Raw genomic sequence first — 57,671 nt, 5'->3', positions numbered from 1 at the left:
ATACAAAATATATAGTGGTGGAGGATATTATAGCAAATGCAGGCCCAATAGGAGCTATTTATACAGCATTAAAAAATACTACTTCTAAATATGTTTTTATTACTGCTTGCGATATGCCTATAATAAATTTAAATTATATAGAGTATATGATGGAAATAATAAAAAGCGAAAATGTACAAGGGGTTGTATCTTATAACTCTAAATATATAGAACCACTTTATGCCTTCTATTCTATAGATATGATCACTGCCTTTGAAACTGAGATAAAGAAAAACAACTACAAACTTCACGATGTAATTAGAAACAGCAAGATGTATTATGTAGAAGAAAGTATATGGAGAAAATGTAGTAGTGGCAAGGATATTTTCACCAATTTGAACTATAAATCTGATCTTACAGTTTTAAAAAATATATTTCCGGAGGACGCATAAGTATAATGAATATAGAAAAACAAGTTAATATTAAAAGGATAAAAAATGGACTACAAGAAGATACCTTGGATTTAATAATAGAAGAAGTACCCTTAGACATATTTGTGAATCATGAATTTTATGCAACACTTATGTGTACTCCTATTGAACTCGTAGAACTGGCTGTAGGATTTCTTTTTTCTGAAGGTGTAATTTCATCTATTGGTTCCATTATAAGCACAGAAGAAGTGTATGAAAATAGGGTATGTATAATTTTAGACCATGAAATTAATGTAGATAAAAGTAGTGCAAGGGCTATAACTTCTGGCTGTGGAAATGGCAGTATCCATGTAATCTCTCTTGAGGAATGTAGTATTAAATTTATAGACAGCAATTGTAAATTTTCTAGTGTAGAGATTTTAAGATTAATGAGTGAATTTAATAATAAATCAGAGCTTTTCAAACAAACTGGAGGTGTTCATAGCTGTTGCCTTTGCACTGAAAATAGTATCCTTCTTTTTTGTGAAGATATAGGTCGACATAATGCCTTAGATAAGGCATTAGGAAAAGCTCTTATTAAAAATATAGATTTCAGTGATATAATTGTAATGACCACCGGTAGAATTTCTTCAGATATAGTTGTTAAAGTAGCCAAAGCAGGTATCCAAATTATAGTGTCTCACTCAGCCCCAACATCTTTAGCTTTAAGTATAGCTAAAGATGCAAATATAACTGTAATAGGTTTTGCACGTGGCATTCGAATGAACATTTATTGTAATGAACATAGAATAATTTAAATTTACAAACAAAAGCCACCTCTTAAAGGTGGCTTTTGTTTGTAATATAAATGTTACTGAAAAATTATGCTTATATTGCTGAAACCTCAATTGCTTGAAGTCCTTTAGGTCCCTGCTCTGTTTCAAATTGTACATTTTGGCCTTCATCAAGACTTTTTCTTGATTCATTTCCTAGTATTGCAGATGAATGAACGAAAATATCTTTTTCACCTTCAACTTCAATAAATCCAAATCCTTTTTCTACATTAAACCATTTAACTATTCCAGTTTTCATTGTTATTCCTCCTAAGACAAAACACTATTACGTAAGATACACTAATTTTGTATCAACAGTGTTACCTTTATAATATACCACAATACCAGAAAATTATCAATTTTCTTACTAATTATAATATATTATAGTTTTCCAACATTTGACTCTTTAAGGTATAATTTTAGTTGAAATTTTCTATTCTTAAAATGCTTTCTACTTTATTTAAATTTTCAGACTCTTTAATTTTTTTTATAGAGTTCCTTATGTCTTTTTCTAAAGCCTTGTGAGTAATAAACACTAAAGATACAAAATCTTCATGTTGCACATTCTGAGTAACAGATACTATACTCACATCGTTTTTGCCAAATATAGATGCTATACCACCTAAAACTCCTACTTTATCTCTAACATTTAATCTTATATAAAATTCCGAACTATTTTCTTCTGAATTTTTAACCCTTTTATGTCCCAAATAATTTTTTGATGGCTTATCTATTGCCATATTTTCATTATTTCTTAGAATTGAAATTATATCTCCTACTACAGCACTTCCAGTAGGTAATTCCCCTGCACCTCTACCATAAAGCATTAAATCTCCAACTGCATTTCCTTTAATAAAAATTGCATTAAAGGAATCATTAACATTTGCAATTGGATGAGTAGCTGGTACTAAGGTTGGATGCACTCTAAGTTCTAATTGATTATTTTCCTCTTTTCCAATGGCTAAAAGCTTTATTACATACCCAAATTTCTTTGCATACTCAATATCTATAGAAGTAACATTATTTATTCCTTCTCTATATATGGAGTCCGGATGAACCTTCGTACCGAATGCTAGCGAAGCCATAATTGCAAGTTTATATACCACATCATATCCTTCTACATCAGCTGTAGGATCAGCCTCAGCATATCCTTTTTGCTGTGCCTCTTTTAAAGCAGTTTCAAAGTTCATTCCTTCCAATGACATTTTACTCAATATATAATTAGTTGTTCCATTTACAATCCCAGTAATCTGCTCTATTTTATTAGCTGTAAGACTTTCATTGATTTCACGAATTACAGGTATTCCTCCTCCTACACTTGCTTCATAATAGAACATAACTTCTTCTTCCTCAGCTGTAGAAAATAATTCCTCGCCCCAATTAGCAAGTACAAACTTATTTGCAGTTACTACATGTTTTTTTGCTTTCATTGCTCTTATCATATACTCTTTTGCTTCGCCCGAACCCCCTATGAGTTCTACTACTATTTTTATATCCTCATCATTTAATATTTCTTCAATATTATCTGTAAGAATTTCACTTGGAACGATTATTCCTCTATCCATGTTTTTATCTCTTACTAATATCTTAGAAATTTCTATTTCATAACCTGAACGTTTCATTATTTCATTTTTATTTGTATCTAATATATTCCATACTCCTCTACCTACATTTCCAAGTCCAAGTATTGCTATCTTTATCTTTTTCATATTTATCACCCTTCCTCCTTATATCTAATTATAAAAAACTATTATTTGCTCTCATTTTCAAAGGCATCATAAATTGCCCTAATAGCATTTTCAAAGTCTTCATTTTCAATTCCTACAATTATACTTAACTCATTAGATCCTTGATTTATCATTCTAATATTTATTTCACCCTTAGCTAAAGCACCAAAAACTTTACCTGATACACCCTTTGTTCTTATCATACCTTTTCCCACAACTGCTATTAACGCCATATTAGGGTATACTATTAAAGAATCTGGGCTGCACTGTTTTTCAATTTCTTCTAATATTTTTTCAAGCTTGTCATCTAATTCTTTATCGTCAATGATAAGTGATAGTGAATCAAGCCCCGACGGGATATGTTCAAAAGACACATTATTATTTTCTAAAATAGAAAGAACCCTAAGGTAATATCCCTTTTCATTTTTCATAAGGGTCTTTTCAATTGCTATTACTGTGAAATCTTTTTTTCCTGATATCCCTGTTATATCTCTAATTTTGACTTCTGCACTATCATCTATAATATATGTTCCTTCATCTGTTGGTTTATTTGTATTTCTTATATTTGTTGGAATACCATCTTTTTTAACAGGAAAAATTGCCTCTTCATGAAACACATTAGCTCCCATATAAGAAAGTTCTCTAAGTTCTTTATATGTAATTTCTTCGATATGCTTTGGATTAGCTACAATACGAGGATCAGCCATTAGAAACCCTGATACATCAGTCCAGTTTTCATAAACTATAGCTCCTACACTTTTAGCGATTATAGCCCCTGTTATGTCTGATCCGCCACGTGAAAACGTCTTTATTTTTCCGTCCATTGTTGCTCCATAAAATCCTGGAATAACTGCTTTTTTAATCTTTTCTAGTTTAGCACTTACCGCATTATATGTAGCTTCTTCATTAAGCTTTCCATTGTTCTTAAAAATAATAATTTCAGCAGCATCAATAAATGGAATACCTAAATAATGAGAAAGTATTAGCCCATTGAAATATTCACCTCTGCTTGCCACATAATCTTTAGTAGCACCATTAGTTATCTTTTCCTTTAAATCCTTTAAGTAGCTTAATATATCAAACGTTATATTAAGATCTTTGCATAACTGAGTGTATCTTTCTTCAATACATTTATAGACTTCATCAAAAGGTACACCCTTTTCTACATGTTCCTGGCACAAATATAATATATCTGTGATTTTATAATCACTAACATCTCTTTTACCTGGTGCTGAAGGTACTATATATCTTCTTCGCGTGTCCTCCAAAATTATATCTCTAACCTTTGCAAACTGACCGCTGTCAGATAACGAGCTTCCCCCAAATTTTGCCACAATAACCCCATTCATAACAAACCCCAACCTTTCTATTTGTAAGTAATAGCCCCTTTAAAATCTATATTTAACTGTTTAACTACCCATTTATCTTTAAGTGCTGATAAATATTTAGTAATTTCCACTTCAAATTCTTCATTTTCATCATTTTCATCATTAATTATATTCATAATAGTGGGTCCTGCACCACTTAAAAATACGCCCTTAGAACTTAACTCTCTACATTTTTTAGTAATATCACCATAATTATTTATAAGATTTCCTCTATAGCTCTGATGAAGCTTGTCCTCACAACCAATTCTAAGCATATCCATATTTCCATTACTAAGTGCTGCTATCATAAGTGCTGTTCTTCCTATATTGAATAACGCATCTTCATATGGTATTACCTTCGGCAGTATGCTTCTAGCTTTTTCTGTCGACAAAGTAAAATCTGGTATCAAAGCACAAAGTTTAAACACTTTATTTAATTTTATCTGTTGTACATAAATGCTTTTTTCTTCTTTTATAGAAACAGTCATCCCTCCATATAATGCAGGTGCTAAATTATCTGGATGGCCCTCAATTTCTGCTGCTATTTCCAATATTTCCTTAGTGCTTAGCGCCCCTGATGCAATTTCGCTTGCTGCCATAACTCCACCTAATATACATGCAGCGCTGCTTCCAAGTCCTCTTGATACTGGTATATCGCACTGCATTTTAATCCTCATTCCATGGCTTTTATATCCTATTTCATCAAAACACTTTATCATTGATGTATATACTAAGTTATTTTTATTTTTGAACTTTTCCGCGCAGCCTATAAACTCTAACCCTTTGTCCATCTCTTCAAATTCAAATTTATTATATAAATTAAGGGCGATACCTAAGCAATCAAATCCTGGTCCAAGGTTTGCACTTGTTGCTGGGACTCTTATTTTAATCATTTTATTCACCTACACTTTCAAAAAATCATTAATTACATTTTTCATATTTTCTTTATTACATACGTTTTTAAATATTATTTCCTTGTCTTTTAAATTCTCAATTGATGATGGCACATTAAGTCCTGTGTGTTTTGATAGTTCATTAATTAACTCAAAATCATCAAAACCCTCAGTATCTATAGAAACACTATTACACACACTTCTTGTAAACTTAAATGGACTTGCTGTAGATACTATAATTGTTTTTGTACTATCAGCTGTTTCCATTTTGTATTTTTTATACACGGAATAAGCTACAGCAGTATGGGTATCCATTACATAATTAAATTTGTGGTATACTTCTTTTATACTTTCAAATGTTTCTTTGTCTGTTGCGAATCCAGCATGAAAATCTTTTAAGCCATTCTTCATATCTTGGTTTATTTCATACTTTCCATCTAAACTCAGTTTTTCCATTAATTTCGAGATAACTTCTTCATCCTTACCACTTAAATAATAATTTAGTCTTTCTAAATTACTAGATACAAGAATGTCCATAGATGGTGATGCTGTAATCATAAATTCTCTATGTGTATCATAAACTCCTGTTTTTATAAAATCGGAAAGTACATTGTTTTCATTTGAAGCACATATAAATTTATTTACTGGCAGACCCATTTCACTAGCATAATATGCTGCAAGAATATTGCCGAAATTCCCCGTTGGAACCACTATATTTATTTTCTCATTGTTTTTTATTTCACCCTTCTTTAAAAGTGATAAATATGTATAATAATAATAAACAATTTGTGGAACAAGCCTTCCTATATTTATTGAATTAGCTGAAGATAAAATATAATTATGCTTATCTAAAAATTCACTATATTTACTATCGTTAAAAATTTCTTTAACGCCTGTTTGTGCATCATCAAAATTTCCTTCTATTGAAGTTACATAGACATTATTACCTTCTTGAGTAGTCATTTGTCTTTTTTGAATTTCGCTTACTCCCTTTTCAGGATAAAAAACTATTATTTTTGTTTTGTCTATATTTTTAAAGCCCTCAAGTGCTGCCTTCCCTGTATCTCCAGAAGTAGCTGTTAAAATTACTATTTCTTTTGTTATTTTATGTTTGCTCATAGCTGTTTTTAGTAAATGTGGAAGTAAAGATAGTGCCATATCCTTAAATGCAAGGGTTGGTCCATGATAAAGTTCTAAAAAAAACTCGTCCCCTTGTTTCTTCACTTCAACTATTTCCTCAGAATTAAAATTATTACTGTAAGCACTCTTAACACATTCACTTATTTCATCTTCCGAAAAATCTGTTAGAAATTCTTTTAAGATGTAATTGGCTAACTTACAATAACTAAAATTCATAATTTCATGAAGTGGCATATTAATAGTCGGAATTTTAACTGGGATGTATAATCCTCCATCCTCTGCCATACCTTTTATAATAGCTTCACTTGCTGTTATAATCTCGCTACTTCCTCTTGTACTTTTGTACATTAAATTCATATTTATTCCCCCTTTTACTTTGGACAGTGTATATTGTTTGAATTTTGCGATTTTGCAATTAAGTATAGTAAAAGCACTGTTAACTCAAGTTAACAGTGCTTTTACGATTAATAAACATTTAAAATACTTAGTTTTCAATAAATTTTAAAACACCTAAGAAAATGGTATTTTTATGTACTGAAGTATTCGCAATTATTCAAATCATTTTTAGACCAACACCATTATGAGAAGTTATCTCCTAACTGATCATAATATAAGATTCAAACAATTCTCTCTACTTATATTTTAAAAAGTTATGGAGCAATTAAAAAAAGTTATTAAATTATTTCCCATGCTGGTGGTAATTGACCCTATAATTATCATAATTGCCCTCCTATTTCTATAATATTTATTGTGTTTTATATATTGTTGTTATTTTACTATTTTTTTACCGGCTTGTCAAGTTATTACTTAAGATAATTATTAATTATATGCTTGATTAAGATAATTATTAATTAAAATGTAAGTATATGAAAAACACCTAGATAAATTCTATATTTATCTAGGTAATCCATATTTTTAAACTATATTTGAGTTTATTATGCGACTATATCTCTCTTTGTAAACCCAAGATATGAAATAGTGTTAAAAATTATAAAGTAAACTAATAGTACTATAATTGAAAATGTCATTGTCATTCCTTCAATTAATGGTACTCCAGTAATATATTGATTTAAATCTGTGTTTGCAAATAAAATGAATTTTACCCAATCAAATTTCATACTAAGCGCAAGCATTACTGGTTGTACTATAGTTAAAAGAAAAACTCCGATTCCTATAGCCATTGCACTATTACGGAAAACAGAAGATATCATAAAGGCTAAGGTAACCATCATAAGCAAATTTACACATTGAAGCCCATAAATTTGAACTATATGTGCTACCATACTAATTTCAGTAATTTTGCCACCAGAATTTGAAAGATATGGAGTACTTGCTCCTTTAAAGCTAAATAATATACCGCCAAGAACAAATGATACTACAAAAAGCACCAAAAGCATTAAAATAATTTGTCCTATAACAGCAATATATTTCGACAGTAAAATTTTCCATCGTTTTGACGGTCTAATCAGTAACAGCTTAATTGTGCCATCAGAAAACTCATTGGCTACTATTTTACCACCCAATATAATAGCAAAAAGAGATATTAAAGATATAATAGCACTTCCTGTTCCTACAAACCCCCATAAAGAGTTAGATTTTACAGGTTCTATATTGTTTTCAAGACGATATTCATTATTTTGTATTTCTTTTGTAGTTGAATCCTTAACTATTTTAGGCACTCCTGGCTGATTTAATGATTTTTTGAAAGACTCATTTTGCGTTGTTACATCTGCTTTCCAATCAGTTGTAGGTTCTTGTGTACCTGTAAATCTATATAAAAGGCCGACTACTACTATGATAAGAACCAATATACCCATCATTATCCACGTACTAATGCTATGAGAAAGCTTCATATTTTCATTACGAACTAAGTTAATCATTTTACGCAATTTCGTTACCCCCTGTCATTTTTAAGAACTTGTCCTCTAAGCTTTGTTGGATTTTACGGACACCATTGATCTTAATCCCTTGAGCCACAAGCTTTTCAATTAATTCAGGAACATTTTCCATGTCCTCTATAATTTCTAGTTCCAAACCATTTATTACTGGCTCGTATTTACTACTTATACTTTCTAAATACTCTTTTGCACTTTCAATTGGCGTAACAGTTAGAGCTATAACTGAATCATTACCATCCTCAAGCAATTCTTTCATATCCTGAATTTTAACCAATTTTCCATTTTGTATTATTCCAACCCTATCACACATAAGCTCCATTTCTGAAAGCAAATGACTTGATACAATTACTGCAACATTCTCCTCCATGGCTAGTGTCCTTAAATGATTGCGTAGTTCATGAATACCAGCGGGGTCTAACCCATTAGTAGGTTCATCCAAAACCAATAGTTTTGGAGAATTAAGAAGTGCTTGTGCAACACCTAGTCTTTGGCGCATACCTAGTGAATATGTTTTTATTTTGTCGTGTATTCTTTTTTCAAGACCCACAATTTTGATAACTTCATCAATACGTTCCTTTTTTATATCTGGATACATTCGAAAGTAATGAACAAGATTCTGATACCCCGTTAGATATTTGTATAAATCTGGATTTTCAATAATTCCACCTACTTTAGCAATTGCTTTTTCAAAATCTTTCTCAACATTGAATCCATCAATAAACATCTCACCCTTAGTAATAGACATTAGTCCTAAAAGCATTTTAATAGTGGTAGTTTTGCCGGCTCCGTTTGGTCCAAGAAAACCGAATACCTCACCTGCATACACATCAAAAGTAAGATCGTCTATTATTACTTTTTTACCAATCTTCTTTGTAACGTTCTTGATTTGTACTATAGTTTTTCCTTGCATGTTAATCCTCCTTATAACTTTTAATGCTATAACTCTTATTTTAATAATAATTATTAGAGTCAATAAATTATATTGTAACCTTAAAATACAATTTTAGCAACATCTTCCAATGTGTTTAGTATACACATTTATAATGGTAAAATAGAATTAGTATTATGAGATTCTACCATTCCCACTTAAAGCTAATAATAACTGTGATGGAACATAGAATACCCAAATTAAAAAATACGCTATTGATTGGAATCTTATTATTATATACCCTGATAAAGGAAACAATATAGGTATATTAGATAAAGCTACACATGTGTCACATAAAAGAAAAAATATCATACCCAGGACTATTCTATGTTTACTTTTCGTTGTATATAAATTATTATTAGAAGCCTTTATAGCTTTAATAACACTGCTAAGTAGACAAAAAGTATAAAATAATGAAATGGGGATCAAAATATTAATTTTTTCAATAAATAATATAGCTATTTCATATGAAAAAACTATAAGTAGAAAACTAATAAAAAGTTTTATGAGTGTTGCTTTGATATTTTTATTAATATACCTAACACAATATATAACTTGGACCAAAGTAAAAAAAATCACACCTAAAATATAAAAATCTAATACAATTAAGCACAAGTCTGCAATTATAGTAATAAATAACCCAAACACAAGCAGTCTTATATCTATATCATTAACTTTATCTCTATGTGAATTTTTAGTAGAGAGTATTGATATTAAAAAACAAAGTAATATACATAAATACTTTATACTTTCAGAGGTTATTATAGCTTTTACATTATAGAAGTCCATGTATAAAAACAAAATATATAAAATAAGTATTAATCCTACTATTAATTTAATTAGTAAACTACTAAATATCCTATCTTTCATTTAAAATCACCACTCAATAAATGTTATTATTATACTATTTCTATTTTAACATAAAAAAATAATTTTATACACTCGAAAAGCTTCTTGTCAATTAATAATATTAAGAAAACATTGACTTTTATTGAAATTTTGTATAGTATTTAAAATGAAATAGGAACATAAAGAAGGCAAATATTTATATTTGCTATGGAGGTAAAAATGGCTAAGAATCGTAGTGTTAAGGGTAATTTTGTATATAACAATATAGAGAAAACAGGTAAGAATTTTATGTATAAAAATCTTGAGAGAAGTAATTGCTATAACAGTGATTTTTCAGACTCAAATTTTAATTTTGTAAGTTTTCGCGGAGCACACTTTAAATCATGTGTTTTTTTAGAATGTACTTTTAAATGGGCTGAATTCATAGGAACAAATCTAAAAGATAGTGATTTTGAAGGTTCTATATTTGAAAACGCTATATTTGATTCTGTGAATTTAGATGGTGTAAATTTTGAAGATACAGAATTTAAAAATACTATATTTTTGGGCACTGATGTTACAAAAGCTAAAAATTTCGATATTAAAAACTCAGGAGTTAAAATTTTAAGTGAAATGCCTGTGCTTGAAATTAGTGAAGAGCTTCGATTCGCTGTTGTAAGTGTTATGAAAAACAAATATGTAAAATCTGCAAGGGTTCTTGATACAAAAGATGGTACCATTAACGTAATAAATTTAATAATACTCTTAGAAAATTTTGATGAACAAACATTAATTAAAGGGTTAAATATGATTCAAACTGAACTTAATTGTGATTTTTACACCTTAAGTTATATAATTAAATTCATAAAAAATAATATGTAATTAAAATTTAAATTTAAATTTAAATCATGTAAATATAATGAGCCTCGACAGTTGAGGCTCATTATATTATTTAATTAGATTTTATTTCTCTTGTCACAAAAGCATTTAATGCCATTGTATATCCATAAACACCAAAACCACAAAGCTGCCCTATGCAAGCTGGAGCTATAACTGAGGTTTTTCTGAATTCTTCCCTTGCGTGTATGTTACTTATATGTACCTCTACAGTTGGAATTGCCACTGCCTTTATTGCATCATAAATTGCAATGCTATAATGTGTATAGGCACCTGGGTTTATAATTATGCCATCATATTTAGAATAGGCACCTTGTATAAAATTAATAAGTTCCCCTTCTATATTGCTCTGAACTATACTAAGTTCTATAGATAACTCTTTTGCTACCTCATATAAATTATCACACATTTGTTTGTAATTAGTGTTACCATATACATTCACTTCTCGAATTCCTAAAAAATTAATATTGGGTCCATTTACAATTAATATTTTCATAACTTCACCTCAAAATATATAATATTTCATCTATGGTCTCTTTTATACTTTCCTTGTTTTTTATTTCATAATCACAATGTTTTTTATAAAGCGGAAGTCGTTTTTCATATAAATCGTATATTTTCGATAAATCTTCGGATAATAGTGGACGACCCGTAACATCAATATCTCCTACTATTTCATCAATATTTCTATTTAAAAATACTACAATGGAATTGTCTAGGAAAAGTTCCATGTTTTTATGAATTTTCACAACACCTCCCCCAGTAGAAATCACCTTACGTTCACCCTTATTTACAATTTCCTCTAAAGCTAGGCTCTCAACTTTTCTAAAATACGGTTCTCCCAGTATAAATATATCAGCTATGCTTTTTCCATGTTTTTTTTCTATATACAGGTCAACATCATAAAATGGTAATTGAAGTCTCTTAGCCAAAATATTCCCTACTGTTGTTTTTCCACAACCAGTTATACCAATAAGTACTATGTTCTTATCCTTCATATATTTTCTACCTCAATCTCTCATAAACACTATCTATAATATTATTTTCTATTTTTATATCCTTCCACAGTTCTTGAGCTGCGATTGCCTGACCTATAAGCATATAGAGGCCATTAACTGCCTTCATATTAAGTTCTTTTGCACGCTTTAGAAGCATGGTTTCTTTAGGGTTATATATTAAATCAATAACTGTAGAAAATTTAGCTATACTACTTTTTTGGATTGGACAGCTATCTACATTTGGATACATTCCACAAGGTGTACAGTTTATAATAAGATCTTTCTCTGTGAGGTGAGAAAGTTCCGCATAGGATATAATATTGAATTCTTTTTTTTTATGAATATCTTCTACCTTATTAGCTCCTCTACTTGCAATTGTCATTTCACCGATTCCACTATCTAAAAGATACTGGATTACTGCCTTTGCAGCTCCGCCACTACCTAAAATGACAGCTTTTTTATTGTAAATATCTATATCGTTTTTTTCTAACATCATTCCAAACCCAGTATAATCCGTGTTATACCCAATTGTTTTCTTATTCTTAAAACAAATTGTATTCACTGCTCCAATTTTTTTTGCTTCATCAGATATTTCATCTATACATCTCATAACCGTTGTTTTATAGGGAATCGTAACATTTACACCTACTACCCCTATGTCTTTAAATCTATTTATAGTGTTTTCTACTTCTCCTTTTCCAATCTCAAATAATTCATAAGTTCCGTCTACCATTATTTCCTTGAAAATTGCAGAATGGATAAGGGGAGAAATGCTATGTTTTAAGCTTTCACCCAAAAGTCCGTATAATTCCATAAATTCTAGCTCCTCCCTAAATAAATCTCTTGTAATTCCCAAGAATTTTAAAATAACTACTAGTTTTTTTTATTTCTATCATAGCCTCTTTTACAGTATTTTCATCTAAATTACCTTCAAAATCTATATAGAAAAAATATTCCCATGGTTTATCCCATATGGGTCTTGATTCTATTTTTAGAAGGTTTAAATTATTTTCAGAAAAATGACGTAAGATATTATATAGTGACCCCGATCTATGAGGAGTAACAAAAATCACGCTGGTTTTATTGCATTCACTATTTACCTCCAAATTCTTAGAAATAATAATAAATCGTGTTATATTTTTACTATTAGAATTTATATTGTGAGCCAAGATATTTAAATTATAAAGAGCCGCAGCCCTTCTACTTCCAATAGCAGCCTTAAATTTATCCTTGGAATTATACACAAACTCTGCACTTTTCGCAGTGTTGCAAAATGGAACCTGTATCCAGGAATTTTTTAACTTTAAAAATTCACTACATTGACTTAGAGCTTGCGAATGGGAATATACTTCTGTGATATCATCTATAGTTGCGCCTTCTATTGCCATCAAATTATGATTCACTTTTAAGCAAACTTCTCCAACTATCTTAAACTCGTATTTATTTAATAAATCATATACATCAGTAATTCCTCCAGTTGAAGAATTTTCAATAGGAAGAATACCATATTTTATAGATTCATTTTCAAGTTCAGTAAATATGTCTTCAAACTCATTCACAGCTTTTGTCTTTGTATTCTCACCAAAGTAATCCAGAAGAGCTTGTTCACTAAAAGACCCAGCCACACCTTGAAAACCTACAACTAATTCAGTATTAGGGTTTTCTGCTTTTCCTTGCGAGCACAATAATTCACTCTGAACCTCTTTACTTATTTCCATAATACAATTCAAAAACTTTTTTAGAGAACCCTTTAAATTTTTATTGCAAAGATTACTCTCGCCCTTTGATATAACCTCTTGCTCTCTATTTGAATTTAATACATCTACATTGTTTGCACTCTTATATTGTGCAATTTTAATTGCAGTTTCCATCCTCTTCTCAAATAATTCTACAAGCTTACTGTCTATATCATCAATTTCATTTCTTAATTCTTTTATATCTTTCATATTCCCCCCCATTCAAGACTAAATAACAAAAATCTACAATAAATCTAGAATAACCATAGCGGCCACGGCTTCTACTACTGGTAGCGCTCTTTGCACAATACAAGGATCATGTCGTCCGTTAACACATATCTCCGTATTTTCCATTTTACTTATATCAATAGTTTTTTGAATCACACCAATAGATGCGGTTGGCTTAAATGCAGCTTTGAAGATTATTGGCATTCCATTTGTAATACCTCCTAAAATCCCTCCATTGTTATTGCTAAATGTTTTAACCTTATTACCATCCATATAAAACCCGTCATTAGCCTCTGAACCACTCAAATTCGCCATATCAAAGCCTGTTCCAAATTCTACCCCCTTTACTCCAGGTATAGAAAATAAAAGATGAGCAAGCAAGCTTTCTACGGAATCAAAGAAAGGAGATCCTAACCCCTCTGGTAAATTTAATATAGCACATTCTACCACACCGCCCACAGAATCTTGCTTCTCTTTTGCTCTATGAATAGCACTTATCATCTCCAACCCTTTATTCTGGTCTAGGACTGGAAATTTAAGTTGCCTTGTGGTCTTCAGTAATTCTGAATTTATATTAACACTATCAAAGGGACAATCATATATACCCGCAATATGATATATATGTCCTCCAATTTCTATCCCCTTTTCCTTTAAAATTTGTTTTGCAATTGCTCCAGCAAAAACTAGTGGTGCGGTTAATCGTCCTGAAAAATGTCCGCCACCTCTATAATCATTAAACCCAGAGTATTTTACACTCCCTGTATAATCTGCATGTCCGGGCCTTATGACAGTTTTAAGTTCCGAATAATCTTTAGAGTGCATATCTGTATTCCATATAAAAGCGCAGAGTGGTGTTCCTGTTGTTCTTCCATTAAAATATCCACTTATAATTTGAAATTCATCCTTTTCGCTTCTGGGTGTAGATATATCATCGCGCCCTGGCGCTCTTCGTTTCATTTCATAATTAATAGCCTCTAGATCAAGTTTTACCCCCGGTGGCAATCCATCTATGTTAATTCCAATGCCTTTTCCATGTGATTCACCAAATATAGAATACTTAACTTTATTGCCCCATACTCCACTCATTTACTTTCCCTCCCAGCATTACAAAATCCTTATAAAATTCCGGATAAGATTTTTTTATACAAGCACTATCAGTAATTATTACTGGTTTACTACATCTTATAGAAGCAATAGAAAGTGACATAGCAATACGGTGATCATTATAGCTATCCACAGTGCCACCCCTTAAATTTTCTTTTCCATGAATAATAAGTCCATCTTCTGTTTCCACCACATTACCACCAAGTTTCGTGAGTTCTGTGGCCATTGCCTTTAATCTATCACATTCTTTAATTCGAAGTCTTCCAGCATTTATTATTTTTGTAGTTCCTTTACTTAAAGATGCAAGCACTGCTAAAATAGGAACTAAATCAGGAAATTCTGAAGCATCAATAATAACTCCGTGAGTCTTAGATTTTGATACTTTTATTTTACCCTGTTCAATAGATATATTACCACCCATTCTCATAATTATATCTACAATAGCTTTGTCACCTTGAAGTGAGTTAATATTCATATCTTCACACTGAATTTCTCCACCTAACACTCCTGCTACAAGCCAAAATGCAGCCTGAGAAAAATCTCCTTCTACTCTGTAATTCCTAGCTATATATTTCTGATTTCCTGTAATGTTAATTTCATTATATCCTACATTTTCTATATGAACAGAAAATTTACTAAGTACATCTATTGTTAAATCTACATATGCTTTTGATTCTAGCTCCGTAGTCACAATTATTTTCGAATCGCCCTTTAGAAGTGGAAGTGCAAAAAGAAGACCAGTTATAAATTGCGAACTAATATTTCCTGGCAATTTATATACACCGGCTTTGAGCTTTCCTTGTACTGTAAGAGGGAGCCCTCCACTCGAGCTGTATTTTATACCTTGTTCCTGAAATATTTTATAGTAAGGAGTAAGCGGCCTCGCGACCAGTCTCCCTCTCCCTGTAAAAGTAAATTCACTTTCTGTCAAAAGAGCTATAGGAATTAGAAACCTAAGGGTTGAACCTGATTCAGCGCAATCAATTTCATTTTGGGTGATACTTAAGAATTTCTTCCCATTTATCATTACATTGCCTCCACCTTTTGTAACTGATACCCCAAGGGCCCCCATTGCACTACAAGTAGCTAAAATGTCCTCTGAAAACACCACATTTTCTATATTAGAATTATCATTTGCAAGTCCAGCAGCTATAATAGCTCTATGGCTAAGGCTCTTTGAGGGTGGAACTGAAATTTTCCCTTGTATATTAGATGGTGTTATTTGGATTGTATTCATTTTCCTTACTCCCCCTCCTATTTTAATCTACATATTTATTTATATCATCTCTATTTATTTTTTTTATAAACCCACATCCTATTTTTACGAGTAAAATCAAGTTCATACTTTCATTAATATTCTTTTTATCTAATAAAAGAGCTTTGAAAAACTCATCTTTATCCATATTGGGCAGCTGACTAGGAAGGTTATATTTATTTATAAGTTTTACTAGAAGTTTAAGTGTACCCTTTTCAGTAATTCCTAGCAGTTCACTTTTTTTTGTGATTGCAATCATTCCCATTGCAACACCCTCTCCATGAGTAAAGGTTTCATAATTATACAATTTTTCTATAGCATGACCTATTGTATGTCCAAAATTAAGAAGCATTCTTTCCCCCATATCTTTTTCATCTACTTCAACCACATTTTTTTTAATATTACAACAGGTATAAATAATTTCATCTATATTATTCATAAGTATTTCTACTGTATCATACTCTAAAAGCTTAGAAAATAACTTTTCATCCTTAATAGCAGCACATTTTATAACCTCAGCCATACCATCATTAAACACCCTTTTGCACAAAGTGTTTAGAAGATATGGATCTATAAATACTGCTTTCGGTTGATAAAAGCTCCCTATTAAATTCTTACCATTTTTAGAATTTATAGCTACTTTACCTCCCACACTACTGTCAATTTGCGCTAAGAGTGTGGTTGGAATCTGTATAAAATCAATACCTCGAAGCAATATAGAAGCAACAAAGCCTCCCAGATCACCAACAACTCCTCCACCAAAGGCAATAATTAAGTCGCCTCTAGATAATCCAAAGTCTAAAATCTCTTCGCAAACACGTTGTAGTGTTTCAAAGGATTTACTCTTTTCACCTGGCTTTATTATAACTTTTTTTACAACAAAATTTTCTTCTTTCAAACTATTTTCAATATTCTCACCATATAAGGATTCCACATTTTGGTCCGTTATAATGATTATTTTATTGTTTGAATATATTTTTTTTATTTGAGTTCCAATGTTTTCTATTAATCCTTTTTGTATGTATATGGGATAACTTTTTTCTGGAAGATTTACTATTATATTACGCGCTTTTTCCACTATTACATCTCCCTTCTCCGTGCACCTGCACTTTCAAACTCAGCCTTTACAGCCACTTCATTTTTAGCCTTTAGTGCATTTTTTATTACTTTTATGTTTTCTTCAAAAATTTCTAGTTTATTTATTATATTATCTGCGTTTCCCATAAGTAGCTCTGACCATAAATCTGCATTAGAATCTGCAATTCTTGTAACATCCTTAAAACCACCTGCTATAAACTTTTCTGTTTCTATTGGAAGGTTATCACTATTCATTAGTGCTGCAGCTATTATGTGAGGTAGATGACTTGTGTATGCTATTATTTCATCATGAGTTCTAGGATCTATTTTAACTACATTTCTACAACCTAGCTCCTTTATAATACACTCTAAAATGTTTACATTATCTATCTTATTACTCTCCGTAGGTGTAAGTATATAATTTGCATTATTAAATATATCCTTGCTGGCATAAGCGAGCCCCTTGCTCTCTCTTCCTGCCATAGGGTGCCCTCCAATAAAATCTACATCTTCACGAATAAATAAATTCACATTCCTTACAAGTGCTTCCTTAATGCCTGCACTATCCGTAATAATGGCTCCACTCTTAAAAAATTCATTGTTTTCTTTTATAAATTTTTCTGTTAGGTTTGGATATAATGCAATAATTACTATATCTGAATCTTTTAATGGAATTTGTGAATTAATATATCCTTTATCTATAATTCCCATATTTTCAGCGTTTTTAATTGTATTTTCATCTATATCTATTCCCCATAAATTTTTAGGTTTAAGATCTTTTAATGCCATTGCAAAAGCTCCGCCTATAAGACCTAAACCAACTACTGTTATATTAAAGTCTAACCCATCCATTACCTTTCACCTCAATCTATTATATACATCGACCATCTATTTTTGCAATTTCTCTTAGCTTTTTAACTAGTGAATCAAATCGTTCTGGTTTAATGGATTGAGCTCCATCACACATGGCACTCTCAGGATCATTATGCACCTCTATCATTAAACCATCCGCACCAACTGCAATAGCTGCTTTTGAAAGTGATTCTACCATCCACCACATTCCTGCCGCATGACTTGGATCAATAATAATTGGAAGATGACTTAATTTCTTTATTGCTGGTACAATACTTAAATCTAAAGTATTTCTTGTGTATGTTTCAAAGGTTCTAATCCCTCTCTCGCAGAGAATTACCTGTTCATTTCCTTCTGCCATTATATATTCTGCTGACATAAGAAATTCTTCAACAGTAGCACATAATCCTCTTTTTAAAAGAATTGGTTTCCTAAGTTTTCCTACTTCTTTTAACAAATCAAAGTTTTGCATATTTCTTGCGCCAATTTGTATTACATCTGCATATTCAGCAACTCTATCCATTGCCTTAGTAGACATAAGTTCTGTTACAATAGGTAGCCCTGTTTTTTCTTTTGCTAGCCTAAGAAGTGCTAGACCATCTTCTTTCATACCTTGAAAACTGTATGGAGAAGTTCTTGGTTTGTATGCACCACCTCTTAAAAAAGTAGCTCCTGATTTTTTTACACTTTCTGCTATGTTAATAATTTGTTCTTCACTTTCTACAGAACAAGGGCCCGCTATAATTGCAATTTTATTTCCACCAATAACTTCATTATCAACCTTTATAATAGTATCTTGTGGATGAAAAAGCTTGTTTGCTCGTTTAAAAGGTTCTAATATTCTAAGTACTTTTTTCACACTTTCATTTGCTTCTAGTTGAATTGGATCAATTCGACTTGTATCACCTACTAGCCCAAATACACTTTGTGTTTCTCCTTGAATTCGCTGTACTGTACAGCCTTTCGCTTCAATTCTTTTTTTAATCCTTTCAATTTCTACTTCTGGTGCTCTTGGGTCCATAATTACTATCATTTCTAATTCCTCCATTTTTTTTATATTTTTTCAAACAAAAAAGAAGACCCATTAATGAGTCTTCTTCATACATCCACTATTGTAACTCAGCGCTAATTAAAAATTTGCGTCTCGCTTACCTACACCGTGATTCGTATTTTTGTACTACTCTCATTAAAAAAGGAAATATATATATTTTTACAAAATAAATAACCAGCGCTAAAATAAAAGCCCAAGCTAAAATACATGCTAAAATATAATTGTACTATTCCTTTTCTAATAATGTTTTCCATGATACGTTCCTCCATTTGTGTAAATATTTATAATATTTATAATATTTGTTTGAATGATTTTTATCAGTATACCAAATAACCAAATCTTAGTCAACCTAAATTTGATAATTATATTTTCTTTAAATCTTTTTAAATCTTTTCAACTATAATTTGCTGGCCTTTTACATCTACGGAAATAACAGAACCATCATATATTTCTCCTCTAATAATTTTCTTAGCTATAGATGTTTCTAACACACTTTCAATATATCTCTTTAATGGACGTGCACCATAAATGGGATCATAACCTTCTTTTGCCATAAGTTCTTTAGCAATATCAGTAACTTTCATTGTTATATTTTTCTCTTTAAGTCTGCCTTTAATATCTTCTAAGAATATATCAACTATACCTTCTATTTCTTTTGTATCTAATGGTTTAAATAATATAATATCATCCAGTCTATTTAAAAATTCAGGTTTGAATTTAGACTTTAATTCATTCATAACTCTATCACGAATATGCTGTTCTATACCACTACTTTCTTTATTCTCTAATAAATAATTGCTCCCAATATTTGAAGTCATGATTATTATGCAATTTTTAAAATTTACAATTTTACCTTGATTATCTGTAAGCCTTCCATCGTCCAATATCTGAAGAAATATATTAAACACATCTTCATGAGCTTTTTCTATTTCATCAAACAATATAACACTATAAGGTTTTCTCCTTACTGCTTCTGTAAGTTGACCACCTTCTTCGTATCCTACATATCCTGGAGGTGCACCTATTAATCTTGATACAGAATATTTCTCCATGTACTCAGACATGTCTATCCTTATTATATTATCTTTGCTATCAAAGAGTGTTCTAGCTAAGGTTTTAGCAAGCTCAGTCTTCCCAACACCAGTAGGTCCAAGGAATATGAATGAGCCAATAGGTCGTCTTGGGTCCTTCATTCCTGCTCTAGCGCGAATAACCGCATTCGAAACCGCAGTAACAGCTTCCTTTTGACCAATTACCCTTAGTGATAATTCTTCTTCAAGCCTTAGTAGTTTTCTCCTTTCACCTTCTACTAGGCTTGCTACAGGTATACCCGTCCACTTTGATACTATTTGTGATATTTCCTTTTCAGTTACTTCTTCTGTAAGCATAGCTGTTTCATTGTTTTCATTAAGTACTTGTTCTTTTTCTTCTATTTTTGCTTCTAAATCAGGTATTATTCCATATTTGAGCTCTGCTACTTTATTTAAATCATATTCCCTCTCGGAGTTTTCTATTTCTCCTCTTGCAACATCCAGCTCCGCTTTTAAATTTCTAATTTCAACTATCTTAGATTTTTCTTTTTCGTATTTTGCTGTCATTTCATTGTCTTTATCTTTTAAATCACTTAACTCTCTTTCCAGTGTTTCTAGTCTTTTCTTTGAGGCATCATCTTTTTCTTTTGATAGTGCACTTTTTTCAATTTCTAACTGAAATATCTTACGTTTAATCATATCCATCTCTGTAGGCATGCTATCTATTTCAGTCCTTATCATAGCACAGGCCTCATCTATAAGATCTATTGCCTTATCTGGAAGAAATCTTGCGGTTATATATCTATCCGAAAGTTTTGCCGCTGCAACAATAGCTGAATCATGAATTCTTATACCATGATATATTTCAAACTTTTCTTTAAGTCCTCTAAGTATTGATACAGAATCTTCAACGCTTGGTTCCTCTATTGTTACCGGCTGAAATCTTCTCTCTAGTGCCTTATCCTTCTCTAAATACTTTCTATATTCATCAAAAGTAGTTGCACCAATACAATGAAGACTTCCTCTTGCTAGAAGTGGTTTTATCATATTTCCTGCATCCATAGAACCCTCTGATTTTCCTGCTCCCACTATATTATGAATTTCGTCTATAAATAAAATTATTTTACCTTCACTATTCTCCACTTCTTTTAATACAGCTTTAAGTCTTTCTTCAAATTCGCCTTTAAATTTAGCCCCTGCAATAAGAGATCCCATATCTAATGAAAATACTATCTTATTTTTGAGCCCTTCTGGTACATCACCCTTGACTATTCTTTGGGCGAGACCCTCCACTATAGCAGTTTTACCTACGCCAGGTTCTCCTATAAGCACAGGATTATTTTTAGTTCTTCTAGAAAGTATCCTTATAACTCGTCTAATTTCCTCATCTCTTCCTATAACAGGATCTAATTTATGTTTTTTAGCTTGCTCCACAAGATTAGATCCATATTTAACAAGTGCCTCATAGGTACCTTCCGGGTCTGGATTTTCTACTCTTTGATTGCCTCTAACTTTCGAAAGTGCATTTAAAAAACCATCTTTTGTTATTTCAAATTTATTTAAAATATGTGAAATCTCTTTAGACTTTACATCCATCAAGCCAATCATTACATGCTCTACACTTATAAAGGAATCTTTAAATTTTTCAGCTTCTTCTTCAGCCTTTACAAAGACCTCCTCAAATCTTCTAGTAGAATAAAGGGATCCTCCAGCTGCACCACTTCCTGTAACTTTTGGAATACTGTCGAGCCCCTTACTTATTTCCTCATTAAGTCGCCTTATATTAACTCCCATTTTACTGAATATGTTAGGAATCAGACCATCCTCTTGAGCTATAAGTGCCGCAAATAAATGCATTGTATCTATCTGTTGATGGTTATTTTTTATAGCTATTGACTGAGCTTCATTTAAGGATTGTTGAACCTTTATAGTTAACTTTTCTACATCCATGAAATAACACTCCCTTTAGTTTATTTGGTGCCACCCACGTGGCAAGTGGCAAGTGATATAAATAAAGACTATTACATGAGTTTAGCATGGATAAGCCTTTAAATTATCTAAAATAATGAGAATTTCAAAATAAATGCTGCAAATACTATTGATACCATTGAAAGTAACTTAATCAATATATTTATGGCTGGCCCTGAAGTATCCTTAAATGGATCTCCTACTGTGTCACCAACAACAGCCGCTTTATGACAATCTGATCCTTTTCCCCCTAGATTTCCTGCTTCAATATGCTTTTTCGCATTATCCCAAGCTCCACCAGAGTTAGCCATCATTACAGCAAGTACAAATCCTGTTACAGTTGCTCCTGCTAGTAGTCCTGCCACTCCATTTACTCCTAAAAGTAATCCTACTGTTATTGGGATAGCAATAGCAAGTAATGCAGGCATTATCATTTCTTTTTGAGCTGCCTTTGTACAGATATCAACACACTGCGCGTAATCAGCTTCTGCTTTACCATCCATAAGTCCCAATATTTCTTTAAATTGTCTTCTAACTTCAACTACTATAAGTTGTGCTGTTTTACCCACTGCATCCATTGTGAGTGCAGCAAATACAAAGGGCACCATTCCACCTATAAATAGTCCTATAAGAACCTGAGGATTTAAAATTGATAAGTCAAAAACGAAATCTAAATTTTCTTTTTTCACAATAATTTCTACTTGATCTTTATATGCTGCAATAAGAGCAAGAGCAGTTAGTGCTGCTGAGCCTATAGCAAACCCTTTGCCTGTAGCTGCAGTAGTATTTCCTAAAGAATCGAGAGCATCTGTTCTCTCTCTTACTATAGGAGCTTGATGGGTCATTTCTGCAATACCACCAGCGTTATCTGCTACTGGTCCATAAGCATCTGTAGCCAAAGTTATACCTAGTGTACTAAGCATACCTACTGCTGCTATACCTACACCATATAATCCCATATTATAATCTGCAGCTCCTCCAGCTAAATAAAAACTAGCGGCAATTGCCATAGCTACTATTATAACAGGAAGAAAAGTAGACATCATTCCCAGTGAAAGACCACCTATAATAACTGTAGCTGCACCAGTTTCTGTTGTCTTTGCTAGCTTTTTAGTAGGCTTGTATGTATCTGATGTAAAGTACTCTGTACAAATACCAATTAAATTACCTGCTATAAGCCCACTTAATATTGCAAAGTAAACTCCGATATGTTCCTTTCCAAGTACATTATAAACTAAGAAAAATGAAAGTATTGCAATTATTGCAGAACTTACGTAAACACCACGCCTGAGAGCTGTTAAAAGAACTTTTTGCTCAGCTTTCTCCCCTGATTTAACAAAGAAGGTTCCAATAATAGATGCAACTACACCAATTGACGCTATAGTCATAGGAATAGCAACACCCTTAACTCCAAGCCCAGCTGCTACTGCAAGAGCTGCTGTGGATACTATTGACCCAACATAAGACTCGTATAAATCTGCTCCCATACCAGCTACGTCTCCAACATTGTCTCCAACATTATCAGCAATAACTGCAGGATTTCTTGGATCATCCTCTGGAATTCCTGCTTCAAGCTTACCTACTAAATCTGCACCAACGTCTGCAGCTTTAGTAAATATACCTCCACCTACTCGAGCAAATAACGCCATGGAACTAGCACCCATTCCAAAGGTAATCATTGCACTAGTTATATTTTGAATTCTTACTGCCTCATCTAAATTTCTATAAAAAAAGTCTAATAAATAATACCATATACTAATATCAAGAAGTCCAAGACCTACAACAGTAAGTCCCATTACAGCACCACTTGAAAACGCAACTTTTAAAGCACTGTTAAGACTTTTTCCAGCTGCATGTGTAGTTCTAACATTTGCACGTGTAGCAATTTTCATTCCAATAAAACCAGAAAGACCTGAGAAAAAACCTCCACTTATAAATGCAAAAGGTACAAATGGGGTAAGAAATCCAAATCCTACAAGTATTCCTAGGATTACAAACATAACTACAAAGAAAAGAGCAACTCCTGTATACTGCCTTTTTAAATAAGCATCTGCCCCTTGCCTTATAGCTTCAGCAATTTTTTTCATCTGATCCGTTCCTTCATCTTCTTTTAATACTGTATATGCAAGATATCCAGCAAAAGCTAGAGCTAATACGGAACAGATTGGGGCCAACAATAGTAATTTCATAATAAATACCTCCTTTTTTTATTAACAGAAACATATTGTCATTAAATATTAATCCATATATATTATAACATAATAGGAATTATTTTGATGAAAACTAATTAAATTTAGTTGCCACCTACGTGGCAAGTGTAAGTTTAATAAATAAATGCTTATCTATGGGATAAGCATTTATTTACACTTCTTAATAAAAATAACTATAAAAAATTGTATTATCTAGTGCTTAAGCATGGCCTTAACTTGAGCAACATCCTTGTCTCCACGACCGGATAAATTCACAATAATTATTTTTTCTTTAGAAAGTGTAGCTGCCAGTTTAGTTGCATAAGCAACAGCGTGTGCACTTTCTAAAGCTGGAATTATTCCTTCTATTTTTGAGAGTTCTTGGAACGCAGTTAGAGCTTCTGTATCCGTAACTGAAACATACTCTGCTCTACCAATGTCATGGTAATAACAGTGTTCAGGTCCAACGCCTGGGTAATCAAGACCCGCTGCCGAGGAATAAACTGGTAGAGGTTCTCCTTGCGCGTCTTGAATATTGTAACATTTAAAACCATGAATTATTCCAACACTTCCTTTTGTAATGGATGCTGCATGGTCCTCTGTATCAAGCCCTTTTCCTGCAGGTTCAACTCCAATAAATTTAACTTGCTTATCATTATAAAAAGGATGGAATAAACCTATTGCATTACTTCCCCCACCAACGCAAGCAACTAAATAATCAGGAAGTCTTCCTTCAGCTTCAAGAACTTGTCTCCTTGCCTCTACTCCGATTATACTTTGAAATTCTCTTACCATGGTTGGATACGGATCTGGTCCAACGGCGGACCCTAAAAGATAGAAAGTATCTTCTGCATTTACTACAAAATCATTTAAGGCTGCATCTACAGCATCCTTTAAGGTGCATGTACCTGTAGTTACTGCTACAACCTTAGCCCCTAAAAGATTCATTCTAAAAACATTTAATTCTTGTCTTTTCACATCTATTTCACCCATATAAATAGTACAATCCATTCCAAAAAGAGCACAAACTGTTGCAGTAGCAACGCCGTGTTGTCCTGCTCCAGTTTCGGCTATCACCCTTTTTTTACCCATTTTTTTTGCAATAAGAGCCTGACCAATTGCGTTATTAATTTTATGTGCGCCAGTATGGTTTAAATCTTCTCTTTTAAAAAATATTTTTGCACCACCTGCCTTGTCTGTTAAATTCGATGCAAAATATAGAGGATTTTCTCTTCCTATATATTGCTTTTGATAATAGGCAAGTTCCCTTAGAAAATCTTCATCATTTATGCATGAATAAAAATTTTCTTTCACCTCTTTAAGAACATTTTCAAGTTGTGGTGGAACAAAAGCTCCTCCAAATTGTCCAAAAAAACCATTAGTAATCTCCATTTAATAATACCCTCTTTCATATTATATTATGTTTTAAAATTAAATAAAAAAAAGCCCTCTTAACATGCGTATGCATATTAAGAGGGCGATGTTATTCACGGTGCCACCTCTATTATTGTAGTTAAAAACACTACAATTATCTCTTTTTAGATACGGGAAATAATAATATACCTATATCCTATCTCTGTAACGGAAGAAACCCGTGTAACCTACTCTAAAATTTCAGTTCCCACTCCCAAGACCATTCAATAAAATTTAAAACATTAGGCTCTCAGCATCCCTAACTCTCTGTAATTATCAAAATTATCTACTATTCTTGTTCATTGCTTTATTTCAATATTTAACTTTCTTATATTATATTCATGAAAACTTTATATGTCAATACTATATTTAATATTTGTTCAATTTCTAGTACTATATTTAAGCTTTTTAATACTTATATAGAGAAATAATGCTGTTAAAGCAGTTGCAATCAAATCTGCAACTGGTTGTGAAAGCCATATTCCATCTAATCCCAAGAATAAGGGAAGGATAAGAATAAGCGGTATCAGCACTATTACTTGTCTTAATATACTTAAAATCATCGAAACCTTAGCCTCATTTATTGCCTGAAAGAAACTTGCTCCCAAAATCTGAAATCCTAAAATAGGTAAAAACATCAAATCAATTCTGATTCCTCGTGCACCTAAATTTATTATATCAGGATTATTACCAACAAACAAAGCAATAATAGGTTTAGCAAATATCTGTACTCCTAAAAACCCTATTACAGCAATTAAAGTACCGAAAGCTATGGCAAGCTTTAAAACCTTTAATACCCTAGGATACAATTTTGCCCCATAGTTGTAACCTATTATAGGCTGAATCCCTTGACTTATACCAATAATCGGCATAAAAATAAGCATTGAAATGCTATTTAGTATTCCCATTGCAGCTATTGCTCTATCCCCTCCATAAGCATACAGTCCCTTATTATATAAAACAACTACAGCACTTGATGCTATTTGCATAGAAAAAGGTGAAATTCCAATTGCCAAAATGTCTTTTATAATATATAGACGAAGCTTTAAATTTTCTTTTTTTATCTTAAGAATACTTCCACTATTTTTAAATGTAAAATATTTTATAACCCATAACGTGTTAAAAGCTTGAGAAATTAAGGTCGCTATTGCCGCACCTTGAATTCCCATATTAAAACCAAATATTAGTATTGGATCTAATATAATATTTATAATTGCGCCAAACACCATTGTAAGCATTGCCATTTTCGGGTTACCCTCAGCTCGAATTATATTGTTAATACCAAAGCCTATATTTTGAAAAACAGCTCCCATAAGTATAATTTGTATATATGCTTTTGCATAGGGAATACTATTTTTACTTGCCCCGAATAAGATTAAAAAGTCATCTAAAAACATAACTCCGATTAAGCTAATTACTAATGATATTAATGTTATAAGTATAAATGCATTCCCTAAAATGTTATTTGCAGTATCCGTGTTTTTTTCTCCTAGCCTTATGGATATCACCGCACTAGCGCCTATACCAATAAGCATTCCAAAAGCCATTATAATAACTGAAATTGGAAAGGTGATAGCAAGTCCTGAAAGTGCATAAGACCCTACATCTTTAATATGTCCTATATAAATTCTATCTACAATATTATACAGTGCATTTACAATCATTCCTGTTATAGCAGGCACCGAAAACTTGAGAAGTAATTTGCCTATCCGTTCTGTGCCTAATTCATTTGTTGCAGTCATAAAAACTTCCTCCATTTTGATATATTATGTCTTTATAGTATATCATATGTTTGTATTTCCAGTTATCCTTTAAATAATATAAAAACACAAAATTAATTTATGAAATTACATAAATAATTAAAATAAAGAGAAACAAAGAGTGGATTCCCCATATATAGGAGATAATCCACTCTCTTTCAAATCATTCTACACCAAAATCTGTGCCAGGAAACTTTGCAATCTTTCATTTTGAGGATTCTCAAAGATTTGTTCTGGAGGCCCTTCTTCTGCAATGACACCTTCATTAATAAAAATAACACGGTCGGCTACTTCTTTTGCAAATCCCATTTCATGTGTTACCACTATCATTGTCATTCCTTCTTTAGCTAGGTCTTTCATAACCTTTAGCACTTCTCCAACAAGCTCTGGATCAAGAGCTGACGTAGGTTCATCGAACAGAATAACTTTAGGATCCATAGCTAGAGCCCTGGCTATGGCAACTCTTTGCTGTTGGCCACCAGATAACATTGCAGGATATTCATCTATTTTATCTTCAATACCCACTTTTGTTATCAGTTCCAATGCAATTTTTCTTGCTTTATCTTTTGGCATTTTTTTAATTGTAACTGGTCCTTCCATAACATTTTGAATTACAGTCATATGAGGAAATAAGTTAAACCGTTGAAAAACCATGCCAACTTTTTGACGGATATAATTAATATTACCTTCCCTTGTGTGAACTATTTCTCCATCAATCCATATCTCGCCTTTTGTTTTCTTATCTAAATAATTAATGCATCTAAGTAAAGTACTTTTTCCTGAACCACTGCCTCCAATTAAACAAAGTACCTCACCCTCATTTACTGTTAAATCAATACCTTTCAAAACTTCAAGATCTCCAAAAGTTTTATGTAAATTTTTAACTTCTATCATGCTCATACAATCACCTCTCACTTATTTTTAATTTTAGTTCAATTCTTCTAAGCACTTTTGTAACTACCAATATAATTGCAAGGTAATAAACACCTGCTATAAAGAAAATAGGGAAAACATCATAAGTTACTGATGCATATTGTTTTGCAAGTAACATAATTTCTGTAATTGTTATTACACTAGCAAGTGAAGAGTCCTTAATAGCTATAATAAACTGATTACCTAAAGCAGGTATAGACCGTTTAAAAGCTTGAGGCAAAATAACTCGTTTCATAGCTTGAAATCTACTCATGCCAAGAGATCTTGCCGCTTCTCTTTGTCCAAAATCAATAGACTCGATAGCCCCTCTAAATATTTCACTAATGTAAGCACCATTATGAAGGGTTAATCCAATAACTGCTGACGGAAAACTCGCAATTATGATTCCCATTCCAGGCAACCCATAAAATATAAAATAAAGTTGCAATAAAAGAGGCGTCCCCCTAATAATAGTAACGTATAAATCCATAAAAACTGTTATAAATTTCTTATTTGTTAACTTTAACATAGCTACTATTAAGCCAAGAACTGTACCAAATAATATTGAAAAAAAAGCTAACTCTAATGTCCATATGACTCCAGGAATAAATTTAGGAAAATACTCAATTACTGTTGTAAAAAAGGTAACTATACTATCTAATAATTCTGTCATAAAATTCCTCCCATTTTTAATGTTATATCACAAAGCTATCAGAGGGAGACTTATTGCAGCACACTAATAGCTTTTGTGAAAATAAATAAGGATATACTTATTTATTTATTTATTTATTTACATCTTGAAGATTGATACCAAACCACTTCATACTAATTTTTTCATAAGTGCCATCAGCTATAATATCTCCAATAGCTTTGTTTACTACTTCTAATAACTTTGTATCTTCTTTTCTTACTGCTATAGCATTATCTTCAACATAAAGTAATGGACCAACCGGTTCAATATCTACTCCGTATTTTTCAGGTGCAGCTAATCCTACAAAGTAATCCGTCACAAGTCCATCTGCTCTACCTTGTTCTATACTCTTAAAATTGTCTACATCACTTTGGAATTGGACAATCTTAGAAATATTATCCATTTTTTTTAAAAATGGTTGGAAAGTGGTTCCTGTTACAACTCCTACTTTCCCATCTTTCAAATCTTCAATACTCTTTAGAGTTGTACCTTTTTTAGCAAAGAATTGTGCTCCGCCGTTATAATAAGGCTCTGTGAAGTTAACTTTCTTTTGGCGATCAGGAGTAACACCCATACTTCCAATTATTAGATCAGACCTTTTAGCAATTAGTGAAGCTACGATTCCGTCCCAATCAGTAGTAACGGGATTTGCCTTAACCCCCATTTTATCAGCAATTGCACTGGCTATGTCAATATCAAATCCAGCCGGTTTTCCATCCTCACCTATAAAATTAAAAGGTGGATACTGTCCTGACATTGTGTAGGTCATTTCTTTTTTCTCCATGATACTATCATAAGTTGTTTTATTATCTTTCTTACACCCTACTAACATACTAACTAATAAAAGTCCGAGTCCTACCGATACAATAATTTTTTTATTCATATTTTACCTCCTGAATTATATTTATTTGGTACAAACATATCTTAGCTTAAACATTTTTTTAGTTTATGTACTTACTTTAAAAATTATTCCGGTATACTCACTCTGTGATCAAAAGCAACTGTTGAATGCGTTTTAATTCCAATTTTTATCATAGATTCCATAATTGCTTCTCCCTACCTAGTATATTTAGATTATTAAATTTCTATATAAATAAAAAAAACATTCCAGCCCTATATTACATAGAGTAAGAGTGTTTATGTGCACCTAATTATCCGTCCATCTTATACCAAAAAGTAAAGTATATTTTAAACATTTGATTTTAACCAAATCGCAATTTTAGTAATAATTTGTTCTTTTATGTCATATATTACTGTTCTTAGCTTATCATAGTTGGAAACTACTGTCAAGTCCACAGCAAACCTCCATATTTTACTTGTTAATTATACTTTTCTATATGTTTAATTTTAAACGCAAACAACGCTCCACAAAGTCCCCCAATAATATGAGCAAGTTGAGAAATATTATCCTGAGCAAAAGCACCTCCAAAGACTTCTCTTCCAATAAATACGAAAAATACAATTATTAATGTTAGTGGAATCTTCCCTTTCTCTGCATTTGTAAAGGAGCTTAAAATAATAAACATATAAACAATGCCACTGGCTCCAAGTAGCGCACTACCTGAGAAAATTGTATGTATTACTCCTGTAACAAAAGCTGTTATTAGGATTAACTGTACCAAAACTTTTGAACCGTATTTCTCTTCTAGCATAGGTCCAATTATTAAAATTATTATAAAATTACCTGAGAAGTGAGCCCAATTAGCGTGACCTAATATATAAGAAAAAAGCCTCACATACTGCAAGGGATCTAAAAAGGAAGTTCTATAATTTGAAAATAAAAGTGAAGTTAAAACACCATTTGTTAAGTACCCTAGCAAATAGCTAGCAAGCGATAAAAAAGTAAAAGTTAATATCACCGGCGAATTATATTGTATTTTTTTAAATTTATTCAGCATTTTTTTGTCCTCCATTTAAATTCATAATAAAATAGTAACTTAACTAGAGTTAAGTTACTATTTTATTATGAATGAACTTTTAAAATAAGTCAATTGTTTACAAATCATCCCTTGCAGTGCTACAACTATTTCTAATAATAAGTTGCGTTTTTAATTTAACTCTGCCAGCTTTCTCATTACCATTTGAAATCAAGTTCAAAAGCATTTTTGCAGCATTCTCTCCAAGCAAATACATGTTTTGATCTACAGTTGTAATCTTCGGTTCAACCATGCTTGAAATGTAACTATTATCAAATCCAACTATGGAAACATCATTAGGTACATCAAAGTTCATTATTTTACATGCATTCATAACTCCAAGGGCCATTAAATCATTACAGGCAAATACAGCTAAAGGTGCTTTCAGTTTTTCTAATTCACTACTCATTATATCCATTGTGCCATTCACAGTTTTATAACTATTTCCTTCACCAATATCAATAATTTTCTTTTGAGCAGCTAAATTATTTTCTTCCATGAATTTATTGTAAACATCTTCTTTTATATCGTATGAATAACTTTCTCTGCCTCTTACAAATATTATGTTTTTATGCCCAAGTTCTAAAAGATATTGCATAGCCTGTCTTGCACCACTGTCTTCATCATTTAATACGAAATTACATTTTATATTATCATTGTACCCATTGATTGAAACTAGGGGTATATCACTACTCACTTTTTCATAGTACCCATTTTTCATATTCTCAGTTTTAGGGTCAATAACTATAATACCATCTACTTGTCTGCCTGTAAGAGATTTTATATAATTTATCTCTTCAGCAGCATTATCATCTGTGTCACAAAGATAAATTGAATAACCGTTTATTCTAAGGTTATGTTCAATAGCTTTAATTACAGTTGGAAAAAAGATATTGTTTATGCTTGGAACTAATATCCCTATTGTTTTTGTATTTTGACTAATTAACGATCTTGCCAACGTATTAGGACTAAAATTTAGCTTTTTCACAGCTATTTCAACTCTAATTCTGGTTTCTTCTTTAACAGGATAATTTTTATTCATTACTCTTGATACAGTACTCATAGAAACATTAGCTTCCCTCGCAACATCTCTTATATTAACTTTCATTATAGCCACCCCAATATTTTTTTTTACATGAAACAGTAATATCTAATTACTAACTTTAATTTTTTTACTATTATCTAAAGCTCTTCTTTTTATAAACCTTACTGCAATAGATGTTATAATTCCTAAAATTAGTATATACATAAAGGTACTAATTGTAATTCCATTACCTGAAGCTAGCCCAAGTTTTGAGAATACTATGTACATAGATATCATAAGAAATACAACTACTCCACCTGCTGCGTGGCGATGCTCCCAAGGCTCTACGTCAACTACAGTTTTCATTTTCATTACATATGCAGTTTCACGTGGTTTAATTTTACCTATTATCAGCATAAGTACACAACTTGCTACAAATAATATTGGCAGTTGATAAAGGAAATTGAGATCTGGCTTAATTACATTCTGTAATATTCCATAAGTTGTTACGAAAAATACTAGTGATATCTTTGCTGCAATTGCAGGAACCCTTTTTGTAACATAACCAATAAATACTACAGCAAATATAGGCACATTAAAATATCCATTTATTGTTTGTAAATATTGAAATAAACCTTGTGGTACGTACATTATAAATGGTCCTATGAACATTGACACTAGTGCTATTATTATACCAAAGTATTTGGCCTTTGCAACAACCTCACTATCACTTTTACCTTTTCCAAAAATAGGGCCGTATACATTCAATGCAAATAATGTTGACGCACTGTTTAGAACTCCAGTAAATGTACTTAGCACTGCACCAAACATTGCTGCTGCAAAGAATCCTGTTAAAGGTTTTGGCAAGACTACATTAACTAGTTTTGAATACATAAGATCGGGATTAACTCCTCCTCCTCCAAATATTTGAAAAGCTATAATACCTGGTATAATTACAATAAAAGGCGTCATTACCTTTAAAAAGCCTGCCAAAATTACTCCCTTTTGACCTTCTTTAAGATTTTTAGCTGCAAGCGCTCTCTGAATTATAGATTGATCAGTTCCCCAATAATAAAGATTAACTAATAATAAACCTGTAATTGCCGCACCAAAAGGAACAGGATCTGATGCAGCTCCCACTGCATTTAACTTATCTGGTGAAGATGCTACAAAATTTGATAATCCATTAGAAAAGTTTCCCTTTCCAAGATATAAGAGTCCAAAGAAAGGTACCATTAAACCACCGATGGCAAGTGCAATTCCATTTAATGTATCAGCTATTGCAATTGCTTTGAGTCCTCCTATTATTGCATAGAAAAAACCAATTATACCTATAACCCATACTGTAATCCATATACTTGCCTCATAACTTATTCCGAAAGTATTTTGCAAATCAAATATCTGACTTAGAGCAATAGCTCCGGAATAAAGTGTAGTAGGAAGTAAATTTAATACATATAGCAATAAAAATAATATTGAAACGGTTTTCTTAACACCAGAATCATATCTGTCCTCAAGAAAATCCGGTACTGTTGTTATTCCTTGTTTCAAATATCTTGGCAACAAAAACATAGCCACTACAACAAGTACAAGTCCTGAAGTAACTTCATACGCCATATTACTCATATTACCACTGTAAGCTTGTGCACTCATACCAACAAAGTTTGCTGCACTTAAATTTGCAAGCAAAAGTGATGATCCTATAACTGCCCCCGTTAAGCTACGTCCACCTAAAAAGTATGAATCCTTGGACACATTCTTCTTGTTATTACCTCTTATTTTTAAATAAGTAAACACTCCGACTGAACCCGTAAAAAATAAAAACGACAAAATAATTAAGTTTTGCATAACACATCTCCATATCTTTAGTTTGCTTTATTTTAGTATAAAAACTTTTTTAGGATTATAATTATTCTACTCTATGAGTTCCCTCTCCAATTCCTGTGGAATAAAAGCTTGGCTCGTAACCGATTCTTTTTGTATACTTATCTTTCACTCTACTGATAAATGATTCTATCTTATCTTTTTTTACTACTGCAATTGCACACCCTCCAAACCCTGCACCTGTCATCCTTGCACCTATGCATCCATCTGTAAGCAGTGCTTCCTCTACAATTGTGTCAAGTTCTTTTCCTGTAACTTCATATAAATGTTTTAATGAATCATGAGATTCCATAAGCAACCTTCCGAATTCAATAAGATCTCCATTATTTAAACAATTAAATGCTCTTATTACTCTTGCGTTTTCATATACTGCATGTTTTGCTCTATTTTTAATCCTTTCATCTGTAAATAAATTCTCTATTTCATCAAATTCTTCTGGCTTCAATTCACATAAATTTTTTATGTCTTTTACCGTTCTTATTACTTCTAGTGCTTTTTCACATTCAGCTCTTCTTTCATTATATTTTGATTCATTAAGTGCACGCCTTTTATTTGTATTCATTATGACAATATCACAATCTAAAAGGTTAACATCTGCATAATTATATTCTAACGTCTCACAATTAAGAAGAATAGCCTTAGCTGTTTTGCCCATTAGAATTGCAAATTGATCCATAATTCCACAATTCACACCAACAAAATCATTTTCAGCTTTTTGTGACATTTTAACTAATTCTATCTTATCAATGCTGCCCTTATTAAATAGATTATTAACTATTTCAGCTGTAAGAACCTCCAATGACGCTGAGGAAGATAGCCCCGCACCATTTGGTATATTACCGCTTATTAAAATATCCATGCCTTTAACATCATATCCGTTATCTTTCATTATTTTTATTACGCCTTTGGGATAATTAGCCCAGTCATCTTCCACAATATATTTTATATCCTTCAAATTTGAATTAACCACTAAATCGAAATTTGTGGAAGCAAAGTTAATTTTATCATCTTCTCTTATTTTAACCAAACCATAAATTCCAAAATCTAAAGCGCAAGGGAAAACAAATCCACCATTGTAATCAATGTGTTCCCCTATAAGATTTATTCTTCCTGGCGAGAAAAATGTACAATCGCTATTTTCCCCATAAATTTTTGTGAATATCTCCTTAAGCTTTTTAATATCCATATTAGTACCTCCAAATTATTTAGTAGAATATTTTTTGTAATATTTGTTAAACCTGTTATCAGCATAAAGCCGCGGTAGAAAACCTTTTCTTTTATCATTAATTTTAAAACGTACTCTTATAAGTACGCAAGTTTAACTTAAATAGAATCAATAGAAAACCTTTTCTTTTATGATTACATGGTAGCATATATACTTTACTTATACAATACTATTTTAGTGAACATCTTTTAAACAAACGATAATCTATCTCTATATTATGATTGAAATTTAAAAAAAAGGACCTTAAAGGTCCTTTTTTAACTTATATTTATTTAGCCAAATCTTCTATAGAATCAATGTCCATATATGTCGGAACAACTAAACCTATTTTAGCGCCCTCTAGATTTGGTCCTAGATCTTCAACTTTACCTTTGTAATCTTCTATATATTTTGCATGGGTACCTGGTAACCAAGCTGCAACAATAGCATCAACATCTCCATTACCTACCGCAGCCCACATAGGCCCAGCATCAACTTGAGTAAGTTTAACTTCGTATCCCATATCTTCCAGTGCTAATCCAATTACATTAGTAGAAGCAATTTCTGTATCCCAAGCAACATAAGCAAGCTTGATTTCTTTACCATCTACTTTTTCTGTTCCTTCTGTCCACTTGCTTACTTTTTCTTTATTATCAGTAATCCATTGTCTTGCAATTTTCTTTGCGTCTTTGCCTGCGTTAATTTCTAGCATTACAGATTCAGAGTCTGATGGTTCCCAAACAAATTGGTCTAATATTTTATAAGCATTAGGATCATCCTTTTTTAAATCCTTACGTACTACTGTGTTTATATGCTCAGCATCACCAAAAGATTTTTTAGGGTCTTTTAAATATTTCAAATCATATTTACTAAACATCCAGTGAGGTGACCAACCAGTAATTATAATTGGTTCTTTTTTTGCATAAGCATCTGCAAGCGCTTGTGTCATAGCAGCGCCTGAACTGCTCTGTACTTTAAATTTTGTGTCATAGTCTTTCATAGCTTTTTCAGCAGCTTGCATTACGCCTGCCCCAGCATCTATACCTGTAATCTTATAATCCATTTGCTCACCATAAGTTGCATCAGCTTTTTTTGTTCCTTCACCGCTTTTACTACTACATCCAACAAAAGTTAGAGCTACTAGACTAAAGGCTACCATACTAATTTTTTTCCAATTGTTTTTAATCATAAATTTATTCCTCCTTTTATTATATATGTATATTAGTTTGTCAATATTTCTAACAAATTATTATTTGAATTTAACTTTTAACCATTACTTTTTTTATTTAGTGCTTGTGTTATTCTGTCTAGTATCATCGCTAATATAACAATAGCAATTCCCGAAGCAAAACCTTGTCCGGCTTCATTTCTTGTTACCGCTCTAAAAACTTCAACACCTAACCCATCTGCACCAATCATTGAAGCTATAACTACCATAGATAGCGATAACATAATTGTTTGGTTAACTCCTGCCATAATTGTGTTTTTTGCAAGTGGTAGTTGTACTTTAAATAGTTTCTGAGTAGGGGTTGAACCAAAGGCATTTGCTGCTTCAATCAATTCTTCAGAAACTTGGCGAATACCAAGATTAGTTAACCTTACCACTGGGGGCATTGCAAATATAACAGATGCAATAATTCCTGGTACCATTCCTATTCCAAAGAAAGAAACAGCTGGTATTAAATAAACAAATGCAGGCATTGTCTGCATAAAGTCTAATACTGGTGTTATTATATTTTGAACCGTTTTGTTTTTTGACATCCAAATTCCAACAGGAACTCCTATTAGAATTGATATTGAACTAGACGTTAATATAAGTGACAGAGTAAGCATTGTTTGTTCCCAATATCCAAGATTTTGTATTAATAGTAATCCTAGTAATGCAAATACAGATAATCCCCATTTTTTCTTGGTTAAGAATATAGTTAATGCTACCACAAGTAAAATAAAAACTAATGGCGGTATAGCTATTAAAGCATCACTTAAACCAGTTACAATGCCATCAAGCAAATCTTTAATTGGTTCAAAAAACCATTGAGCATTTTCTCTAAGCCATGCTACAAGCATGTCAGCCCATTTAACTATTGGTAATTGTGGTATTTGTGTCATTTAGATTCACCTCATTTCCTGCAAGAGCCGCAAGGACTGCACCTCGAACTATAATTCCTTTTAATATCTTATCTTCAACAACAGCTACTGGTACAGGTGAATTATGGATTATCTCAAATAAATCATTTAATGATAAATCTGGAGCAACTACAGGAACATCTGTAATCATAACATCATAGATATCCTTATTTCCATTTTTCACTGCTTCTGATGCAGCATCTGCAGTTACAACACCAAGGAATTCTCTGTTTTTATTAACAACATAAATACTTGAAATTCCAGCTTGCTTCATACGTTGTAGTGCAACTCGAGGACCATGCTTTTCCACCTCTATAGTTTCCGGACGCTTCATAACATGTTGTGCTGAGAAAACCTTTGATCTATCTACGTCTTCAACAAATTTTCTAACATAATCATCAGCTGGGTTTGTCATGATTTCTTCTGGAGTACCAATCTGTGCAATTATTCCATCTTTCATTATTGCAATCCTATCTCCAATTTTAAGTGCCTCATCTAAGTCATGAGTTATAAATATAATTGTTTTATGCATAGATAATTGTAATCCTAAAAGTTCATCTTGCATCTCTTTACGAATCAATGGGTCTAGTGCTGAAAATGCTTCATCCATGAGTAGAATATCAGGATCATTAGCTAACGCTCTTGCAAGCCCTACCCTTTGCTTCATTCCTCCTGATAATTGACTTGGATATTGATCTGCATATCCTACAAGTCCTACCATTTCTAATGATTTACGAGCAATTTCTTGAATTTCACTTTTCTTCATTCCTTGTACTTCCAGTCCATATCCAGCATTTTCCAATATAGTACGATGAGGAAATAATCCGAATCCCTGAAAAACCATGCTTAGTTTTTTTCTTCTGGTTTGTCTTAATTTGTTTTTATCCATTATTGCTAAATCTTCACCATCTACTAATACACTGCCCGCGTTTGGCTCAATTAGGCGATTTATTAATCTAACAAGAGTGGATTTTCCACTTCCTGACAATCCCATAATCACAAAAACTTCTCCAGCCTGCACTTCAAAGGATACCCTATTTACACCTACTGTCATTCCAGTTTCTTTTAGAATATCTGTTTTTGACTTTCCTTCTTCTAAAAGCCTAATTCCGTGTTTAGGGTTTTTGCCGAAAATTTTGGTCAAACCTTTAACTTCAATTTTTAACATTTATCCACCTCTTTCTTTAGTTAAACTGCATTATTAAATATGTACAATAATCATTCCGATTAATATCACATTCCTTAATTGTACCAAATTTTCCTAAGAAAATCAACCTTGCAACAAATATCGACACACTTAGTACATAATTTTATGAACAATATTAAAACTTCATGAATAATATCATATTTAGTTTATACCATTAATATTAATTTATTCGTTTAATTACATATCATATTTCTAGATTAAAAACACCTTGAATTCCATAGAAGTATTCTTTACAAAATACAAGGATGTCTATAATTTTTAAATCAGAAAAAATAAAAATAATTAGGAGGAGCTTACGCTCCTCCTAATTATTTTCTTACCTTTATTAAATTTCTAACGTCCCCAAGAATAGCTCTTGGAACTGGTAAATCAAGCATTGTTTTTAATCCTGGCTCTGCATTCATTACAAGTGGAATCATATTAACACATATAGCTATTGTAGCAATTCCACCTGGTATTTCTGGTTTTATTTGAAGGTTCAAGTCTGGAACACCCTTAATAGTTACATAATCTCCAGTATCAATATTCTCCATTTCTGGTTTGATCTGTTGAGGATGTTCCATTGTGATAAATAATTTATCTCCTAAATCTGCAAATCCTAATTGTTTACATCCAGCAACGTCTCCAGCTTTTACTGAAACAATATCAGTACTACGTGGAATAGTTGTTAAAATCGGTGATTTTTCTTGCCTAATATTATTAAGCTTTATATTAAATGCTTCTTCAAACATTCCAAAGGATTGTAAAAATCCAACATGTCCATCTATTGTATTGTCTTTAACGCCTTGTATAAATTCTTCTTTTTTGAGTCCTATTCCTTGCTCAACCATAACTGCTTTACCAAAGCAAGCTAGGTCATTAACTCTAGTAGCGTTTATGCTATCAACTGTATCACAAACTCCTGTAAGCATTATGGCAACTAAATCCATTATAAAGCCTGGATTTACTCCAGTTCCTAATATAGAAACCTTATTTTCTTTAGCAATTCTATCCATTTCATCTGATAATTCGTTATCTAGTGCCCTTGGGTAGGACATTTCTTCTGCTGTTGTTACAACATCCATGCCAGCTTCTGCAGCCATTTTTATTAATGGGAATACAACTTTCGTAAACGAAGCTGTGGCCATAAGACAAACATCTGCATAACCTTTCTTTATAACATCTTCAGCATTTTTTGTAACTATGCAAGAATTATCTTCACTCGCTTCTACACCTAATACTTCATAAAGTTTTTTAGAAACTTTACTCGGATCCATATCTATAGCACCTACGATAGTAAACCCCTCTTTATTAAGTACCATTTTAGCAATACCGCTTCCCATTACGCCAAGTCCCCAAACTACTACTCTTATCTTATTTTTCATAATATTTTCCTCCTCATAATTTTATAAATTATTATAATACTTTTCAACATAAGGGGAGGTCATAGCTGCTAAAAGACAACCATAATCTATTTTAAAGTCCACTATATCTCCCACTATTAGTTCTTTTTCACAATCCGTTACATCTATAATTAGATGATCACTACTTGCACCAAAAATACTTATATTATGGTCAATTGGAACTAACCCTTCCAGTCTTATATCTTGTCTTCCTACTGCAATAATAGCTCTTTTTCTTATTCCTTCATCTTTAAAATTAGGTTTATTACCAAAAGCATCCATTCCTATAATACCCCTTGGTAATGTTGGTTTGCTCTTTATTTCAATTATTTCACCCTTTAATATAAAAACATCTTCATAACAATTAGGCACAGAGAGTCCATAAGCAGTTTCCCTACCAAGAACTATTGACTCACCTATCCTAAGCTGATTAATTTCTTCTGGCATAGTACCATTCATAACCATATAAAGACTACTAGAGTTTCCTCCTGAAATTACGGATAAACTAAGTCCAAAGGTTTTTTCTACATCCCATTTTAACTCTATAAGTTTCCCCAAGTTTTCTCTATCAGGAATTACTCCACCATAACAAGTAAGATTCGTGCCCAGTCCAATTAACTTAATATTATCTAATTTTACTATTTCTTTAACTATGGAACCTACATCCTCAGCTAATACTCCCTCTCTTAAATCTCCTAAATCTACCATTAGTATAATATTATGAATTTTATTTAAATCTTGTGAAGCTTCACCCAGCTTCACAATTGTAGAAAGCTCCGAATTTAAGCTTACATCACTATATTTTGCAACCTCATATGCTTCACTTATCATTGGAATTCTAAGCATCATCTTATTACAATTTAAATCATTCATTTTTTTTAAATTCATAATTCTAGAATCTGCAACTGATTTAACTCCAGCGCTAAGTATAGTCTCAACAATAGGCTTATTTGCACAAAAGACTTTAGTTACCATAGTAACCTCTATATACGTTTTATTACACATGGCTAATACATTCTTTACGTTGTGTGTTAATTTTGCTAAATCCACTTCCACACAAGGATAAATCTTTTTCATATAGCTACTCTCCTTCTTCTAAACTAGACTACTCTCTTCATCAATTTCCATATCCATTGTTATGCCTAAACTTTGAATTAAAAGTGCTTTTGCAACTTCACTATTTTCTCTACTTAGAACCCCGGCACATGCCATAATATAGTTTTTATCTAGAAGTACTTTAGCAGCTTTTTTAGGTAACATCGTAACCTCATCCTTTAAGTATCTTATTGTAAGGAGTAAGTCTTCACCCTTAGGAAGCCTTGTGAGTGCTCCTCCAGTGCCTATTATATATTTAACCTCAGATAAATCTTTACCATAAGCCACAAAACCACTTTCGCCATCATATTTTCTTTTTATGAACCCTACGTGCCTATCTATTGCAACATCTATAGCTTTTTTCGACAAAAGTCTACTTGCATTTATATCCTCTACTTCTTTAGGTATAGCTTTTATATGTCGACTTATATCTTCCACAGTATATCCACCTAAATCCCTAGGGTCAAGTAAATCTATAAGATTTTTGCTATTAATAAAAACTCCAAGATCCCCTTCTACAGTTCTTTTAGCCTTTGGTTCAGGATTTATTAGCATATCTAAAACTGCACTGCTTCCTTCCGTAACAGAATGTACATCTGTGGTAGCACCACCTACATCAAAAACCACCAGGTCTCCTATCATTTCATACAAAACTTTTGAGCTTTCCATAACTGCTCCTGGAGTTGGCATTATGCTTCCATTTACCATTTCTTTTATTTTATTCATCCCAGGAGCTTTTACAATATTCTTTTCAAAAGCCTGTTGTATTATTCTTCTTGCTGGTTCCACATTCAATGTATCCACCATTGGATATACGTTATCAATAACATAAATCTCTTGTCCGTAAAAGATATCTTTTATTTCTTCTTGATTTTCAATATTTCCACAGTATACAATAGGAATGCTAAATTTTTCCTTACTTATAAGTTCTGCATTATAAAGAGCAGTCTCTCTTTCACCATAATCCGTTCCCCCAGCAATCATTATCATGTTAGGACTTATATCATGGATTCTCTTTAAATCACTTTTTCTCATCTTACCAGCAGTAACCATTTTTATGATACCACCAGCACCAAGGGCAGCTTCTCTAGCAGCCTTAACCGTCATCTGCTGCATAAGTCCATGAACAGTTATACGAAGACCACCTGCCGCACTTGATGTAGCTAGCATTTTTTCCCATGTAATTGACTCCTGAATTTGATTTTCTATATCTTTTATTGCACTTTTGAGTCCCATAGTTACATCACCATCTGTTACTGTGGTACAGCTTTTACCTTGAAAAGGGATGTTTACAGAAACGCGGCCCTTATCGTCATAGGCTACATTAAAAGCTGTAACTAAAGTGGTAGTGCTACCTATTTCAGCAACTAGATAATCTACCTTCACAAGAATTCCCTCCTTTTACGATTCTTCCTCTTCTTCAATATCAGGAATACCCATTAACCTTTTTATTATGAAGGATGCAACACCTGTACCATTTGATCCACGTCCAAACCCAACATCCATACCGTTTGCTTTAGCTATTTCATCTGTTACTTGTGTTCCACCTGAAATAAGTATAATTTTATCCCTTACCCCTTTTTCTATGCAAAGATCACTAAGCTTTCTCATATTCTTTATATGGACATCATTATGAGAAATAATTGTACTACAAAGTATTGCTTGAGCTTTAGATTCTATAGCAGCATCCACTAACTTTTCAATTGGACAAGAAGTTCCAAGATAAAGTGCATCTATACCAAACCTTTCTACACCACCATGTTTAATATCTATAATTTCTCTTAGTCCAACTGAATGTTCATCTTCTCCTACTGTTCCAGCAGCAATTTTTATTGGGTGCTCTTTTACGTAATCTTTCATAACTTGATTTGAGAGCACTTTTCTTCTTTTGGGAAGTACTAATTCATCTCTTTTTACAGGAGTAAAATCGCAAACACCCTTAATTTCTACAAGGCAACCTTCAGCTTTTTGAAGTACTTGTTTATGAAGAATTTCTACATCTTTTAAGTTCATTCTCTTACCCATTTCAATGGCTGCCGCTTCAGCAATTTGTTCGTTTTCAGGAATAAATAAAGTAATCTTTACGTACCCATCTTTAGCCCATTGAACTTCAGGAACCACAGTTCCATCTTCTTTAACTTTTTCCATTCTCTTAAATACATTATCATTCTGGTCTAATTCATCTATATATTGGATTTTTGAATGGTCACATAATGTACACTCAGAAATAGGATCGCAAGCTTTTTTATATTCACTTGGAACATTATTAAATCCAAAGTGACCACAAACTGGTGCATAATAATCACTGTCTCTCAGAACTATTGTGTCCACAGCATCTCCGCCGTCCATCTTTCTTGAAATACCGTCATCATTTCTTTCTGGATACTCACCTGAATCTATAAAGAATCCTGAATCAACTGCTTTAAAATATCCTCCTACCTCTACCATTTCCTCAAGGAACAATATAGCTCTTTCTTCTAATTCTCTAGCTTTTTCAGGTAAATAACCAGTCTTTTTAAGTTCTATCATGTCCATTAGTCCATCCATACCTAAAAACGACTGTTTTGCAGTATTTATAGCATGAATATTATTATAATGCCACGGAACATTACGTCCTTCATCAGGGGTTATAGTACTTTGAATATCAACTGAAGTTAATTCTGAAATTAATAAATTAAGTGTATGACCAACTGTAGCTTCTCTTTCACAAGATTCTACATATTTTGTATTCATTTGAGCCCTCATTTTATATTTTTTAAAGAAATGTCTAAGAGCTACTGCATAAGGCAAGTCATATCTCATACAAGGAGCTGGTGCTGAAGTTGGTGGTACAGTTGAAAGCGCAATATTTTCTGGTTTCATACCTACCAGTTCTGAGAAACAAGAATTTATTGCATGTTGTACCATAAGTTCTGGCATTACTTTATATCCCTTCATAGCTGTTGCATTTGCATTATGTGCACCATCAATTTGAAGAATTTCTGCAAAAGCCATTACACCTTTTGCAACTGCTGCATCTACAAAAGATCTATACATATTTATGTTCCTATAAAGCACGTTATATTGTGGATCTTGATGAGCTCCGTTAACGCCTTCTTCTGCGAACATAACTGCTACATCAGGACCAGCCACACCGGATACATAGGAATGGAAATTAATTCTTCTCCCTACTTCTTCTTCTATTAAATCTATAGCTTTTCTTGTTGCCCTAACTTCTTTTCTAGTTATTGGTACGCCGCCTATACCCTCTGGACTTCCTTCGAGTAGTCCGTCAAAATGACTTTGTCCCATTGTCCTTATTACCATTAAATGATCAGCACCATGCCAGGCTGCCATTCTCATTCTTCTTATATCATCTTCAAATCTTCCTGACGCTATTTCTGTGGTAATGACAGGTCTTGGCTGAGGGTCTATACCTTCAAAACTTCTTGATGCTGGGAGGCCATGACTTTTCTTAAGTGGAGCTGATATTTCATGATAAGTGAATTCTCCCACTTTTCCTTCTTTATTTTCTTCTCTCCAGTGCCAACCTCTCCATTTTGGCTCATACTTATCTAAGTCTTTTAATATTTCTTCTACATTAAGCTTTACATTTTCTTCTAACTTGTGGACCATTACTTGTCACTTCCCTTCATTTTTTCTGATACTTTATCCCAACCTATACCACTAGCTAATTCTTCACCTGCTTTAAGGTAATCCATGTGCTTTAGTTTTGCGTAAGTTAAAATGACATTTCCAATACCTTTTCCTAGTAAGTTGTACTTTGTACCATAATCAATTAATGGTTTTGCCTGTAAACTTGAAAATCCCATTCTTAAAACTACAGACCGCTCAATAGCTGGGGAGGTATGGGTATAAGCTAAATCCACTATTGGTTTTACGATTTTTTCTGTTAAACTCCAAAATCTATCATATAATTGCTCCTCTGTTAGTCCCTTTAAATGCTCACTTCTTTTCTCAAAATCATCTTCTCTTTTCATAAATTAATTTCCTCCTAACATATTTGAACATTGTGCTCATTTAAAATTTCTACTACTTTTTCGCAGCTTAGTTTTGTTTCTACGGATAAAAAATCAATATCAACCTGATCAACTTTATTATCTGTTAATCTATTTATTATATTTTTCATGTAGGATTTTTTTAATCCTTCCATATCTATATCTGTTACTTTAACCACTGATGGATGAGACGGAATTACTATATTGACCCCAGGCACTTGCTCTTTCGGATCCCCTACATAAACCTTAATTCCGTTGTCTTTAGCAAAATTAAGCTGTGGTATTAAATGTTTTCCCGCTCCTGTATATTCTGTCTCTTGGACAACTATTATGGCATCATCATCATATTCCTGAGCAATTGCAAAAGCAGCTACAAGAGAAACGTTTCCTGCTGGTCCTCTTTCTAGTCCTTCAAGCTGCGCTAATATTTCTGTCATCCAAAATACTTCACCTTGAGTGGTAGTTACATATCTGTCTAAATACCTTAGTGGTCTAGCAGCGCTTCTCGGTACATCTGATCTATCAGGGTACGTCATAAATGGAATTCCAAACCCTGTATGTCCCGTAGTAAACGATTTTTTATTAAAGTCTATATCTGACGCCATATGAAGGCCTGAAAGATCAACTGATGCTCCTATTATCTTTGTATCCAAAGCACCTGCCTTAATAAGTCCTCTTGCAGTACCTGTAACATTTCCACCGCCTGCATGGGTTATAATAACCGCCTCAGGATCTTTACCTAACTTTTCTCGACACTGCTCAGCTATTTCATATCCTAGTGTTTCAATACCGGCAACGCCGTAAGATGAATATAATGATGCATTATAATATTTTGTATCCTCTAGAATTTTAAGGTAAGAGTAGAATAATTCTGGACCTACAGTAAGTCTAACAACTTCTGCTCCAAACCCCTCACACTTTCTTCCCTTTTCCAATATTTCTGGTTGGCCTATTTTTTTTGAATCATAACATTCATTGGCAATTATACACTTAAGACCTCTAATGTTAGCTTGTGATGCAACCGCAGCCCCATAGTTACCCGAAGTTGCTGCTCCTACGCCTTTGTACCCTCTCTTCATTGCGTCAAATACAGATATACAAGCTCTCCTATCTTTAAAACTTCCAGAGGGGTTACAACTTTCATCCTTTATAAATATTCTAGCCGCATGTCCAGTTTTGGAAGTCTTTCTCGCCAGCTTAGTAATATTTTTAAGTTCTAAAAGTGGAGTATTTCCTACGCCCACCTCATTTTGGATTTCTTTGATTTCTTCTAAACAATATCCAACATCTTTCATTAGTCCCTCGTAATTAAATGAAAGCTTCCCAGTTTCATATTTACTATAATCTATTCCTATAGACTCAAGAATTATTTCATTCTTTCGTGCCATAAGCTCTTCATATTTACTCATGCTTTATAACCTCCTCTTATAACCAAACTTAAGTTGCAATTTTATTGTGCTATTATAACTTTAGCTTGTTTTCCTATATTACCTATTTCTTCAACGTATTTACCATAAGTATGATAATATCCTGGCTCTACATCTACAACTGTGCCTCTGACAATTCTACCTACATTAGTTTCAACTTCTACCTCATTTCCCAGCTCACAGTCACTAGTACACCTGCCACGCGTCCAACACTTAAGAGGCGTCTTTTTTGTCTCATCTGGTATGTTTTCGGCTCTATCTTCTGGTATTAAAACGATTTCTTCTACTTCAACAAAGGTACCTTTTTTTATCATCATTCACACCTCCAAAATAAAAAATTATTATTAACAGTACTTTATTACTATAAAGCAAATACCGTGCCAAAAATAAAACACATGTATTTAAGCCATTGGCCCAAATACACGTGCTGATTAATCGCAAAATATTCTGCGTTTTTATACAAAAATAAATAAATGTGTGAGTTGTCAGTACTTACAGAGATTATTATGCATGCAAAATATCTTGCATGTATAGCAAATTTTTTTGCCATTCCTATAATTACTCTATAATTTCGTATATTTTTATTTTGTATTGCAAATTTTGCCTTGAAATACTTAGTTCTCTAGCAGCTTTGCTAACATTATAATTATTCTTTTTTAATATCTTTTCTATAATGTTCTTTTCAATACCATTCATATAATTTTCTAGTACAAAACTCTCGTCTAGATTTAATATAATATCCGGATAGTTTTTACTGTTTTCATATACCACTCTGGAATCAAAATAGTTTTCTATTAAAAACGAGTTATTTTCAGCCATATTTATCGCAGCTTCAATAACATTAGTTAGCTCGCGGATATTCCCTGGCCAATTATATTCCTGAAGTTTTCTCATCATAATTTCATCGATTCCTCTTATATTCTTACCTAAAATTTTATTGTATTTCTGAATTAATTTATCTACGAATATTGGAATATCCTCTTTTCTCTCTCTTAGTGGAGGGATATTTATTCTCAATACACATAACCTATAATAGAAATCTTTTCTTAATTTACCATTCTCAATAAGCTTCTCTGGTTCTTCATTTAATGTAGCTATTATTCTAACATCAACATCTATATTTTTAGTACTTCCTACTGGTCTTATATATCCCTCTTGAAGTACTCTTAAAAGTTTAGATTGAAGATATGGTTCTAGTGAATTAACTTCATCTAATAGAAGAGTTCCATGGTTTGCTTCTTCAAATAGTCCTTTTTTATTCTCCGCCCCTGTAAATCCACCTTTTTCTGTACCAAAAAGCATTCCCTCAAGTAATAGTGCAGGAATAGTTGCACAATTTATAGGTATAAAAGGCTTATCTTTTCTTGCTCCTCCATAATGAATACTTTGAGAAAAAACTTCTTTTCCTGAACCAGTTTCTGCATATAATAATACAGAGGAACTTGACATGCTAGCTTTTTTAGCCTTCTCTATAACAAGTTTCATAGCAGGATTATCACCATATATATCATTAAAAGTATAATGTCTCTTCTTCTTTTTATCTGGGTTTTGCAATTTACAAATACTTTCAGTTAGTTCTTTTAGCTGAGTCATATCCTTAGCTATTTCAATAACTGCTATAATCTTATTATCTACAGTTACTGGCAGTGTAGTATTTATAGTAGTAACTTTTTTCTTATATCCATTACCATAATGTTGTATTAAATCTACAATTTTTTCACCAGTTTTTAATACACTCATAATAGTAGAATCATCATCTTTTACATCCTCTAAATACTCACTAACCTTTTTACCTATTACTTCATTAAGTTCTACTCCTTCTACTTTTCCCATGGCACTATTATAATATACAGTTTTGCCATCACTATCTACTACTTGAATTCCTTCTTCCAAATTTTCTAATAAACATTCTAGTATCTTTTCTGCGCTGGGCAATTTCCTCTCCATACTACCCGTCCCCTCTTTTGATTTATTTATAACAAACCATGTAATTGCTTACATTACATTCATAATAAAAGAGTAATCTATAATAGATTACTCTTTTATTATGAATGTACTACTAATATAAGTCAATTACTCTTTAACTATTTTAAGAACGTTTCCCCCATTAACATCATATCAACATTTTTTGCAACACATCTACCTTCTTTTATGGCTTTCACAATAAGTGATTGACCACTTCTTAAATCCCCTGCGGCAAATACTTTATTTATATTTGTTGCATAATTAGAATCTGTACACACATTTCCACGTGCATCAAGTGTAAGTCCCAAGTCATGAATAAGGCCCTCATGCTGCGTATGGAGAAAACCCATAGCTAAAATAATTAAATCCGCCTCTATAACAAATTCACTATCCTCTATTTCACTCATCTGTCTCTGTCCACTTTCATCTGTAACCCATTGAACTCGTACGCATTGTAATTTCTTTACTGCGTCTTTTTCTCCAATAATTTTTTTAGTACTTACACACCATTCGCGCGTGCAACCTTCTTCATGAGAAGTTGTAGTTTTCAGCGTGAGTGGATAAGTAGGCCAAGGCATAGTCATATCCCTTTCAACTGGTGGTTTGGGCATAATTTCAAGCTGAACAACCTGTTTTGCTCCCTGTCTTATTGCAGTTCCAACGCAGTCCGACCCTGTATCTCCTCCCCCAATAACGACCACTACTTTATCCTTAGCACTGATCTGCTCCTCTACATTTTCCCCGGAATTATTTTTATTTTGTATTTTCAAATATTTCACTGCAAAATGTACGCCTGTAAGTTCCCTTCCCTCTATATTTAAATCTCTAGAAACCGTAGATCCACCAGTTAAAATAATCGCATCAAAGTCCTTAAGTAGAGTATCAACTTTTATATCTACACCTACATTTATTGAAGTTTCAAAACGAACGCCTTCTTCTATAAGTAAATTTAATCTTCTATCTATGATTTTCTTTTCTAATTTAAAGTCTGGTATTCCATACCGTAGTAAGCCTCCAATTTTCTGTGCTCTCTCAAATACAGTAACAGTATGACCCACTGAGTTAAGTTGAGCACTTGCGGCAAGCCCTGCTGGACCCGATCCAATCACAGCTATTTTTTTATTTGTTCTAATCTTAGGATGTTTAGCACGTATAAACCCTTCTTTAAAAGCCCTTTCAATGATACTAAGTTCAATATCCCTTATGCATACGGCTTTTCTATTTATTCCAAGTGTACAAGCCCCTTCACAAGGAGCTGGACATAATCTACCCGTGAATTCTGGAAAGTTATTTGTAAGACTTAATCTCTTATAGGCTTTCTTCCAATTCTCATTGTAAACCATATCGTTCCAATCTGGTACCAAATTCCCAAGTGCACATCCCCAATTGCAAAAAGCTATTCCGCAACTCATGCACCGTGAAGCCTGTTCTGCTAGTTCACTATCTTCAAGAGATATATAAACCTCGTTATAATCTTTGACTCTTTCCTCAACTTTTCTTTTTGTAAAGTTTTTACGAGTATATAGCTTAAATGCTCCTAATTTTCCCATCTTACACCCCCTCAATCTGGGACATTTTTTTCTTTTGCTCTAAAATTAATTTATACGCTGGTGGAATGACTCTTTTAAACATACCGGAATATTTTTTCCAATTTTCTATTATAACTTTTGCTCTCATACTATTTGTATATTCATAATGTTCTTTAATTAAATCATATAATATTGTTGTTTCATCTTTACTTAATGCATCAATTTCTAACATTTTCATGTTTACCTTTTGCTTAAAATTTTCATCTTCATTAAGAATATATGCTATACCACCGCTCATTCCGCCACCAAAATTTTGTCCGAAATCGCCTAATACAACCACAGTACCGCCTGTCATATATTCACAGCAGTGATCTCCAACACCTTCTACAACCGCCGTAGCTCCACTATTTCTTACTGCAAATCGTTCTCCAGCTAGACCACTTACAAATAATTTACCACTAGTTGCTCCATATAAAATTGTATTTCCAGCTATATAATTTTCTTCTGGTTTAAATGTAGCACTACTAGGCGCTTTTATTACAATTTTAGCTCCAGATAACCCCTTTCCTACGTAATCATTGGCTTCACCTTCAAGTATTAAAGTTAACCCTGCTACGCCAAAGGCTCCAAAACTCTGTCCTGCTGAACCGGTGAAATTGAAAACAATTGTATCCTCTTTAAGCCCAATTGCACCATACTTTGTAGCAATCTTTCCACTTAACATTGCCCCTACACTTCTGTGAACATTTTTAATCTCTAAACTTCCTCTTACATTTTTTTCATCATCTAACGCCGGCTGTGCCATTGCTATTAGTGTATGATCCATTGCACTATCAATACCATGTTCTTGTTTCATTACGCAATATGGTTTTATTCTTTTGGGCATATAAGGTCTATATAATATGCTTGACAAATCTAAATCATTTGCCTTAAAGTGATCTATACTCTTATTTACTTTCATTTTGTCGGTTCTTCCGATCATTTCATTCATGTTTCTAAATCCAAGTTCAGCCATATATTCTCTTACCTCAGATGCCACAAATGTAAGGAAGCGCATTAAATATTCTGGTTTGCCTTTAAAATTCTTTCTCAGCTCCACATCTTGCGTCGCACATCCCATATCACAAGTATTGCAATGACAATTCCGTAGCATGGTACATCCCATTACCACTAAGGCTGTAGTTGCAAAACCAAATTCTTCTGCTCCCAGAAGTGCAGCAACTACAACGTCTTTACCGGTCTTTAATTGTCCATCTGTTTGCAGGGTCACTCTACTTCTTAAATTATTGAGTAACAATGTTTGATGCGTCTCAGACAGCCCAATCTCCCAAGGTATTCCTGCATTTCTTATAGATGAAAGCGGCGCTGCTCCGGTCCCCCCATCATGACCACTAATAAGGATCATATCAGCGTGGGCTTTAACAACCCCTGCTGCAATGGTACCAATTCCTATTTCCGAAACAAGTTTAACACTAATTCTACTTTCAGGATTTACACATTTTAAGTCATATATAAGTTGTGCTAAATCTTCTATAGAATAAATATCATGGTGGGGTGCTGGGGATATTAAATCTATTCCTGGTGTTGAATTTCTGATTTTCGCTATATACTCATTTACTTTTTTGCCTGGCAAATGCCCACCCTCACCAGGTTTTGCACCTTGCGCTACTTTAATCTGAAGTTCATCTGCATTTACAAGATAATTGGTATTAACTCCAAAACGCCCAGTAGACACCTGCTTTATTGCACTTCTTTTGTCATCTCCATTATTATCCACTACAAATCTTGTTTCATCTTCGCCACCTTCACCGCTATTGCTTTTTCCCCCAAGTCGGTTCATTGCAATTGCTATACTCTCATGAGCTTCCTTACTTATAGATCCTATGGACATGGCACCAGTACAAAATCTTTTTATAATTTCGCTGATTGGTTCTACTTCTTCTATAGGGATTGCATGTCCCTGCGTGAATTCAAACAATCCTCTAATTGTACATAAATTCTTGCTTTGCTCATTTATTAACTTTGCATATTCTTTATAAACTTCATAATTGTTAGTTTTAGTAGCAAATTGGAGCTTATATATACTTTCAGGATTAAACAAATGGAATTCTCCATTGCTCCTCCATGAATATAATCCACCAACTTCTAACTCAGAATTTGTTCTTCTAAGTCTATTAAAAGCTGTATTATGTCTCATTAATACTTCTTTTGCAATGGTATCTATTCCTATTCCACCAATTCTAGCAGGGTTGCCTCCAAAATATTTATTTATTACATCTTCATTAATTCCAAGGGTCTCAAATACTTGTGCTCCATGATAACTTTGCATCGTACAAATACCCATCTTAGATAGAATTTTTAAAAGCCCTTTATTGATTGCATTTATATAGTTAACAATTGCCATCTTAGCATCTACTTCTTTAATTTCGCCTTTATCTACCATATCTCCTATAGTTTCAAAAGATAGATATGGATTTATTGCAGAGGCACCATAGGCTGTAAGAAGTGCAAAATGTGTAGTTTCTCTTGCTTCTCCTGTTTCAATTATTATAGCTACTCTTGTCCTTGTTTTTTCCGCAATTAAATGTTGGTGTATACTGGAAACTGCAAGAAGACTTGGTATAGCAGCTTCATAGCCATCTATTTTTTTGTCACTCAAAATAATTATATTATAACCTTCTTGAATTCTTTTAGAAGCCCGCTTACAAATTAGCTCTAGCGCCTCCTTGAATCCATTTATTCCACTATCATATTTAAAAGTAATTGGAATAGTGGTTGCTTTAAAATCTTTGTTTCTTATTTTTTTAATTTTTGCTATATCTTCATTTGACAGAATAGGTGTGTCAATTTTAATAAAAGGGTGCTGTAATGAATCATCTTTTAAAAGATTTTGCTGACAACCTATATAATTGGTGAGAGACATAACAATTCCTTCACGAAGAGAATCAATAGGCGGGTTGGTAACTTGTGCAAATAATTGTCTAAAATATGAAAATAATAATTGCGGTTTATTAGAAAGTACTGCAAGAGGCGTGTCATTTCCCATTGAACCGATTGGTTCTTGTCCCGTCTGTGCCATACACTTTATAATTTTAGTTACGTCCTCCATACTATATCCAAATGCTTGTTGCTTTTCTCTGAGACTTTCAGAATTTATAATTGTATTTACTTCCCCTTCATGGAAATCATCTAGTGTATACTTATTTATTTGGAGTAATTTCTCATAAGGTTCTGCTTTGCAAATCTCTTCTTTGATATCTTCATCTTCCTTAATTATTCCCTGTTTTGTATCCACCAAAAACATCTTCCCTGGTTCTAGTCTTCCTTTTTTTAATATTTGCTCTGGTTCAATTGCAAGAACGCCAAGTTCTGAAGCCATTATAACTATATTATCTTTCGTAATAACATATTTAGCAGGTCTTAATCCATTCCTATCTAGCGTTGCTCCAACTTGTGTCCCATCTGAAAAGAAAACTGCTGCAGGTCCGTCCCAAGGTTCAACCATAGAAGCATGATATTCATAAAATGCTTTTTTGTAAGATGGCATAGATGTATTTTTTTCCCATGCCTCAGGAATAAGCATCATCATTGAGTGTGCATTACTTCTACCATCCATTTTTATAAATTCAAACATGTTATCTAGTGATGCAGAATCGCTACCTTTTGTGTTAATAATAGGAAAGAGTTTAGATATATTCTCACCATAAACTTTAGATTTAAAAACACCCTCTCTTGCATTTGCCCAATTTCTATTTCCTCTAATGGTATTAATCTCACCATTATGTGCTAAATATCGAAAAGGTTGTGCTAAATCCCAAGTAGGGAATGTATTAGTACTAAATCTTTGGTGTACAAGTGCTATAGCACTCTTAAAATTTATATCATTTAGATCTAAATAATATTTTCTTATTTGCTTTGGAAGAAGTAATCCCTTATAAATAATTGTTTTACTGGATAAACTGCATATATAAAAACAATCTGCGTTCCTTTTAATAAGTCTGTTTACTTCATTCTCTGTTCTTTTCCTGATAATATATAATTTTTGTTCAAACTCATCTTGGCTACAATTCACTCTTTCAAGAAAAGCTTGTCTAATTACGGGTTCAGTTCCCTTAGCAGTTTCTCCCAATACTCTATTATCAGTAGGCACAGATCTCCAGCCTATAACCTTAACATTCTCTTCTTGTGCTACTCTTTCAAGGATACCCTCGCACTGATATCTTATTGCAGGTTCTTTAGGTAAAAAAAGCATACCCACACCATATTCTGAGTTTTTAGGAAGTTCTATTCCTAAGTTATCGCAACATATCTTTAAAAACTCATCCGGAATTTGAACCATAATTCCTGCTCCATCGCCTGTATTTGGATCAGAACCTACCGCACCACGATGAGACATATTCATCAAAACCTTCAAACCTTTTTTTACAATACCATGAGATTTTTCCCCTTTGATATTGGCTATAAATCCAACTCCACAACTATCTTTTTCAAATTGCGGATCATACAATCCTTGTTTTAAAGGTAATCCTCTTTTATTTTGCATATTTTTACGCCTCCATTTAAGTGGTATTAATACATTTCTGATCCTCTTTGTAACGCTACAAGGCCCGTACGGACAACTTCTTTAATTCCATATGGTCTTATAAGTTCAATGAAGGCAGATACCTTTTCTTCATCCCCAGTTATTTCAATAATCATACTCTTTGCATCCATATCAATAATATTACATCTAAATATATTCACCATCTCTGTAACCGCCGACCTTTTACTTTGATCTGCAGTTACTTTTATAAGCGCCAATTCCCTGGTAACAGTTTTTTCATGATTTAGCTCCAATATTTTTATTACATCTATAAGTTTATTTAGTTGCTTTACAATTTGTTCAGTGATTTGTGCGTCACCTTGAAGCACGATAGTCATTCGGGAGATACTTGGCTCTTCAGTAATGCTCACACTTAAGCTATCAATATTATACCCTCTACGGGTGAACAAACCGGATATTTTACTTAATACCCCTGGATGATTCTCTACTAAAACAGATAAAATATATTTACCCATAACTTTTCACTCCCTTCTATAACGTGCTCTCTTCGGCATCTACAATACATTCTATCAAAAAAGTTTTATCACTTTTCAAAGCTTCTTCAAGAGCTCCTTTTAATTCTGCATTAGAGTTAACTCTTTTTCCGCAAAGCCCATAAGCTTCTACTAATTTAACAAAATCAGGGTTTTCCGATAAACTAACACCATAAGTATTTTTATAAACACTATTTTGATACTCTCGAACCATTCCAAGATTTGAATTGTTAAATAGCAATAATATTATCTTCAAATGATTTTGCGCTATAGTTCCAAGTTCAAACATACTCATTTGAAAACTTCCATCCCCCATTACTGCAACAACTCTTCTATCTGGAAAAGCCAATTTACATCCAACAGAGGCAGGAATTGAATACCCCATTGTTCCTAGTCCACCACTTGTTAAAAATCTCCGTTCCCCTACCATATCAAGATAATGACAAGTCCAAATTTGATTTTGACCTACATCTGCAGTAACAATAGCATCTTCTTCTATCATTTCGGATAATAGTTCTAAAGCATATTTCGGATTAACTTTTTCCTTTGTATCTCTATTTTTTGCATATTTTTCTTTCCAAGTAGCAATCTCGCAAAGCCAATTTTTCGTATCTATTTCTGTTATCCCTTCAGTAAGTTGTTGTAAAATTTTTTTACAATCTCCAACTACAGGAATATGAGCACTAAGGTTTTTACCTATTTCTGCTGGATCAACATCGATATGAATAATATCTGCCACTTTTGCAAAGCTCTTAGAATCTCCTGTTGCTCTATCAGCAACCCTAGTTCCAACAAGAATTAAAACATCTGCCTCAGCTATGGCCTTATTTGCATATTTAAAACCATGAGATCCAATTAACCCTACATTATATGGATATTTTGAGGATATTCCATCCTTACCCATTAATGTATGCACCATTGGAATTTTAGATTTTTCTACAAATTCTATTAATTCACTCTCAGCATTTGCAGCCATAACGCCACCGCCTACACAAATAAGAGGCTTCACACTGTTTTTAATTTTCTCTAATGTTTTTTTTATTTGTCCCTTATGACCATTTACAGTGGGCTTATATCCTCTTATATTCACTTCTTTAGGATATTCAAATTCCATTTCCGTATTTTGAATATCAAGTGGAATATCCACTATCACCGGTCCAGGTCTTCCAGTCTTTGCTATATAGAAGGCCTCTTTCATGATTCGCGGAATGTCCTTTGCATCTTTAACAAGATAACTATGCTTTGTAAAAGAATCTGTTGCCCCAACAATATCTGCTTCTTGAAACACATCTTTTCCTATTAAATCTGTTCTAACTTGACCAGTTATTGCTATCATAGGGATAGAGTCCGCATATGCAGTAGCTATTCCAGTTATAAGATTAATAGCTCCAGGTCCAGAACTTGCTATGCATACGCCTATAGATCTTGTTGCTCTAGCATAGCCACTAGCACTATGCCCTGCTGCTTGTTCATGTCTTACCAATATATGTTCTATTTCAGAGTCCCTTAACGCATCATATAAAGGCGTAACCGGTACCCCTGGGTATCCAAACACTACTTTTACATTTTCATTTTCTAAACATTTAATTATCACCACCGCAGCTTTCATTTTGTGCCCCCTTAAGTTTTATAGATTTTCTGCTATATAATCCCCCATTTTTTCTGTTCCAGTACATTTCATACCTGGCTGCATTATATCTATAGTGCGATACCCCATATCTAAAGTTTTATAAACTGAATTTTCTATTGCTTTTGCAATATCCTCCATCTTAAAGCTGTATCGAAACATCATGGAAACGCTCATTATAGCACCTATTGGATTAGCTTTATCTTGCCCCTCTATATCTGGTGCAGATCCATGAATAGGTTCGTATAATCCAACAGAAGTAATACCAAGGCTTGCAGATGGTAACATTCCTAAAGATCCAGTAAGCATTGAAGCTTCATCACTTAAAATATCCCCAAACATATTTTCTGTAACAATCACATCAAATTGATGTGGATCACGGATAAGTTGCATTGCTGCATTGTCTACATACATGTAATTTAATTCTACATCCCTATAATTTTCAGAAACAGACTTTACTACTTCTCTCCAAAGTTTAGAACTTTCAAGCACATTAGCTTTATCTACTAAAGTTAGTTTTTTATTTCTTCCTCTGGCAATTTCAAAAGCTATTTTTGTAATTCTTTCTATTTCATATGTTGAATACTCAATTACATCCCAGGCCTTTTGTCCATTTTCTATGTCAACTCGTTTTTTTTCTCCAAAATAGGCCCCACCAATTAATTCTCTTACTATCATAATATTTAAATTATCACCTAATATTTCTTCCTTTAAATTAGATGCAGATTTTAACTTAGGAAAAAGAATAGCTGGTCTCAAATTTGCAAATACACCTAATTCTTTTCTTATTTGTAGAAGTCCAGTTTCAGGTCGTAACTTACCTGGTAGTGAATCCCATTTAGGTCCTCCTACAGCACCCAGAAGCACAGCATTACTTTTATTACAAATATCAATGGTATCCTTAGGTAATGGTTTTCCCGTTTTCTCTATAGCAGCTCCACCTAGTAATGCTTCTTTTATTTCAATGGGGCACTTATATTTATTAGAAACTGCCTCAAGAACTTTAACTGCTTGTTTAATAACTTCCGGACCAATTCCATCTCCA

General features: G+C 32.7%; 47 protein-coding genes and 1 other annotated feature (2 of these 48 cut by a window edge). Of the genes, 3 read left to right on the top strand and 44 right to left on the bottom strand.

The features are described 5' to 3' along the window. Together ACREWB_RS02325 and fdhD are read left to right on the top strand one after the other, a co-directional pair. Positions 1-431, top strand: the 3' portion of a protein-coding gene (locus tag ACREWB_RS02325) for a molybdenum cofactor guanylyltransferase (RefSeq protein WP_431545871.1). It extends 175 nt beyond the left edge of the window; the window shows 431 of its 606 coding nt (coding positions 176-606); its start codon lies off the left edge, out of view; the stop codon is at positions 429-431. 5 nt (positions 432-436) lie between these two features. Beyond that, positions 437-1,207 carry a formate dehydrogenase accessory sulfurtransferase FdhD gene (fdhD, locus tag ACREWB_RS02320; RefSeq protein WP_431545870.1) on the top strand — a complete coding sequence of 257 codons (771 nt, stop codon included), beginning with the start codon at positions 437-439 and terminating at the stop codon, positions 1,205-1,207. 70 nt (positions 1,208-1,277) lie between these two features. Here fdhD and ACREWB_RS02315 read toward each other — a convergent pair whose 3' ends face one another. The 8 genes from ACREWB_RS02315 to ACREWB_RS02280 all read right to left on the bottom strand — a co-directional run bounded on the left by ACREWB_RS02315 (position 1,278) and on the right by ACREWB_RS02280 (position 10,045). After that, a complete protein-coding gene (locus tag ACREWB_RS02315) occupies positions 1,278-1,481 on the bottom strand; it encodes a cold-shock protein (RefSeq protein WP_431545869.1) in 204 nt (67 codons plus the stop codon). 160 nt (positions 1,482-1,641) lie between these two features. Next, positions 1,642-2,931 (bottom strand): homoserine dehydrogenase, encoded by a 1,290-nt coding sequence (locus tag ACREWB_RS02310; RefSeq protein ID WP_431545868.1) that lies wholly within the window; start codon positions 2,929-2,931, stop codon positions 1,642-1,644. A 41-nt stretch (positions 2,932-2,972) separates the two neighbouring features. Beyond that, positions 2,973-4,298: an aspartate kinase gene (locus ACREWB_RS02305; protein ID WP_431545867.1), complete on the bottom strand. Its 1,326-nt coding sequence runs from the start codon at positions 4,296-4,298 to the stop codon at positions 2,973-2,975. 17 nt (positions 4,299-4,315) lie between these two features. Beyond that, positions 4,316-5,209 (bottom strand): homoserine kinase, encoded by an 894-nt coding sequence (gene thrB / locus ACREWB_RS02300; RefSeq protein ID WP_431545866.1) that lies wholly within the window; start codon positions 5,207-5,209, stop codon positions 4,316-4,318. 9 nt (positions 5,210-5,218) lie between these two features. After that, positions 5,219-6,706 (bottom strand): threonine synthase, encoded by a 1,488-nt coding sequence (gene thrC / locus ACREWB_RS02295; protein ID WP_431545865.1) that lies wholly within the window; start codon positions 6,704-6,706, stop codon positions 5,219-5,221. 578 nt (positions 6,707-7,284) lie between these two features. Next, on the bottom strand, positions 7,285-8,229 hold the full coding sequence (locus ACREWB_RS02290) for an ABC transporter permease (protein ID WP_431545961.1): 945 nt from the start codon (positions 8,227-8,229) through the stop codon (positions 7,285-7,287). A gap of 1 nt (position 8,230) precedes the next feature. Beyond that, positions 8,231-9,157: an ABC transporter ATP-binding protein gene (locus tag ACREWB_RS02285; RefSeq protein WP_431545864.1), complete on the bottom strand. Its 927-nt coding sequence runs from the start codon at positions 9,155-9,157 to the stop codon at positions 8,231-8,233. Positions 9,158-9,310: 153 nt separating this feature from the next. Beyond that, on the bottom strand, positions 9,311-10,045 hold the full coding sequence (locus tag ACREWB_RS02280) for a lysoplasmalogenase family protein (RefSeq protein WP_431545863.1): 735 nt from the start codon (positions 10,043-10,045) through the stop codon (positions 9,311-9,313). A 198-nt stretch (positions 10,046-10,243) separates the two neighbouring features. On the opposite strand from ACREWB_RS02280, the gene ACREWB_RS02275 reads away from it, so the two are divergent. Beyond that, positions 10,244-10,885 (top strand): pentapeptide repeat-containing protein, encoded by a 642-nt coding sequence (locus tag ACREWB_RS02275; RefSeq protein ID WP_431545862.1) that lies wholly within the window; start codon positions 10,244-10,246, stop codon positions 10,883-10,885. A gap of 70 nt (positions 10,886-10,955) precedes the next feature. Here ACREWB_RS02275 and aroQ read toward each other — a convergent pair whose 3' ends face one another. The 36 genes from aroQ to leuB form a co-directional block, all read right to left on the bottom strand. Then, positions 10,956-11,396: a type II 3-dehydroquinate dehydratase gene (gene aroQ, locus ACREWB_RS02270; protein ID WP_431545861.1), complete on the bottom strand. Its 441-nt coding sequence runs from the start codon at positions 11,394-11,396 to the stop codon at positions 10,956-10,958. Positions 11,397-11,400: 4 nt separating this feature from the next. After that, positions 11,401-11,898, bottom strand: coding sequence for a shikimate kinase (locus ACREWB_RS02265; protein WP_431545860.1), 498 nt, complete (start codon positions 11,896-11,898; stop codon positions 11,401-11,403). Between the two features lie 7 nt (positions 11,899-11,905). Further along, positions 11,906-12,712: a shikimate dehydrogenase gene (gene aroE / locus ACREWB_RS02260; protein ID WP_431545859.1), complete on the bottom strand. Its 807-nt coding sequence runs from the start codon at positions 12,710-12,712 to the stop codon at positions 11,906-11,908. A gap of 16 nt (positions 12,713-12,728) precedes the next feature. Continuing rightward, positions 12,729-13,844: a prephenate dehydratase gene (gene pheA, locus ACREWB_RS02255; RefSeq protein ID WP_431545858.1), complete on the bottom strand. Its 1,116-nt coding sequence runs from the start codon at positions 13,842-13,844 to the stop codon at positions 12,729-12,731. Between the two features lie 33 nt (positions 13,845-13,877). After that, positions 13,878-14,948 carry a chorismate synthase gene (gene aroC, locus ACREWB_RS02250; RefSeq protein ID WP_431545857.1) on the bottom strand — a complete coding sequence of 357 codons (1,071 nt, stop codon included), beginning with the start codon at positions 14,946-14,948 and terminating at the stop codon, positions 13,878-13,880. After that, positions 14,926-16,203, bottom strand: a complete 1,278-nt coding sequence (gene aroA, locus ACREWB_RS02245) for a 3-phosphoshikimate 1-carboxyvinyltransferase (RefSeq protein WP_431545856.1) — start codon at positions 16,201-16,203, stop codon at positions 14,926-14,928. Before aroA ends, aroC begins: the two co-directional genes overlap by 23 nt. Positions 16,204-16,225: 22 nt before the next feature. Next, the gene (gene aroB / locus ACREWB_RS02240) at positions 16,226-17,299 is read right to left on the bottom strand and encodes a 3-dehydroquinate synthase (RefSeq protein WP_431545855.1); all 1,074 of its coding nucleotides are present in this window, start codon (positions 17,297-17,299) and stop codon (positions 16,226-16,228) included. 2 nt (positions 17,300-17,301) lie between these two features. Beyond that, positions 17,302-18,150, bottom strand: coding sequence for a prephenate dehydrogenase (locus ACREWB_RS02235; RefSeq protein WP_431545854.1), 849 nt, complete (start codon positions 18,148-18,150; stop codon positions 17,302-17,304). Between the two features lie 19 nt (positions 18,151-18,169). Next, entirely contained in the window at positions 18,170-19,183 is a 1,014-nt protein-coding gene (gene aroF, locus ACREWB_RS02230; RefSeq protein ID WP_431545853.1) for a 3-deoxy-7-phosphoheptulonate synthase, read from the bottom strand. Between the two features lie 401 nt (positions 19,184-19,584). Continuing rightward, positions 19,585-22,182, bottom strand: coding sequence for an ATP-dependent chaperone ClpB (clpB, locus tag ACREWB_RS02225; protein ID WP_431545852.1), 2,598 nt, complete (start codon positions 22,180-22,182; stop codon positions 19,585-19,587). Between the two features lie 107 nt (positions 22,183-22,289). Then, a complete protein-coding gene (locus ACREWB_RS02220; protein WP_431545851.1) occupies positions 22,290-24,389 on the bottom strand; it encodes a sodium-translocating pyrophosphatase in 2,100 nt (699 codons plus the stop codon). Positions 24,390-24,602: 213 nt separating this feature from the next. Continuing rightward, entirely contained in the window at positions 24,603-25,781 is a 1,179-nt protein-coding gene (trpB, locus tag ACREWB_RS02215) for a tryptophan synthase subunit beta (RefSeq protein ID WP_431545850.1), read from the bottom strand. A 78-nt stretch (positions 25,782-25,859) separates the two neighbouring features. Further along, positions 25,860-26,114 (bottom strand) — a binding site (T-box leader). Between the two features lie 68 nt (positions 26,115-26,182). Beyond that, positions 26,183-27,544: an MATE family efflux transporter gene (locus ACREWB_RS02210; protein ID WP_431545849.1), complete on the bottom strand. Its 1,362-nt coding sequence runs from the start codon at positions 27,542-27,544 to the stop codon at positions 26,183-26,185. 186 nt (positions 27,545-27,730) lie between these two features. Further along, the gene (locus tag ACREWB_RS02205) at positions 27,731-28,456 is read right to left on the bottom strand and encodes an amino acid ABC transporter ATP-binding protein (protein WP_431545960.1); all 726 of its coding nucleotides are present in this window, start codon (positions 28,454-28,456) and stop codon (positions 27,731-27,733) included. Between the two features lie 10 nt (positions 28,457-28,466). Then, complete coding sequence (locus tag ACREWB_RS02200; RefSeq protein ID WP_431545848.1) at positions 28,467-29,147, bottom strand: amino acid ABC transporter permease; 681 nt, start codon at positions 29,145-29,147, stop codon at positions 28,467-28,469. A gap of 109 nt (positions 29,148-29,256) precedes the next feature. After that, positions 29,257-30,048: a transporter substrate-binding domain-containing protein gene (locus ACREWB_RS02195; RefSeq protein WP_431545847.1), complete on the bottom strand. Its 792-nt coding sequence runs from the start codon at positions 30,046-30,048 to the stop codon at positions 29,257-29,259. Between the two features lie 436 nt (positions 30,049-30,484). Beyond that, complete coding sequence (locus ACREWB_RS02190) at positions 30,485-31,063, bottom strand: rhomboid family intramembrane serine protease (protein WP_431545846.1); 579 nt, start codon at positions 31,061-31,063, stop codon at positions 30,485-30,487. Positions 31,064-31,160: 97 nt separating this feature from the next. Further along, complete coding sequence (locus ACREWB_RS02185; protein ID WP_431545845.1) at positions 31,161-32,189, bottom strand: LacI family DNA-binding transcriptional regulator; 1,029 nt, start codon at positions 32,187-32,189, stop codon at positions 31,161-31,163. Positions 32,190-32,231: 42 nt separating this feature from the next. Continuing rightward, entirely contained in the window at positions 32,232-33,953 is a 1,722-nt protein-coding gene (locus ACREWB_RS02180) for a solute:sodium symporter family transporter (protein ID WP_431545844.1), read from the bottom strand. Positions 33,954-34,014: 61 nt separating this feature from the next. After that, positions 34,015-35,175, bottom strand: coding sequence for a galactokinase (locus ACREWB_RS02175; protein WP_431545843.1), 1,161 nt, complete (start codon positions 35,173-35,175; stop codon positions 34,015-34,017). A 307-nt stretch (positions 35,176-35,482) separates the two neighbouring features. Then, positions 35,483-36,382, bottom strand: a complete 900-nt coding sequence (locus tag ACREWB_RS02170; RefSeq protein WP_431545842.1) for a glycine betaine ABC transporter substrate-binding protein — start codon at positions 36,380-36,382, stop codon at positions 35,483-35,485. Between the two features lie 77 nt (positions 36,383-36,459). Continuing rightward, entirely contained in the window at positions 36,460-37,302 is an 843-nt protein-coding gene (locus ACREWB_RS02165; protein WP_431545841.1) for an ABC transporter permease, read from the bottom strand. Continuing rightward, the gene (locus ACREWB_RS02160; protein WP_431545840.1) at positions 37,271-38,488 is read right to left on the bottom strand and encodes a quaternary amine ABC transporter ATP-binding protein; all 1,218 of its coding nucleotides are present in this window, start codon (positions 38,486-38,488) and stop codon (positions 37,271-37,273) included. Before ACREWB_RS02160 ends, ACREWB_RS02165 begins: the two co-directional genes overlap by 32 nt. Positions 38,489-38,835: 347 nt before the next feature. Further along, positions 38,836-39,891, bottom strand: a complete 1,056-nt coding sequence (ord, locus tag ACREWB_RS02155; RefSeq protein WP_431545839.1) for a 2,4-diaminopentanoate dehydrogenase — start codon at positions 39,889-39,891, stop codon at positions 38,836-38,838. Positions 39,892-39,912: 21 nt separating this feature from the next. Continuing rightward, positions 39,913-40,986 (bottom strand): ornithine racemase Orr, encoded by a 1,074-nt coding sequence (gene orr, locus ACREWB_RS02150; protein ID WP_431545838.1) that lies wholly within the window; start codon positions 40,984-40,986, stop codon positions 39,913-39,915. 18 nt (positions 40,987-41,004) lie between these two features. Beyond that, positions 41,005-42,390: a GlmL-related ornithine degradation protein gene (locus ACREWB_RS02145; RefSeq protein WP_431545837.1), complete on the bottom strand. Its 1,386-nt coding sequence runs from the start codon at positions 42,388-42,390 to the stop codon at positions 41,005-41,007. A 15-nt stretch (positions 42,391-42,405) separates the two neighbouring features. Beyond that, the gene (gene oraE, locus ACREWB_RS02140; protein WP_431545836.1) at positions 42,406-44,619 is read right to left on the bottom strand and encodes a D-ornithine 4,5-aminomutase subunit OraE; all 2,214 of its coding nucleotides are present in this window, start codon (positions 44,617-44,619) and stop codon (positions 42,406-42,408) included. Continuing rightward, positions 44,619-44,984: an ornithine aminomutase subunit alpha gene (locus ACREWB_RS02135; protein ID WP_431545835.1), complete on the bottom strand. Its 366-nt coding sequence runs from the start codon at positions 44,982-44,984 to the stop codon at positions 44,619-44,621. The genes oraE and ACREWB_RS02135 overlap by 1 nt, the downstream gene beginning before the upstream one ends. Positions 44,985-44,998: 14 nt before the next feature. After that, complete coding sequence (gene ortB, locus ACREWB_RS02130) at positions 44,999-46,411, bottom strand: 2-amino-4-oxopentanoate thiolase subunit OrtB (RefSeq protein ID WP_431545834.1); 1,413 nt, start codon at positions 46,409-46,411, stop codon at positions 44,999-45,001. A gap of 41 nt (positions 46,412-46,452) precedes the next feature. Beyond that, positions 46,453-46,746, bottom strand: a complete 294-nt coding sequence (gene ortA, locus ACREWB_RS02125) for a 2-amino-4-oxopentanoate thiolase subunit OrtA (protein ID WP_431545833.1) — start codon at positions 46,744-46,746, stop codon at positions 46,453-46,455. Between the two features lie 241 nt (positions 46,747-46,987). Then, positions 46,988-48,376, bottom strand: coding sequence for a sigma-54 interaction domain-containing protein (locus ACREWB_RS02120; protein ID WP_431545832.1), 1,389 nt, complete (start codon positions 48,374-48,376; stop codon positions 46,988-46,990). A gap of 137 nt (positions 48,377-48,513) precedes the next feature. Then, on the bottom strand, positions 48,514-49,944 hold the full coding sequence (locus ACREWB_RS02115) for a glutamate synthase subunit beta (protein WP_431545831.1): 1,431 nt from the start codon (positions 49,942-49,944) through the stop codon (positions 48,514-48,516). Between the two features lies 1 nt (position 49,945). Beyond that, positions 49,946-54,466 (bottom strand): glutamate synthase large subunit, encoded by a 4,521-nt coding sequence (gene gltB, locus ACREWB_RS02110; RefSeq protein ID WP_431545830.1) that lies wholly within the window; start codon positions 54,464-54,466, stop codon positions 49,946-49,948. A gap of 26 nt (positions 54,467-54,492) precedes the next feature. Continuing rightward, the gene (gene ilvN / locus ACREWB_RS02105; protein ID WP_431545829.1) at positions 54,493-54,981 is read right to left on the bottom strand and encodes an acetolactate synthase small subunit; all 489 of its coding nucleotides are present in this window, start codon (positions 54,979-54,981) and stop codon (positions 54,493-54,495) included. A gap of 16 nt (positions 54,982-54,997) precedes the next feature. Next, the gene (ilvB, locus tag ACREWB_RS02100; RefSeq protein WP_431545828.1) at positions 54,998-56,608 is read right to left on the bottom strand and encodes a biosynthetic-type acetolactate synthase large subunit; all 1,611 of its coding nucleotides are present in this window, start codon (positions 56,606-56,608) and stop codon (positions 54,998-55,000) included. Positions 56,609-56,626: 18 nt separating this feature from the next. Beyond that, positions 56,627-57,671, bottom strand: the 3' portion of a protein-coding gene (gene leuB / locus ACREWB_RS02095) for a 3-isopropylmalate dehydrogenase (protein ID WP_431545827.1). Its footprint extends 23 nt past the window's final position; 1,045 of the gene's 1,068 nt are visible here — the last part of the coding sequence; the start codon falls outside the window, past its right edge — the gene reads right to left on this strand; its stop codon occupies positions 56,627-56,629.

Origin of the sequence: Clostridium sp. (assembly GCF_050717635.1) — a bacterium.
Classification (GTDB): Bacteria; Bacillota; Clostridia; order Clostridiales; family Clostridiaceae; genus Clostridium_AD.
The sequence above is the reverse complement of the archived record's forward strand: the minus strand, read 5'-3'. Positions and strand labels throughout refer to the sequence as shown.

Excerpts from the sequence above, each read along its gene's own strand:
- fdhD (WP_431545870.1), top strand. The coding sequence starts at position 437 with ATGAATATAGAAAAACAAGTTAATATTAAAAGGATAAAAAATGGACTA.
- ACREWB_RS02315 (WP_431545869.1), bottom strand. The coding sequence starts at position 1,481 with ATGAAAACTGGAATAGTTAAATGGTTTAATGTAGAAAAAGGATTTGGA.
- ACREWB_RS02310 (WP_431545868.1), bottom strand. The coding sequence starts at position 2,931 with ATGAAAAAGATAAAGATAGCAATACTTGGACTTGGAAATGTAGGTAGA.
- ACREWB_RS02305 (WP_431545867.1), bottom strand. The coding sequence starts at position 4,298 with ATGAATGGGGTTATTGTGGCAAAATTTGGGGGAAGCTCGTTATCTGAC.
- thrB (WP_431545866.1), bottom strand. The coding sequence starts at position 5,209 with ATGATTAAAATAAGAGTCCCAGCAACAAGTGCAAACCTTGGACCAGGA.
- thrC (WP_431545865.1), bottom strand. The coding sequence starts at position 6,706 with ATGAATTTAATGTACAAAAGTACAAGAGGAAGTAGCGAGATTATAACA.
- ACREWB_RS02290 (WP_431545961.1), bottom strand. The coding sequence starts at position 8,229 with ATGATTAACTTAGTTCGTAATGAAAATATGAAGCTTTCTCATAGCATT.
- ACREWB_RS02285 (WP_431545864.1), bottom strand. The coding sequence starts at position 9,157 with ATGCAAGGAAAAACTATAGTACAAATCAAGAACGTTACAAAGAAGATT.
- ACREWB_RS02280 (WP_431545863.1), bottom strand. The coding sequence starts at position 10,045 with ATGAAAGATAGGATATTTAGTAGTTTACTAATTAAATTAATAGTAGGA.
- ACREWB_RS02275 (WP_431545862.1), top strand. The coding sequence starts at position 10,244 with ATGGCTAAGAATCGTAGTGTTAAGGGTAATTTTGTATATAACAATATA.
- aroQ (WP_431545861.1), bottom strand. The coding sequence starts at position 11,396 with ATGAAAATATTAATTGTAAATGGACCCAATATTAATTTTTTAGGAATT.
- ACREWB_RS02265 (WP_431545860.1), bottom strand. The coding sequence starts at position 11,898 with ATGAAGGATAAGAACATAGTACTTATTGGTATAACTGGTTGTGGAAAA.
- aroE (WP_431545859.1), bottom strand. The coding sequence starts at position 12,712 with ATGGAATTATACGGACTTTTGGGTGAAAGCTTAAAACATAGCATTTCT.
- pheA (WP_431545858.1), bottom strand. The coding sequence starts at position 13,844 with ATGAAAGATATAAAAGAATTAAGAAATGAAATTGATGATATAGACAGT.
- aroC (WP_431545857.1), bottom strand. The coding sequence starts at position 14,948 with ATGAGTGGAGTATGGGGCAATAAAGTTAAGTATTCTATATTTGGTGAA.
- aroA (WP_431545856.1), bottom strand. The coding sequence starts at position 16,203 with ATGAATACAATCCAAATAACACCATCTAATATACAAGGGAAAATTTCA.
- ACREWB_RS02235 (WP_431545854.1), bottom strand. The coding sequence starts at position 18,150 with ATGGATGGGTTAGACTTTAATATAACAGTAGTTGGTTTAGGTCTTATA.
- aroF (WP_431545853.1), bottom strand. The coding sequence starts at position 19,183 with ATGATAGTAATTATGGACCCAAGAGCACCAGAAGTAGAAATTGAAAGG.
- clpB (WP_431545852.1), bottom strand. The coding sequence starts at position 22,182 with ATGGATGTAGAAAAGTTAACTATAAAGGTTCAACAATCCTTAAATGAA.
- ACREWB_RS02220 (WP_431545851.1), bottom strand. The coding sequence starts at position 24,389 with ATGAAATTACTATTGTTGGCCCCAATCTGTTCCGTATTAGCTCTAGCT.
- trpB (WP_431545850.1), bottom strand. The coding sequence starts at position 25,781 with ATGGAGATTACTAATGGTTTTTTTGGACAATTTGGAGGAGCTTTTGTT.
- ACREWB_RS02210 (WP_431545849.1), bottom strand. The coding sequence starts at position 27,544 with ATGACTGCAACAAATGAATTAGGCACAGAACGGATAGGCAAATTACTT.
- ACREWB_RS02205 (WP_431545960.1), bottom strand. The coding sequence starts at position 28,456 with ATGATAGAAGTTAAAAATTTACATAAAACTTTTGGAGATCTTGAAGTT.
- ACREWB_RS02200 (WP_431545848.1), bottom strand. The coding sequence starts at position 29,147 with ATGACAGAATTATTAGATAGTATAGTTACCTTTTTTACAACAGTAATT.
- ACREWB_RS02195 (WP_431545847.1), bottom strand. The coding sequence starts at position 30,048 with ATGAATAAAAAAATTATTGTATCGGTAGGACTCGGACTTTTATTAGTT.
- ACREWB_RS02190 (WP_431545846.1), bottom strand. The coding sequence starts at position 31,063 with ATGCTGAATAAATTTAAAAAAATACAATATAATTCGCCGGTGATATTA.
- ACREWB_RS02185 (WP_431545845.1), bottom strand. The coding sequence starts at position 32,189 with ATGAAAGTTAATATAAGAGATGTTGCGAGGGAAGCTAATGTTTCTATG.
- ACREWB_RS02180 (WP_431545844.1), bottom strand. The coding sequence starts at position 33,953 with ATGCAAAACTTAATTATTTTGTCGTTTTTATTTTTTACGGGTTCAGTC.
- ACREWB_RS02175 (WP_431545843.1), bottom strand. The coding sequence starts at position 35,175 with ATGGATATTAAAAAGCTTAAGGAGATATTCACAAAAATTTATGGGGAA.
- ACREWB_RS02170 (WP_431545842.1), bottom strand. The coding sequence starts at position 36,382 with ATGATTAAAAACAATTGGAAAAAAATTAGTATGGTAGCCTTTAGTCTA.
- ACREWB_RS02165 (WP_431545841.1), bottom strand. The coding sequence starts at position 37,302 with ATGACACAAATACCACAATTACCAATAGTTAAATGGGCTGACATGCTT.
- ACREWB_RS02160 (WP_431545840.1), bottom strand. The coding sequence starts at position 38,488 with ATGTTAAAAATTGAAGTTAAAGGTTTGACCAAAATTTTCGGCAAAAAC.
- ord (WP_431545839.1), bottom strand. The coding sequence starts at position 39,891 with ATGAAAAATAAGATAAGAGTAGTAGTTTGGGGACTTGGCGTAATGGGA.
- orr (WP_431545838.1), bottom strand. The coding sequence starts at position 40,986 with ATGAAAAAGATTTATCCTTGTGTGGAAGTGGATTTAGCAAAATTAACA.
- oraE (WP_431545836.1), bottom strand. The coding sequence starts at position 44,619 with ATGGTCCACAAGTTAGAAGAAAATGTAAAGCTTAATGTAGAAGAAATA.
- ACREWB_RS02135 (WP_431545835.1), bottom strand. The coding sequence starts at position 44,984 with ATGAAAAGAGAAGATGATTTTGAGAAAAGAAGTGAGCATTTAAAGGGA.
- ortB (WP_431545834.1), bottom strand. The coding sequence starts at position 46,411 with ATGAGTAAATATGAAGAGCTTATGGCACGAAAGAATGAAATAATTCTT.
- ortA (WP_431545833.1), bottom strand. The coding sequence starts at position 46,746 with ATGATGATAAAAAAAGGTACCTTTGTTGAAGTAGAAGAAATCGTTTTA.
- ACREWB_RS02120 (WP_431545832.1), bottom strand. The coding sequence starts at position 48,376 with ATGGAGAGGAAATTGCCCAGCGCAGAAAAGATACTAGAATGTTTATTA.
- ACREWB_RS02115 (WP_431545831.1), bottom strand. The coding sequence starts at position 49,944 with ATGGGAAAATTAGGAGCATTTAAGCTATATACTCGTAAAAACTTTACA.
- gltB (WP_431545830.1), bottom strand. The coding sequence starts at position 54,466 with ATGCAAAATAAAAGAGGATTACCTTTAAAACAAGGATTGTATGATCCG.
- ilvN (WP_431545829.1), bottom strand. The coding sequence starts at position 54,981 with ATGGGTAAATATATTTTATCTGTTTTAGTAGAGAATCATCCAGGGGTA.
- ilvB (WP_431545828.1), bottom strand. The coding sequence starts at position 56,608 with ATGAAAGCTGCGGTGGTGATAATTAAATGTTTAGAAAATGAAAATGTA.